45 protein-coding genes (1 of these 45 running past the window's edge) are annotated in these 57,671 nt (G+C 42.9%); 29 read left to right on the forward strand and 16 right to left on the reverse strand.

The window, feature by feature from the left end; all coding sequences use genetic code 11:
- From C5749_RS18760 to C5749_RS18770, 3 genes are all read right to left on the reverse strand, one after another.
- On the reverse strand, nt 1-213 hold a 213-nt coding region (locus C5749_RS18760; protein WP_146113793.1), incomplete at its 3' end, for a hypothetical protein.
- 75 nt (nt 214-288) lie between these two features.
- Nucleotides 289-738 (reverse strand): protein-disulfide reductase DsbD domain-containing protein, encoded by a 450-nt coding sequence (locus C5749_RS18765; RefSeq protein WP_181151528.1) that lies wholly within the window; start codon nt 736-738, stop codon nt 289-291.
- 177 nt (nt 739-915) lie between these two features.
- On the reverse strand, nt 916-1,707 hold the full coding sequence (locus C5749_RS18770; RefSeq protein WP_105727765.1) for a biotin--[acetyl-CoA-carboxylase] ligase: 792 nt from the start codon (nt 1,705-1,707) through the stop codon (nt 916-918).
- Nucleotides 1,708-1,735: 28 nt separating this feature from the next.
- On the opposite strand from C5749_RS18770, the gene rsfS reads away from it, so the two are divergent.
- From rsfS to C5749_RS18790, 4 genes are all read left to right on the forward strand, one after another.
- A complete protein-coding gene (rsfS, locus tag C5749_RS18775) occupies nt 1,736-2,110 on the forward strand; it encodes a ribosome silencing factor (protein WP_105727766.1) in 375 nt (124 codons plus the stop codon).
- A gap of 39 nt (nt 2,111-2,149) precedes the next feature.
- Nucleotides 2,150-4,204: an ATP-dependent zinc metalloprotease FtsH gene (gene ftsH / locus C5749_RS18780; protein WP_105727767.1), complete on the forward strand. Its 2,055-nt coding sequence runs from the start codon at nt 2,150-2,152 to the stop codon at nt 4,202-4,204.
- 70 nt (nt 4,205-4,274) lie between these two features.
- Nucleotides 4,275-4,922, forward strand: coding sequence for a LutC/YkgG family protein (locus tag C5749_RS18785; protein ID WP_105727768.1), 648 nt, complete (start codon nt 4,275-4,277; stop codon nt 4,920-4,922).
- 13 nt (nt 4,923-4,935) lie between these two features.
- Nucleotides 4,936-5,565, forward strand: a complete 630-nt coding sequence (locus tag C5749_RS18790) for a rhomboid family intramembrane serine protease (protein WP_105727769.1) — start codon at nt 4,936-4,938, stop codon at nt 5,563-5,565.
- Between the two features lie 5 nt (nt 5,566-5,570).
- Here C5749_RS18790 and C5749_RS18795 read toward each other — a convergent pair whose 3' ends face one another.
- Nucleotides 5,571-7,109: a YifB family Mg chelatase-like AAA ATPase gene (locus tag C5749_RS18795; RefSeq protein ID WP_105727770.1), complete on the reverse strand. Its 1,539-nt coding sequence runs from the start codon at nt 7,107-7,109 to the stop codon at nt 5,571-5,573.
- A gap of 229 nt (nt 7,110-7,338) precedes the next feature.
- On the opposite strand from C5749_RS18795, the gene C5749_RS18800 reads away from it, so the two are divergent.
- The 3 genes from C5749_RS18800 to C5749_RS18810 all read left to right on the forward strand — a co-directional run bounded on the left by C5749_RS18800 (nt 7,339) and on the right by C5749_RS18810 (nt 8,596).
- Nucleotides 7,339-7,608, forward strand: a complete 270-nt coding sequence (locus C5749_RS18800) for a YtxH domain-containing protein (protein ID WP_105727830.1) — start codon at nt 7,339-7,341, stop codon at nt 7,606-7,608.
- A 66-nt stretch (nt 7,609-7,674) separates the two neighbouring features.
- The gene (locus tag C5749_RS18805) at nt 7,675-8,094 is read left to right on the forward strand and encodes a hypothetical protein (protein WP_105727771.1); all 420 of its coding nucleotides are present in this window, start codon (nt 7,675-7,677) and stop codon (nt 8,092-8,094) included.
- The gene (locus C5749_RS18810; RefSeq protein WP_181151530.1) at nt 8,069-8,596 is read left to right on the forward strand and encodes a hypothetical protein; all 528 of its coding nucleotides are present in this window, start codon (nt 8,069-8,071) and stop codon (nt 8,594-8,596) included. The genes C5749_RS18805 and C5749_RS18810 overlap by 26 nt, the downstream gene beginning before the upstream one ends.
- On the opposite strand, the gene fcl is transcribed toward C5749_RS18810, so the two are convergent.
- A complete protein-coding gene (gene fcl / locus C5749_RS18815; protein ID WP_105727772.1) occupies nt 8,590-9,522 on the reverse strand; it encodes a GDP-L-fucose synthase in 933 nt (310 codons plus the stop codon). The two genes, C5749_RS18810 and fcl, sit on opposite strands and share 7 nt — an antisense overlap.
- 56 nt (nt 9,523-9,578) lie before the next feature.
- Between fcl and trmB the strand changes: the two genes are divergently transcribed.
- Complete coding sequence (gene trmB, locus C5749_RS18820; protein WP_105727773.1) at nt 9,579-10,226, forward strand: tRNA (guanosine(46)-N7)-methyltransferase TrmB; 648 nt, start codon at nt 9,579-9,581, stop codon at nt 10,224-10,226.
- A 3-nt stretch (nt 10,227-10,229) separates the two neighbouring features.
- On the opposite strand, the gene C5749_RS18825 is transcribed toward trmB, so the two are convergent.
- Entirely contained in the window at nt 10,230-10,958 is a 729-nt protein-coding gene (locus tag C5749_RS18825; RefSeq protein WP_105727774.1) for an RDD family protein, read from the reverse strand.
- Between the two features lie 109 nt (nt 10,959-11,067).
- Between C5749_RS18825 and C5749_RS18830 the strand changes: the two genes are divergently transcribed.
- From C5749_RS18830 to C5749_RS18855, 6 genes are read left to right on the forward strand one after another with little or no spacing between them, the layout of a single operon-like run.
- Complete coding sequence (locus tag C5749_RS18830) at nt 11,068-12,030, forward strand: stage II sporulation protein M (RefSeq protein ID WP_105727775.1); 963 nt, start codon at nt 11,068-11,070, stop codon at nt 12,028-12,030.
- Nucleotides 12,021-12,938, forward strand: coding sequence for an ABC transporter permease (locus C5749_RS18835; protein ID WP_105727776.1), 918 nt, complete (start codon nt 12,021-12,023; stop codon nt 12,936-12,938). The genes C5749_RS18830 and C5749_RS18835 overlap by 10 nt, the downstream gene beginning before the upstream one ends.
- Nucleotides 12,928-13,755, forward strand: coding sequence for a DUF4129 domain-containing protein (locus tag C5749_RS18840; protein WP_146113794.1), 828 nt, complete (start codon nt 12,928-12,930; stop codon nt 13,753-13,755). Before C5749_RS18835 ends, C5749_RS18840 begins: the two co-directional genes overlap by 11 nt.
- Nucleotides 13,752-14,963, forward strand: coding sequence for a DUF4350 domain-containing protein (locus tag C5749_RS18845; RefSeq protein ID WP_105727778.1), 1,212 nt, complete (start codon nt 13,752-13,754; stop codon nt 14,961-14,963). Before C5749_RS18840 ends, C5749_RS18845 begins: the two co-directional genes overlap by 4 nt.
- Nucleotides 14,960-15,955: an AAA family ATPase gene (locus C5749_RS18850; RefSeq protein ID WP_105727779.1), complete on the forward strand. Its 996-nt coding sequence runs from the start codon at nt 14,960-14,962 to the stop codon at nt 15,953-15,955. The genes C5749_RS18845 and C5749_RS18850 overlap by 4 nt, the downstream gene beginning before the upstream one ends.
- Nucleotides 15,955-17,283: a DUF58 domain-containing protein gene (locus C5749_RS18855; RefSeq protein ID WP_245893846.1), complete on the forward strand. Its 1,329-nt coding sequence runs from the start codon at nt 15,955-15,957 to the stop codon at nt 17,281-17,283. The genes C5749_RS18850 and C5749_RS18855 overlap by 1 nt, the downstream gene beginning before the upstream one ends.
- Nucleotide 17,284: 1 nt before the next feature.
- Here the strand turns inward: C5749_RS18855 and C5749_RS18860 are convergent, their stop codons facing one another.
- From C5749_RS18860 to C5749_RS18875, 4 genes are all read right to left on the reverse strand, one after another.
- Entirely contained in the window at nt 17,285-17,704 is a 420-nt protein-coding gene (locus tag C5749_RS18860; protein WP_105727780.1) for a 6-pyruvoyl trahydropterin synthase family protein, read from the reverse strand.
- Nucleotides 17,705-17,750: 46 nt separating this feature from the next.
- A complete protein-coding gene (gene lipB, locus C5749_RS18865) occupies nt 17,751-18,449 on the reverse strand; it encodes a lipoyl(octanoyl) transferase LipB (protein ID WP_105727781.1) in 699 nt (232 codons plus the stop codon).
- Between the two features lie 2 nt (nt 18,450-18,451).
- Entirely contained in the window at nt 18,452-19,642 is a 1,191-nt protein-coding gene (hflX, locus tag C5749_RS18870) for a GTPase HflX (RefSeq protein ID WP_105727782.1), read from the reverse strand.
- 144 nt (nt 19,643-19,786) lie between these two features.
- Entirely contained in the window at nt 19,787-20,185 is a 399-nt protein-coding gene (locus C5749_RS18875) for a hypothetical protein (RefSeq protein WP_105727783.1), read from the reverse strand.
- 155 nt (nt 20,186-20,340) lie between these two features.
- On the opposite strand from C5749_RS18875, the gene C5749_RS18880 reads away from it, so the two are divergent.
- Nucleotides 20,341-20,931, forward strand: a complete 591-nt coding sequence (locus C5749_RS18880) for a hypothetical protein (RefSeq protein ID WP_105727784.1) — start codon at nt 20,341-20,343, stop codon at nt 20,929-20,931.
- Nucleotides 20,932-20,946: 15 nt separating this feature from the next.
- Here C5749_RS18880 and C5749_RS18885 read toward each other — a convergent pair whose 3' ends face one another.
- Both C5749_RS18885 and C5749_RS18890 read right to left on the reverse strand, forming a co-directional pair.
- A complete protein-coding gene (locus tag C5749_RS18885; RefSeq protein WP_181151531.1) occupies nt 20,947-24,444 on the reverse strand; it encodes a DEAD/DEAH box helicase in 3,498 nt (1,165 codons plus the stop codon).
- 168 nt (nt 24,445-24,612) lie between these two features.
- Nucleotides 24,613-26,406: a HEPN domain-containing protein gene (locus tag C5749_RS18890; protein ID WP_105727786.1), complete on the reverse strand. Its 1,794-nt coding sequence runs from the start codon at nt 26,404-26,406 to the stop codon at nt 24,613-24,615.
- Between the two features lie 132 nt (nt 26,407-26,538).
- Between C5749_RS18890 and C5749_RS18895 the strand changes: the two genes are divergently transcribed.
- On the forward strand, nt 26,539-26,766 hold the full coding sequence (locus tag C5749_RS18895; RefSeq protein WP_105727787.1) for a helix-turn-helix domain-containing protein: 228 nt from the start codon (nt 26,539-26,541) through the stop codon (nt 26,764-26,766).
- Between the two features lie 4 nt (nt 26,767-26,770).
- On the opposite strand, the gene recG is transcribed toward C5749_RS18895, so the two are convergent.
- The 4 genes from recG to C5749_RS18915 all read right to left on the reverse strand — a co-directional run bounded on the left by recG (nt 26,771) and on the right by C5749_RS18915 (nt 30,799).
- Nucleotides 26,771-28,876: an ATP-dependent DNA helicase RecG gene (gene recG / locus C5749_RS18900; RefSeq protein ID WP_105727788.1), complete on the reverse strand. Its 2,106-nt coding sequence runs from the start codon at nt 28,874-28,876 to the stop codon at nt 26,771-26,773.
- Between the two features lie 30 nt (nt 28,877-28,906).
- On the reverse strand, nt 28,907-29,320 hold the full coding sequence (locus tag C5749_RS18905) for a hypothetical protein (protein ID WP_105727789.1): 414 nt from the start codon (nt 29,318-29,320) through the stop codon (nt 28,907-28,909).
- A gap of 128 nt (nt 29,321-29,448) precedes the next feature.
- Nucleotides 29,449-30,171, reverse strand: coding sequence for a hypothetical protein (locus C5749_RS18910; protein WP_105727790.1), 723 nt, complete (start codon nt 30,169-30,171; stop codon nt 29,449-29,451).
- Nucleotides 30,172-30,412: 241 nt separating this feature from the next.
- Nucleotides 30,413-30,799 carry a RidA family protein gene (locus C5749_RS18915; protein ID WP_105727791.1) on the reverse strand — a complete coding sequence of 129 codons (387 nt, stop codon included), beginning with the start codon at nt 30,797-30,799 and terminating at the stop codon, nt 30,413-30,415.
- 247 nt (nt 30,800-31,046) lie between these two features.
- Between C5749_RS18915 and nagA the strand changes: the two genes are divergently transcribed.
- From nagA to C5749_RS18985, 13 genes are all read left to right on the forward strand, one after another.
- The gene (gene nagA / locus C5749_RS18920) at nt 31,047-32,186 is read left to right on the forward strand and encodes an N-acetylglucosamine-6-phosphate deacetylase (protein WP_105727832.1); all 1,140 of its coding nucleotides are present in this window, start codon (nt 31,047-31,049) and stop codon (nt 32,184-32,186) included.
- A gap of 20 nt (nt 32,187-32,206) precedes the next feature.
- Nucleotides 32,207-33,877: a glycoside hydrolase family 10-like protein gene (locus C5749_RS18925; protein ID WP_105727792.1), complete on the forward strand. Its 1,671-nt coding sequence runs from the start codon at nt 32,207-32,209 to the stop codon at nt 33,875-33,877.
- A 170-nt stretch (nt 33,878-34,047) separates the two neighbouring features.
- Nucleotides 34,048-37,290: a SusC/RagA family TonB-linked outer membrane protein gene (locus C5749_RS18930; RefSeq protein ID WP_105727793.1), complete on the forward strand. Its 3,243-nt coding sequence runs from the start codon at nt 34,048-34,050 to the stop codon at nt 37,288-37,290.
- 11 nt (nt 37,291-37,301) lie between these two features.
- Nucleotides 37,302-39,194 (forward strand): SusD/RagB family nutrient-binding outer membrane lipoprotein, encoded by a 1,893-nt coding sequence (locus C5749_RS18935; protein WP_105727794.1) that lies wholly within the window; start codon nt 37,302-37,304, stop codon nt 39,192-39,194.
- Nucleotides 39,195-39,293: 99 nt separating this feature from the next.
- A complete protein-coding gene (locus C5749_RS18940) occupies nt 39,294-40,517 on the forward strand; it encodes an exo-beta-N-acetylmuramidase NamZ family protein (RefSeq protein ID WP_105727795.1) in 1,224 nt (407 codons plus the stop codon).
- A 214-nt stretch (nt 40,518-40,731) separates the two neighbouring features.
- On the forward strand, nt 40,732-44,037 hold the full coding sequence (locus C5749_RS18950) for a SusC/RagA family TonB-linked outer membrane protein (RefSeq protein WP_245893847.1): 3,306 nt from the start codon (nt 40,732-40,734) through the stop codon (nt 44,035-44,037).
- 3 nt (nt 44,038-44,040) lie between these two features.
- Entirely contained in the window at nt 44,041-45,804 is a 1,764-nt protein-coding gene (locus C5749_RS18955) for a RagB/SusD family nutrient uptake outer membrane protein (RefSeq protein ID WP_105727798.1), read from the forward strand.
- Nucleotides 45,805-46,035: 231 nt separating this feature from the next.
- The gene (locus C5749_RS18960) at nt 46,036-49,488 is read left to right on the forward strand and encodes a SusC/RagA family TonB-linked outer membrane protein (RefSeq protein ID WP_105727799.1); all 3,453 of its coding nucleotides are present in this window, start codon (nt 46,036-46,038) and stop codon (nt 49,486-49,488) included.
- 17 nt (nt 49,489-49,505) lie between these two features.
- Nucleotides 49,506-51,323 (forward strand): RagB/SusD family nutrient uptake outer membrane protein, encoded by a 1,818-nt coding sequence (locus C5749_RS18965; RefSeq protein WP_105727800.1) that lies wholly within the window; start codon nt 49,506-49,508, stop codon nt 51,321-51,323.
- 33 nt (nt 51,324-51,356) lie between these two features.
- The gene (locus C5749_RS18970; protein WP_105727801.1) at nt 51,357-52,790 is read left to right on the forward strand and encodes a DUF4623 domain-containing protein; all 1,434 of its coding nucleotides are present in this window, start codon (nt 51,357-51,359) and stop codon (nt 52,788-52,790) included.
- Nucleotides 52,791-52,794: 4 nt separating this feature from the next.
- The gene (locus C5749_RS18975; RefSeq protein ID WP_245893848.1) at nt 52,795-54,270 is read left to right on the forward strand and encodes a glycoside hydrolase family 10-like protein; all 1,476 of its coding nucleotides are present in this window, start codon (nt 52,795-52,797) and stop codon (nt 54,268-54,270) included.
- A 41-nt stretch (nt 54,271-54,311) separates the two neighbouring features.
- Nucleotides 54,312-56,168: an outer membrane protein assembly factor BamB family protein gene (locus C5749_RS18980; RefSeq protein WP_105727802.1), complete on the forward strand. Its 1,857-nt coding sequence runs from the start codon at nt 54,312-54,314 to the stop codon at nt 56,166-56,168.
- 1 nt (nt 56,169) lies between these two features.
- Nucleotides 56,170-57,671: the 5' portion of a bifunctional glycoside hydrolase family 9 protein/polysaccharide deacetylase gene (locus C5749_RS18985; protein WP_105727803.1), read on the forward strand. Its footprint extends 958 nt past the window's final position; only the first 1,502 of its 2,460 coding nucleotides appear in the window; the start codon lies at nt 56,170-56,172; the stop codon falls past the right edge of the window.

The following is a 57,671-nucleotide window of genomic DNA, read 5'->3' on the forward strand; positions in this document are numbered from 1 at the left end:
CGCATCAGCCTCCATCTCCCCGTCTGTCGTGCCCTCCCCGAACATCAGGTCATCAGGAACTTCCAGCAGGGTGTCGTCCTCCGATCCAGCAGAACCGTCTACAAATTCTATATCATCAAACGAGATTAAGCTATCTTGTTGTGCAAATGACAAATAACATAGGAAAAATGCTAAAAGTTGTAGGGCTATAAAATGCTTAAATAATGAACGCATAGCTTATTAGATAAGTCGCTAAAATAAAAAAAAGGCAGTAAACTTACCGCCTTATCATTTCTTATTCCAAGAATACTACTTAATTGTGACGGTAAAGGCATACTCATCGGGAGGCAAACATCTTTCCGAATCACAAACCATAAATTCCACTACGCCTTTTACGACAGGTTGGCCATTCTTTAACTTCACTTTCTGTTGGAAAATAACTTCTTTGGTGTAATATGGGACATTCATATCAAAGTCTTTCTCGAATTTTGATTTTGGCGCTGGAGCCGCAACTTTGCCGTTCAAGCTGTAGTTATTCGAAGGCGAAAATGTAAACGCTGTTGAAATTGGTCCACCATCAGGAACTTGCAGACCATATATATGCCAACCGTTGTCGATATTTGCCTTGATAAATACAACAGCTTCTTTGTCATTTAGTTTTTTCGAAGCAACGCTCCATTTTACTGGGTTCAATATCTGAGCGTCAACGTTAGCCATGATAAACAACACCGCTACAATTAATAAACTTAATTTTTTCATGCTAATAAGTTACTTTTTAATGCTAATTATAAGACTGCTTCCATCCTGTAAGGTTTAATTTTACCTAATGCGAATGAAAATATGCCCAAATATAGGCAGCGTATAAGCTATATACAAGTAAATTATATGATATATTTCCTTTATAAATAACCCCTGATGGCGGGGGTTTAAGTGCTATTACTTAAAGCTAACTTCTTTAAGATCAAATAGTCGCTCTTTACCATTGATCAGTATACTTAATTTACCATCACTTTCAGCACCTTGAAGGATACCTAGAAAGCTTTCCCCTGCAATTTCATAATACGCGGGAATTCCCTTTCTAAATAAACAGCTGTTGTAAGCTTCCAATAATTGTTGTGTATCATTTAGATCGATGTTTTCATATAAGGTCATTATCGTTGAAAGAAGCGACAGTGCATGATGTTCAAGGGGTTCTGTTGATATCACCGGTTTTTCGATGTAAAATGAGGTGGCCTTATGTTGTATAACTGGAGGGAAGGCTTGTTGTTTTATGTTTACACCGATGCCAATTACGCTGGAATGAATACGGGGACCAGATAGTTGGTTTTCGATTAATACACCACATAGCTTCTTACCGCCGACATAAATATCATTGGGCCATTTAATCTGTGCATTGGGAAGCAATGTTGATACCCAACGCTGGATGCCCAAACAAACGAGCATATTTAAATTAAACGATTGGTGTATAAGGAAGTCCTTTGGGTATAAGGAAAAACTTAAATTCAATGTTTCAGCAGGTTTACTGAACCAGGAGTTTCCCCGTTGGCCTTTTCCTGCCACCTGATGGATTGCCATAATGGCAGTTGCTTCGGGAAGTGGCTTAATATTTGACAAAAGTTCCTTTAAATAATCGTTGGTAGACGTTACCTCTTCCAATACAATTAAATTTTGTCTAAGGTAAAGTCGGGAAAATGTATTATTTTGCAAGGGAAAAATATTTAAAGACATAAATATCGTTCAAAACTAACATTTTTTAATGAATAAAGATAAAAAAAAGGCTTTGTCAGGAAAACTTGCCGAAGTAGTAATATACGGAATGCAAGAGAAAAAAGGCAATGATATTGTGCGGATGGATTTGAGAAACGTTAATGCCACCTTATCCGATTATTTCGTTATCTGCCATGCGGATTCTGCAACACAAATCAACGCAATAGCAAATAGCGTAGAAGAGGAGGTTTACAAGGCCTTTGGGCAAGAACCGTGGAGAAAAGAAGGTCATAGCAATGGTGAATGGATTTTGTTGGATTTTGTAGATGTTGTCGTCCATGTCTTTAAAACGGAAAAAAGGAGCCATTATGGCATAGAGGATTTATGGGGGGACGCTCAAGTAGAATCGTATCAAAGCGCGTAAAAGTTTAAAAGTAAGAGAAAATAGATATAATAGATTGTAATGAAGAAAATTCCAAGTAAAAAAGTAACTCCTGTTCCACCCAAATTTAACATGATGTGGTTATGGATATTGATTATCCTCGGATTCTTTGGGTTGCAGTACTTTTTTAGTAGCGATAATACCGAAGAAATTACCTATTCAAAGTTTGAGAAAGAGATATTGTTAGCTGGCGATGTCGAAAAGCTGGTTGCTGTTAAGAGCAATGATTTGGTGGAGGTTGAAGTATATATTAAAAAAGATAAGCTTAAAGACGATAAATATAAAAACGTAGCCCCTAGTCCCAATGCGCTGTTGTTATCCCCTGATGTGGGGCCTCAATATAGGTTTACGGAACCGTCTGATGTGATTCTAAATGAGAAATTGAAAAATTCACAAGCAGGATTACCAGAAGATCAAGCCCGTATTGAGCCGCATTATGAAAATAGATCTAATCCGTGGGCGGGTTGGTTTATTTCGTTTATGCTTCCGTTATTAATTATTGTGGCCATATGGATGTTATTGATGCGCCGTATGGGAGGTGGTGCCGGTACTGGTGGAGGTGCGATATTCAATATCGGAAAATCTAAAGCCCAGCTTTTTGATAAAGAATCTCAAATAAACATCACGTTCAACGATGTTGCGGGACTGGAAGAGGCAAAGACAGAGGTCATGGAGATTGTGGATTTTCTTAAAAATCCAAAAAAATATACCGATTTAGGAGGAAAGATTCCAAAGGGAGCTTTGCTTGTAGGCCCTCCGGGTACTGGTAAAACATTGCTGGCAAAAGCTGTTGCAGGAGAAGCTCAGGTTCCCTTCTTCTCTTTGTCAGGATCGGATTTTGTGGAAATGTTTGTAGGTGTAGGAGCGTCTCGTGTACGAGATTTATTTAAACAGGCAAAAGAAAAAGCTCCTTGTATTATATTTATCGATGAAATTGACGCAATTGGGCGCGCCCGTGGTAAAAATTCGGTTATGGGTGGGAATGACGAACGTGAAAACACGTTGAACCAATTGCTGGTAGAAATGGATGGTTTCGGCACGAACTTAGGCGTTATTCTATTGGCTGCTACAAACCGCTTAGATGTATTAGATCAAGCGTTATTGCGCCCGGGACGATTTGACAGGCAGATTTCTATTGATAAACCAGATTTGATTGGACGTGAAGAGATATTTAAAGTACACTTACAGCCTTTGAAGCTTTCGGAGGAAGTGGATGCGAAAAAGCTTTCGGCACAAACGCCTGGTTTTGCAGGTGCAGAGATTGCGAACGTGTGTAACGAAGCAGCATTGATTGCCGCGCGAAAAAACAAAACGTCGATTTCGATGCAGGATTTCCAAGATGCAATTGATAGGGTCATCGGAGGACTTGAAAAGAAAAACAAAATTATATCTCCTGAAGAGAAGAAAATCGTAGCTTACCACGAAGCTGGACACGCTATTTCTGGATGGTTCCTGGAATTCGCTGATCCCTTGGTTAAGGTTTCTATCGTTCCGAGGGGTGTAGCCGCGTTAGGTTATGCGCAGTACTTGCCGAAAGAACAATTTTTATATACGACGGAACAATTGTTGGACAGCATGTGCATGACACTGGGAGGGCGAGTAGCAGAAGATATTACTTTCGGACGAATCAGTACCGGAGCGCAAAATGATTTGGAAAGGATCACAAAACTAGCGTATGCGATGGTGTCGGTGTATGGTATGAACGACAAAGTGGGAAATCTATCTTTTCGCGATAGTTCTGGCGAAGCGCAATTCCAAAAGCCATATTCCGATCAAACGGCAGAATTAATTGACCAAGAAGTGAGGAATTTAATTGCCGCGGTATACGAGCGGACTAAACAGCTTTTATTGGAGAAGCAGGATGGTCTTATCAAAATCGCAGAGAAATTGTTGGAGAAAGAAATTCTGTTTCAAAGCGATTTGGAACAAATTTTGGGAAAACGTCCGTTTGAAAACCGTACCACTTATGACGAATTTGTAAATGGTGGAGCGGACGGAGGTGGCGTTCCGCAAACTGATTTACCGTTGAAACTGCCGCAGGACAGTAATAACAACGACACAAAGTCAGAAGGGTAAGGGCGCATTGCTTGCCCCATTAATGAGTGAAGCCTAAAAATCTTAAGCTTCACTTTTAAGGGTTATATACATGAATATTCGAAATACCACAGCTAAAGAGCGAATGCTAAAAAAGATTCGTCAGGCTTTGTTGCAGAAACGAGAGAATCCACATATTGACTTTGAGGACTCTCCGCTTTATAAAGATGAGGAGGAACCTTTGGATGTCACATTCGCACGGGAGTTTACACAAGTTGCGGGTAATTTTGTATATTGTGATGGGGAGATCTCGCTTGTTGAAAATTTGATACTTTTAGCCGAAAAGCTACAGATAAAAAAGATTTTGGCTTGGGAGCATGAAGTACAAGCGTTGTTAGGGCAGTATGGCTTCCCAATTTATACGTCCGATAAACAGCTTGATGCCGCGGATGCAGGAATTACTACCTGCGAAGCCCTTATTGCACGCAATGGAAGCATTATGGTATCCAACGGAAATGAAGCTGGTCGCCGCTTGAGTATCTATCCGCCCATTCATATTGTAGTGGCAAAAACCTCCCAATTGGTCATGGATCTTAAACATGGATTGCAACGGATGAGAGAAAAATATGGAGATAAGCTTCCCTCTATGATTGCAACGATCACTGGACCTAGCCGAACAGCAGACATTGAGAAAATGTTGGTGCTGGGTGCGCATGGCCCCAAAGAATTATACGTCTTTTTGATAGAAGACAGATTTTAATCCACAAATTTTTATGCTATACTACCTTTATGCAACTCCTGTTGCTTCCGTAATTTTTGCCTTGACAATAGGATTGAGTTTATATGTTTTTTCCAACCCACAATGGTATGCCAAACTGATGCTGCATCCGTATACGTTGCATAGAGATAAGTCAAAATGGTACATGGTGTTTACGAGCGGCTTGATCCATAAAGATTGGATGCATCTTATTTTTAATATGATGACGTTCTATTATTTTGGATTCGGTCTTGAGAATATGTTTGTCCAATTCAGTGGTGTTCTGGGCCACGTGCTTTTCGCGGGGCTATATGTCGTTAGTTTAATTCTTAGCGATATACCTACGTTGATCCGGCAGAAAAACAATTCGAGTTATTATAGTTTGGGCGCATCGGGTGCTATTTGCGCCGTTCTCTTTAGCTTTATTATGTTTCAGCCAAAAGCGATGCTCGGACTCTTCATGGTGATTCCAATACCAGCCTATTTGTTTGCGTTTCTCTTTTTAGGATATTGTATCTGGGCATCTAAAAAAGCATACGATAATATTAACCACGATGCTCATTTATTTGGAGCGCTTGCCGGGATAGGGCTGACGATTTTGCTTTACCCTTGGTCTATCAGCCATCTTCTCAGTCAGTTTTTGTAGCCCCCTCACCCAGTCCAGTCTTCCCGATCCAAACTTCTAAAATGAATAGCCTCCGCTAAATGTTGGTTTTCAATCTGTTCGGAACCCTCCATATCGGCTATAGTACGCGATACTTTTAGTATGCGGTCATACGCTCGTGCAGAAAGCCCAAGACGGTCCATAGCCGCCTGTAAAAGCTGTTTGCCCGAGCTGCTGATCAGACAGACTTGCCGTACAACACGTGTATTCATTTGCGCATTGTTGTGGATATCAGGGGAGTCTGCAAAACGTTTCGTTTGGACGTTACGTGCCTGTATAACCCGCCCCCGTATGACTTCACTTTTCTCGGTGTTCTTCGCAGCGGAAAGCTTGTTAAATTCAACGGGCGTCACCTCGACATGTAGATCTATACGATCCAGTAGCGGGCCGGAAATTTTGCTAAGATAACGATGTACAGCAGGGCTTCCGCAAATACATTCCTTTTCCGGATGGTTATAATATCCACAAGGACAAGGATTCATAGCCGCTATCAACATAAAACTCGCTGGGTAATCAACGGAAAACTTAGCTCGCGAAATCGTGATATTTCGAGACTCTAGCGGCTGCCGCATTACTTCTAGCACAGACCTTTTAAATTCTGGAAGCTCGTCCAAAAACAATACGCCGTTGTGGGCAAGGGAAACTTCTCCTGGTTGTGGCGACGAACCGCCGCCAACGAGAGCGACGTCGGAAGTTGTATGGTGAGGAGCTCGGAAAGGACGAACCGTCATGAGCGAAGAAAGTGCATGAAGTTGACCGGCAACGGAGTGGATTTTGGTAGTTTCAAGCGATTCATCTAGATGAAGTGGAGGAAGAATGGTCGGAAGGCGTTTAGCAAGCATCGTTTTGCCGGCTCCCGGTGGACCGATCAAGATGACATTGTGCCCCCCTGCGGCAGCAATTTCTAACGCCCTTTTTATGTTCTCCTGTCCTTTTACATCCGAAAAATCTACATCATAGTTATTTATATGATGCATAAATTCATCTCCAATGTCGATTCGGACCCGTTCTAGTTTTTGTTTTTTGTTAAAAAAATAAATAGCCTCCTGTAGGTTATTCGCGGCCAACACTTCCATATCTTGAACTGCGGCAGCCTCCCGCGCATTGGCCGATGGCAGTATAACACCTCTAAAACCATCCTGTTTAGCCTGTAAGGTGACAGGCAAAGCCCCCTTGATGGGTTGAACCTCGCCATCTAGCGATAGCTCCCCTAACATAATATAACCCTTTAACAGGGTTTCCTGTATTTGACCTGACGCCGCCAGGATACCTAATGCAATAGATAAATCATAGCCGGAGCCTTCTTTACGAATAGCTGCCGGGGCCAAATTGACGACTATTTTTTGACGCGGCATACGGTATCCAGAAGCTGTAATAGCGCTTTCAATACGGTGCAGACTTTCTTTGATCGCACTATCCGGCAACCCTACAATATGATAATGTATGCCAGGACAAACAAGTGTTTCTACAGTTACAGTGGTTGCGTTTATGCCGTATACGGCACTACTAAAGGTTTTGACGAGCATAGCTATATGTTAAAATGGTTACCCTAAAATACGAAAAAGATCGATAAATAATATAAAATAGTCGGAGATATGTTACTTTTTAGCAACATTTTCGTTTTCTTCTTTGAAAGGAAGCCGAAGCCCAAAATACTTTTGTATTTTTAAAACGATTAGAAAGATTATTTGTTAATTGTATAACTTAATTAAATCTTCAACCCGATAAATGAAGAATTATTTAAAAGGCAAAAATATGAATGAGAACAGTAAAATAGTAGCTGCATTATTAGCAGGATTAGCAGCGGGAGCAGTCGTAGGATTATTGTTTGCTCCCGATAAAGGATCAGAAACGAGAGATAAGATTAATGAGTCATTATCTGATTTGGGTGACGCCATCAAAGAGCGTGCGGAAGAACAATTTGACCAGCTTAGCGAGCTTAAAGATAAAGTATTAGGTTTGGTTAAATCCAAAATGTCTGAGGCTGAAGCCATGGTGGATGACGAAATAATAGAACACGCTTAATACAGTGCAGTGGAGACACAATATCCTGAAGTCTCTACTGCGTACTTTAAAAAAAATACACATTCGATGGAAGAGGAAAAATTTTCGCTTAGTGGTACCTTTCAAAAGGGGAAAGAATATGTAGATACGCAAATTAAGCTATTGCAACTGAAAGGATTAGCTAAAGGGTCGAGGATAATCGGCTCCTTAGCGCTGGATGTTGTAAAGATTGTATTTAGTTTGTTTATCGTTTTTTTCTGCTCGTTGGCGTTAGGTTTTTATCTTGGCGAAGTATTGGATAGCAATGCACTAGGGTTTTTGTTAACGGGTGTCATCTTTTTTGTGCTCGTATTACTCATTCGTGCTTTTGAACCGGGATTGGAAAGAATATTTATGAATTTTACTATTCGTAAGGTGGCGGGCAAATGGCAAGGAGACGAGGATGAAGACATCATTGAAGAGAAAATCAAATCAAGCGTAAATGAAGAATTCACAGAAAATAAATAATTTACATGATTTACGAGCAGAAATTACTCGGCTTAACTTAAGACGGAGGGAGCAGGAAGCTTACTTGACGGATCAATATTCGCTGTTAAAGGTAAAAGTAGATACCCCTTTTCGGTTTTTTAGACAGGTAACTTCTCAGATCCCGGGCGTAGGCATGTTAAAGGATTTTACTTCAGGTGTAGGTAAAGCTGTGCGGAGTAAGGATGCCGACTGGTTGACAAGAATCTTACAATTGGGCGCACCTATTGTGCTAAATTCGACCTTACTTCGAAAAGCTGGCTGGTTTAAAAAGGCTTTAGTTTTGCTGGCTTCGGAAACGGCTGCCGGGCAGGTCAATCAGGACAAGATAAGCGGATTGATAAATAAAGTTACCTCCTTTATAAAGCCTAAAAAAAAGAAGAAGAAAGAAAAGTTAGAAGAAGATGCGATAGAAAAAATAGCGGTTATGCAGCAGCAAGCTGCTATTTTAGAAGACGAACGTTTTGCCGATAGAACTCAATGATATTCTTTTTTTTGAAAATCTTCATAAGCTAAGGCTATCCCTTCGCGTAGGAGTATTTTATGTCGCCATCCTAATGTGTGTAATTTGTTGATATCCATTAGTTTGCGAGGGGTTCCGTCGGGTTTTCTTGTATCGAAGTGGACGTCGCCATCGTATCCTACTATTTCGCGCACGAGATAAGCTAGATCGCGGATGCTGATATCCTCCCCTACACCGACGTTAATAAATTGTTCCTCGTCATAGTTTTGCATTAGAAAAACGCAGGCCTCGCCTAAGTCGTCTGCATACAGAAATTCCCGAAGTGGTGAACCAGTTCCCCAGATACTCACTTCGCTCAAACCTGCTATCTTCGCCTCGTGGAAACGGCGGATTAGTGCGGGTAACACATGGGAGTTTTGCGGATGGTAGTTGTCGTTAATGCCGTATAGATTAGTAGGCATTGCTGAAATGAAATTACATCCATATTGCGAACGATATGCTTCACACATTTTAATTCCGGCAATCTTTGCAATGGCGTAAGGCTCGTTGGTAGGTTCCAATGTGCCTGTCAGTAAATAATCCTCTTGGAGAGGTTGTGGAGCGAGTTTCGGATAAATACAGCTAGAGCCTAAGAACAGCAGTTTTTTGACTTTCTGAACATAAGCTTGATGAATCACATTTGTTTGGATCATGAGATTCTCGTAAAGAAAATCGGCGCGATAGGTGTTGTTTGCTACAATGCCGCCGACTTTTGCCGCCGCCAGAAATACGTATTCCGGTTGTTCTTCAGCGAAAAAATCTGCGACCTGAGATTGATTACGCAAATCGAGTTCTTTTGACGTGCGTTTGATAAGGTTATGATATCCCTCTTTTTCTAATGCTCTGACAATCGCTGAGCCCACCATTCCACGATGACCCGCAACAAATATTTTAGCTTCTTTTTCCACGTTAAACTATTGATTCCTGCAAATATAAGATTATTTTTGCGGACAAATTTTTCAGAATGGGTAAAGATAAGTTACGGAGATTTGCCGAAGTGGCTACTTTTAAAAATGTAGTTCAGTTAGATGCAGGGAAAGATTATAAAGGCGAATGGGCATCTACATTCTTTGGAAATAATAATCCTGTTGTATTGGAGCTTGCCTGTGGCAAGGGAGAATATACTGTCAACTTGGCGAAAATGTTTCCTCATATCAATTTTATCGGCATCGACTATAAAGGAAACCGGATATGGCGAGGAGCAAAAACAGCTTTGGAGGAAGAGATTAACAACGTCGGGTTTTTGCGGATTCAGATAGAAACCATATTGGAACATTTCGAAGAAAATGAAATAGCGGAGATTTGGATTACTTTTCCGGATCCTCAACCACAAGAGAGCCGGGAGAAAAAACGGCTGACCAACCCCAGGTTTTTAGAAAAGTATAAAGCGATTCTGAATGATAATGGCATCATGCATCTAAAAACAGATAACGATGGCTTCTATGCCTATACCATAGAACAGCTTGCATTGTTGGACCTTATTAAGATAAAAGAAACTACAGATCTGTACCACTCCGATCTAGTCGACAATGTGCTTTCTATCAAAACATACTATGAGCGGAAATACCTCGCTAACAACAAAAATATTAATTATGTACAGTGGCGGTTCTAAAGACTATCTATCCCTAAACGTATAATAATAATCCTTAATCACGACATCAATAAACTCTTCAGGACGCATTTGGGGCTTCACGTCTAGTAGTTCTACCAGTTTATTACTTAACGCCAAAATAATATTGTAATCTTTACGTTCGTATCCCTTTTTGTATATATCTTTAATCGTATTGGCGTCTTTGTCTGACAAACGCATCACCTGAGGGAAGGTAACCGTATATTCTTGTGTAATCTCTGCAAATAGTGTCTGCTGTAAAGCCATGTTTTGTTTCGTGCTGATGACGCTCGTGTCGGCTGCGATGTCACCGATCCGTTGCGCATGTTTGGTGGCTATGATACTGCTAATCCCCAAGGCGCCTGCACACAGAAAAATATCCACGATAGAACATACCCAGCGAATAAAATACTGATATACAGAGGCGCGGGTTCCGTCAATTTTCACGACTTTAATGCGCATAATCATTTTTCCGATGGTTTGTCCGTTAAAGAATGTCTCCATAAGAAACGGATAAAAAAACGCAGGCAGCAAAATAAGCATATAGACACCCGCAGTCAACCAAGGGTCGTTTGTACTAAAAAGGCCGAGCCGAGATACCGTGTAATAGACCATTATAGCATAACACATAATAATGAAATAATCGACTGCAAAGGCAATGATACGGGAACCGAGCGAAGCTAAATTGTATTCAAATTTTACGTTCTGTGGCGTATTAATAGAGAGTTTGTGCATTTTATTAAAACGTTAATATTTCCTATATTAGCTTCGAGTAGGTGCTACTTTTAGCTTCTCCTATTTACTTTGTTTATTTTATTTAAATATAGAAAATTAGAAAGATATAATGAGAGAAGCATCCTTTATTGAACGAAATAAAGAAAAATGGATCTTGATTGAAAATAATTTGAGAAATAAGATCAATGTAGATCCCGATATCCTAGCCTCCGATTATATTGAATTGACGAACGATCTGGCATATGCACAGACATTTTATCCGCGATCAAAGACGAAAGATTATCTGAATGAGCTTGCGATACTGGCCCATCAGCAATTGTATCGCGATCAGAAATCATCGGAGAACCAGTTCAAGCGTTTTGTACAGCAGGAGATTCCAGAAGCCATATGGCAGTTGCGCCGTCCGTTGCTCTATTCTTTACTGATTTTCTGCCTAGCTATCGCTATCGGATTTATTTCAGCTCAATACGACTTGGATTTCGTACGTTTAATCTTAGGCGATTATTACGTAGATATGAGCATAGCGAACATCGAAGATGGAAACCCTGCCGGCGTTTATCAAGGAGGAAGTGAAGTAGGCTCCGCTTTGGCGATTACGATTAATAATGTTCGGGTCGCTTTCCTGGCTTTTGTACTAGGCATATTTTACAGTATAGGTACAGGTTATATCTTATTCAGTAACGGCATCATGGTCGGCGCTTTTCATCATTTATTTTTTCGATACGGCGTCATGCAGGAAGCGATGTCGGCTATTTGGATTCACGGAGCTATTGAACTGTCGGTAATTGTCGTTGCTGGAGGCTGCGGTCTTGCAATCGGAAACAGTATATTGTTTCCGAAATCCTATACAAGGCTTGAATCGTTCAAAAGAGCGATGAAAACCGCTTCCAAGGTATTAATAAGTACAGTGCCGTTCTTTATCGTAGCGGGATTTCTAGAAGGTTTCGTGACACGGCATTATCAAGTTTCAATTTGGTTGTGTAGTAGTATTATTTTAGCCTCGTTTATGGCTATTATCTATTTCTATATCATCAGACCTTATCAACTGGCAAGAATTAACGGATGGAAATAGACTTCGAATTTCGGAAAGAACGCAAACTAAGTGAAATTGTCCAGGATTTCATCAACCTCTTGCGGCTGGTGCTAGGGCATTTCTTTCAAACGATTTTGAAACTTGCTATCGTGCCGTTATGCCTTATGTTGATTATTATCTATTACGGAACGACCAAGATCAATTTAACGACAACGCAAAGTTGGACAGAATCACTGGGTCTTATATTCGTAGCAATTACAGCGTTATTTACACTTTTGGTGGTGAGTATGGTATTCTTTGGACTAGCCATTGAATATTTTATCTTGCTGAAGAATAAGAGGGGAACTGATTTCAATTCTAATGACGTTTGGAAAGCTTTTGTAGCGAATCTAGGCAAATATTTTAAATTTTTGATAGTAAGCATCTTGGCTGTCGTTATTTTATTTATTCCTATGATGTTCGCTATGATTGTCCTGATGTTTATTCCGCTGGTCGGAAGTTTTGCTGTCGGAATTTTGGGGTCTTTTATAGGTGTTTGGTTCTTTTGCGCATTTTTGTTCTATCGGGAGGGGTATATGCCGGCTAGTAATGCCATACAACAAAGCTTTTCTATCTTAAAGAAAAAAATTATCGATTATAGCGTCTCCGCTTATGTCGTAAGTTTGGTATTCCAGACACTTCTGGTGATGCTCACGTTAATACCATCTCTTATCATCGGGATTATAGCATACAATACCATTGGGTTCGAGACTACATTTTTTGATAGTATAGCCGGACGCCTGTTTACCTCTATTGGCGCTACGTTATTGGTGTTACTTTATATCGTGTATTATATGTTTACGGTTTTGGTGTCGGGAATTATTTATGAGACCGCAAAAGAAGTGACATACGGCGAAGACGTGTACGAAAAGATACAGCATCTAGGAAAGGAGGAAGATGGGCAGTAGATTATTTCTTGCCATGCTCGCAATAGGCTTCTTATCTGCTTCATACGCGCAAGATACGGATACGATAGAATCCTTACCTCCTCCTCCGACCGAAGATAGTATATCCATGAAAGCATCGGAATATGGGCCGCAGGGTTGGGTAGATTATATGGAGGATGGTTATTACGACACCGTTCCACGTATGAATCAAATTCCGCAGGTGGATACAGCGACATATACCAAATTGATCGAGCGCTATCAGGATGAGGAATTTGATTATGATAGGAGTAGTCCGAACCGTATCGGTCTATTCAAGAAAATATGGGATAGGCTAGGACGGATGTTGAACAATCTTTTTCCGTCGAGGGAGTATTTTCAGTTTGCTGATATAGTGTATAAATTACTAGCTGTTGCAGCTTTAGTCCTTTTTGTGTGGATTATCTATCGGGTATTATTTTCAAGTAAGCGTTTATTAATAAAAGATAAAAATGATGACGATGTATCCGATGAAGTCAAATTTGTAGAGAAAAATCTCTTGGATATCGATCTCGCAGACTATATTGATAAAGCCCAAAAAGAGCGTGATTTTGCATTGGCTATTCGTTATCTCAACCTGCTGAATATACAATTATTGGCAAAGCGAGAACTGATTCATTGGAAATATACTAAAACACATGTAGAGCTTATTGAAGAGATAGCGCACGAAGAACTGAAACGTGATTTTACGCGAAATGTAAATATATATAACCGCGTGTGGTATGGGAACATGCCTGTAGATCAAGCTAAATACGAGGAATTTGCCCCTTATTTCTTAACTTTTCAATCAAAATGGCGATGAAGAGTTCCGGAAAATTTGGTTTTATATTGCTCGGTGTCACCGTGTTGATTATTGCATTTATTGATTTGGCAAGCGATAAGCAGATCGATTGGTCAAAAACTTATGACCAACGGGATAAAATTCCTTATGGTTTATACATAATCCGGGAAGAATTGCCCGAAATTCTGGGAAATCAGGTACAGGTAGAAGACTTCACCTCTACAAACTACGATTTTCTGAAAACATTTTTACCGGAGAAAGAACAAAGTAGTTTGGTGTATATCGTAAATGGATTTTACGAAGGGAAGGAGGTAACGGGAGAGCTGATGAAGTTTGTAGAAAGGGGAGGGGAAGTTTTTATTTCTGCGAATAACTTTCCACATTACCTTATGGATACACTGGGGATCAAACAACAATTTCACTATCCTTATAACTTTAATGAGGTCATCAATGTGGAAGACCGACCATTTTCGTTAGTAGATGGTAAAACCGCTTATTATCCGGATCTCGAGTATCCGGGACTGTTCTGTGAACTGGATACGATAAACACTCAAATTATCGGCTATTATGGAGTGGAAGATAAGGAAATACCCAATTTTATTGAGATAAAAAGAGGGAAAGGTCGCTTTCTTTTGCATCTGGGACCGCTCATGTTTACCAATTATTACATGTTGTTAAAGACGGAGAACTTTATATATGGAGCAGCTGTGTTGAAATTGCTTTCCAATAAGAAGATCTACTGGTTTGATAGTACCTTTAAGGAGACAGAGGAAGCAAAGACGCCCCTACGTGTATTGTTGCAAAACGACGGACTGCGCCAGGGCTGGTATATTTTACTTTTTGGGCTTATCCTGTTTTTATTGTTCAAAAGTAAGCGGGAACAAAAGGCTGTCCATGTCGTCGAGCCGGAACCAAATCTATCTAAGGAATTTGCGCGTACAATCGCCACTTTATATTATGAGAGCGGAAATCCGGGCAATCTTATACAAAAGAAAGTAGAATACTTTTTGTATGACATCCGAACGCATTTTCAATTGGATATCCTGCAATTGGAAGATGAAGTTTTTGCAAAACAATTGTCGCTAAAAACCGGTGTTCCGTTAGACGAGTGTGAAAACTTGATTGAGCTCCTTCTACGATATAGAAAAGTGCGTACGTCTACCGATGCCGAATTGGTAGCACTAAATAAAAGAATAGAAGATTTTAAACGTAAAGCGAATATGCTATGAGCGAACTAGAAAATAAATATGAACCCACTTTTGAAAACAGAATAGACCTAATCGAGCTGAAAGACAAGATGGGGGCGGTGAAGCAGGAGGTCAAAAAGGTTATTATAGGTCAAGACGAAGTCATTCATAAACTTCTGATTGCTATTCTCGCAACAGGCCATTCGTTGATAGAGGGGATGCCAGGTGTTGCAAAAACGTTAACAGCGAAGTTGCTAGCAAAAGCGGTCAAAGGTCAATTTAAACGCATACAGTTTACGCCCGATTTGATGCCTTCGGACGTAACAGGATCGTCGGTACTAGACCTAAAGACCAATGAGTTTGAATTTAAGAAAGGTCCGATTTTCGGTCATATCGTCTTGATAGACGAAATAAACCGCGCCCCCGCAAAAACGCAATCATCTTTGTTCGAGTGTATGTCCGAAAGACAGGTTACTGTGGATGGTATTACCTATCCCGTGCCAACACCGTTTGTAGTTTTTGCTACGCAGAATCCGATAGAGCACGAAGGAACCTATCGGTTGCCCGAAGCACAATTGGACCGTTTCCTGTTCAAGATTAATATTGATTATCCGGCGATAGAGCAAGAATTGGATATCTTGCGTGAGCATCATGCGCAAAAGGCGAACAATAAGGAAGATTTAGTACAGCCAGTATTAGCTATCGACGAATTGATCAGCTTTCAGCAGTTGATAAAATCGGTATATGTACACGAAGATGTCTTGACTTACATCGCACAAGTGGTTTATCATACGCGTTCAAACCCGAACCTTACATTGGGGGCTTCGCCACGTGCTTCAATCGCCTTGTTGGAAGCTTCAAAAGCAAGCGCGGCACTTCAAGGCAGAGACTTTATTACACCAGATGATGTGAAGTATGTTGCTCCGGCTATATTAGGTCACCGTGTGCTGCTGACTCCGGAAAAGGAAATGGAAGGATTCACAAGCGATTATATTATCAAACAGATTGTAGACAGTATCGAAATCCCGAGATAATGCGTTTTATCCGTAGTCTGTATGTGACCAATAAATTCTTCTATGCGCTACTCTTATTAGCGACATGCTTTGTGTTGTCTTTTTTTATTAAAGTGTTATTCTCTTTTGTGATTGCGCTTCTTTGGCTGTTTGTGGCGGCATGTGCATGGGATATGCTGTTTCTTTACTATCAAAAAAGTAAAATAATTATACAGCGAAATTATCCGGAGAAGCTATCGAATGGTGATGAGAATGATATGGAGATTCAGTTGACCAGTAGTTATCCTGCCAAAGTCCGTATCCGCCTGTTGGAAGAGTTCCCGATACAGCTGCAACTACGAAACGTGGAATTGAAGTCAGCGATTTTGCCGCGGGAAATCAAATCGATCCGTTATCAGATCCGTCCGACTTCTCGGGGTATTCATGCTTTTGGAAGATGCCACGCCTTAGTGCATAGGCTCGGTTTATTTACAAGAAAGTTTACGTTGAATGAGCCGCTCGAACTAGCCTGCTATCCCTCGTTTATCCAGATGCGGAAATATCAATTGTTAGCGACGACGGATAGATTAGTGGAGTTGGGAATTAAGCGCATCCGAAAAATCGGTGCTACCTTGGAGTTTGACCATATACGGGAATATGTCAGAGGTGATGAATATCGTCATCTCAACTGGAAAGCAACAGCCAAGCATAAGAAGTTATTAGTTAATCAGTATCAAGAAGAGAAGTCGCAACCTATTTATGCACTCATTGATACTGGGCGGGTCATGCGCATGCCTTTCAACGGGTTGACGTTACTCGATTACGCCATTAACTCGACATTGGTGCTGGCGAATGCAGCTATTTTGAAACAAGACCGCGCAGGCATGCTGACATTTTCCAAAACAGTATCTAACCATATTCCCGCGGAGAAGCGTAATAAGCAGATGCAACTGATTTCCGAAAAACTCTACAATATAACAACCACTTTCGAAGAAACAGAGTTTGGTAACCTGTATGCTTTCTGCAATAAACATATCAATAAGCGCTCCTTATTGATGTTGTATACCAATTTTGAAACGATAGACGCTTTGTCACGGCAAATGGCGTATTTGCGTATGCTCGCCAAGACGCATATTGTAGTCGTGGTTGTATTCAAAAATACGGAGTTGATCGATATGGCGAAAGAAGAAGGGAAGAAAACGATTGATGTATATAACCAAATCATTGCGCAGAAATTTGTACACGAAAAACAGCTTGTTATTCAGGAATTACATAGACAGGGAATCCAAACCATCTATACGTCTCCCGAGAACTTAACCATCAACGCCATCAACAAATATCTGGAAATTAAAGCGAGAGGGTTGTTGTAAGCTATAAGCTATATATAGCAGAACACTTAGCTGTTTCTTCTACTTTGCAGGAAACCAACCGAACGGGATATTCTTTTAATTGTTGCGGGCCGATATGTTCCACCAGGTATTGTGCGATGTTTTCGGCTGTGGGATTGAAAGGAACGATCACGAGGCTTTCGCCGGAAACCTCCTGCAATTGAGGCAACAACTCATCTTTTTCCCAGATTAGAAACTTATGATCAAAATGTTCTTCCAGCCACTGGCAAAGTGCGGTTTTGATCACGGAGAAATCAAGTACCCGACCTACTTCGTCCAATTGGTCAGCAGCCACTGTGAAATGTATACGATAGTTGTGACCGTGTAAAAACCGGCATTTACCCTCGTGTCCAACCACACGGTGTCCACAGGATATGTCATGGTATCTTTCTGCAAGAATCATCTGTCTTTTAATTTTTTAATCAGTTTTACTCATCACTCATCACTCATCACAATATTAACTCCATTTGGAATAAATCAGCGATATGGTTTTTGAGTTTGTTTTTAATCTCTTCCATATCCAGTTTGCGGCCAAGCTCCCGCTCGAGCGAGGTAACATCTTTATCGTCTATGCCGCATGGGATGATATTGCCAAAGTAACTAAGGTCTGCGTTGACGTTGAAAGCGAATCCGTGCATCGTTACCCATCGGGAAGCGCGGACACCCATCGCGCAGATTTTACGGGCTTTGTCGTTGTCGGCATCTATCCATACACCCGTAAATCCTTCATAGCGACCGGCCTCGACGCCGTATTCTGCACAGGTTCGGATAATGGCCTCTTCCAATGTGCGCAGGTAGAGATGGATATCGGTGAAAAAATTATCCAAATCCAGTATGGGATACCCTACAATCTGCCCCGGTCCATGATAAGTGATATCCCCACCGCGGTTAATTTTATAAAAAGTTGCATTTTTCTCTTTCAGTCCTGCTTCATCCAAAAGTAAATATTCTTCATGCCCACTTTTCCCCAAAGTATATACATGGGGGTGCTCCGTAAAGATAAGATGATTAGGAGTGGGGTTGGCTGTGCCGTTTACACGGTTCTCGTTCTTGACCGTGACCGTTTTGGTAAATACTTGTTCCTGACGATCCCATGCGTCCTGATAATCGACCAGCCCCCAGTCCATAAATTGAACTCGTTTGTTCATGGTTAATATAACAAATTATTATACGGATAGCGTGCCGTATGCATTTTGGAGATAATCTCGTATAACTTCTGTTTGAATTCTTCGACATTGGTTTTCTCCGTAGCAGACAGAAAAATTGCCGGATCGGAGTTTTTTGCCATCCAAGAGTTTCTGAAATCTTCAAGCGTTACCTTAATTTCTTCACCGTTCTCGTCAACTTCTACGGGGGCTTTATAAGCATCTATTTTGTTGAAAACCGTAATAACGGGTTTGTCCAGTGCGTCAATATCCTTTAGCGTTTCGTTTACTGCGGCGATATGGTCTTCAAAGTTAGGATGGGAGATATCCACTACATGTATAAGTACATCCGCTTCGCGAACCTCGTCCAATGTAGATTTAAAGGATTCCACTAAATGGTGTGGCAACTTGCGAATAAATCCTACCGTATCCGAAAGCAGGAAGGGTAGGTTGTCTATGACCACTTTCCGCACCGTTGTGTCAAGTGTCGCAAAAAGCTTGTTTTCCATCAACACGTCTGATTTGGAAATCATATTCAGTATAGTAGATTTTCCGACATTGGTATAGCCCACAAGTGCTACACGGATGAGCTCGCCCCGATTTTTACGTTGGGTTTCATTTTGTTTGTCAATAACCTTTAGTCGCTCTTTTAGTAGCGATATTTTGTTGAGGATAATCCGTCTATCTGTTTCAATCTGGGACTCCCCCGGGCCACGCATACCAATACCCCCGCGCTGGCGCTCCAAGTGGGTCCACATGCGCGTTAGCCGTGGCAGCAGATATTGCAATTGTGCTAATTCTACCTGTGTTTTTGCCTGTGCTGTTTGCGCATGCTTGGCGAAAATATCCAGAATGAGGTTGGAACGATCCAAAATTTTACGTTTGAGCTCGCGTTCTATGTTGCGGAGCTGTGAAGGCGACAGTTCATCGTCAAACACAATCATATCAATCTCTTCGGCATCCGCATACTGCCGGATTTCTTCCAGCTTACCCGATCCTACGAACGTGGCATGTTCCGGATTTGTTAATTTTTGCGTGAAAACACCGTGTACTTCACCTCCCGCTGTTTGCACGAGAAATTCCAGTTCTTGAAGATAGTCTTTTGCGTTTTGTTCTGAAATGTCAGGTGTTATCACCGAAACGAGTAATGCCCGTTCTGGTTTAAGTGCTGTATCGTATATTTTTGTTTTTCCCATGTATTATCAATTCTCTGTAAGCTTGTATATAAAGAACAAGCTTACAAAGATAATGGTTTTTGTTCTAACGTAATGTCAATTTGTCTTCTAGGAAATTGTATACTTAACGCTCCGTTTGAAACGTCCTTTGCTATATTGGTTACCTTATTTTTCCTTGGGTTTCTGCACTTCTTTCTCCAAAATCGAAATCTGTTTTTCCAGCGAAATTATCGTTTTCTCTTGCGATGATATTACGAGCTTAAGCGCATCGATGAGCGTATGCTCGATTTCGTTGACTATAACCGGTTCTTCGTATAATTCTCCTTCATCTCGGGCTACGGAGCTTTCCTTGCGATACATCGTGCCTTCTCCAATAATTAACCAAGCAGGATTTATGTCTGGGTATCTAGATAGAATAGTAACCACTGTGTCCGAATTTAGCCCCGTATTCTTTTGCATCCCTTTAAAATTAGCGTAAGAAAGCCCTAGGCCCTTGAAGAAATCGGTCTTGCTGATTTTCTTACTATCTGCTATTTGCAATACCCGCTCTTTGATGTTTGACATTTTTTTATCTAAAAATTTTAGCAAGATATTTTATTATCTTATATTTGAATCGTTGAGTATATAAAAATATCTAAAACCCTTTTGTAAACTGAATTACCAAAAAAAACAAATTAACGAGATGAAACCATCATGATTTATTCAAGCCAAACACGGGGATGAATAAATCTGATAGCTTCATCACCAATAAAAAACAAATTAACGAGATGAAAAATACACAAAAGAAATTAAAAGCTAAACATTTCCGCTATTTAGACAAAGAATATGTCAAGAATCCCGATCGCTTTCTCAAAGAAATCGTCCACGAATGGGGATTGAATTGGTCGAATAATTTCAATTATCTGATCAATAGTTCGCTTTACCCGCCCATGCGTACAAGTACCACGTTTGAATATGGATTTATATATAATCACCTTGCCCAGATGATTGAAGTCGGGTTTGTTATTTTGAGAAAATACAAGCTAAGACCTATGCCTAAAGCGGATATATTTCAATTTAATTGTCAAGAAGTATTTGACGCTGAAATAGAAAACAGTAGCGCTTTTCCTGCAAAGTCCTTGTGTGCCTTCTATGGGTTCAAGTCACGCAAAGAATGGCTTGCTGTGCTGGACGATCTTCTTCAACGTCGGGATTATACCGAAGATAATATGAAAGAACTCCCTTTAGACCACGATTACATCGTTATTCGGGAGTTTCTTGTCAAATTACCCTTAGTATTAAATGAGATATATAAGAGAGGAGCGTTGTGATTTTGTCTATCGGTTTTATTCAAACAGTTTTAACAACTCCTCCTTACGCAAGGATTTCATAATATTGACTTCGTCTAATATCAGGCCATCTGCCAGTTCCTTTTTCTGTTCTTGCAAGGCCAAGATCTTTTCTTCCACACTATCTCTACAGACCAACTTGTAGGCATTGACATGTTTATCCTGACCAATACGGTAGCAACGGTCGATGGCTTGAGCTTCTGCAGCCGGATTCCACCACGGATCAAGGATATACACATAATCCGCCGCAGTAAGGTTGAGCCCTGTGCCACCCGCTTTAAGACTGATCAGAAAAATCCGACAGTTTTCCCTTTCCTGAAAAGTCTGTACCGCATTTTGCCTTTTATCCTGCGACATTTTGCCGTCAAGATAGGCGAATTCTATTCCCTGCTCTTTGATACGTTCCGCGGCCAATTGCAACATGCCGGTAAAAGATGAAAACAATAATACCTTATGATCCGGTGTTACATTGTCCAAAATTTCATCGATATAATCCAACTTGACTGCTTTTTTATCAAACGACTCCCCTTTTAGTAAACTCGGAGAATTACAGATTTGTCTCAGTTTGATCAAGGCCTCGATAGCCAGAAACTTTGATTTTCCGGCGTCTTCACTTTCCAAGCTACGCTGTACTTCTCCCTGAAAGAACTTTCGGTATTTCTCATACACCTTATGTTGCGCAGGCAGCATATCCATATATAGGGTGCTTTCTGTTTTTTCAGGTAAATCCAAAGCTACCTGTTTTTTTGTACGTCGCAAGATAAATGGCTGGATGACCTTTTGGAGGCTACCAAGCGTCTCCTTTGTCGTGTCTGCATCCGTGACACCTTTATACAGTTTATTAAAAGCCCTGTAATTTCCAAAAAAACCGGGATTAACCAAACTCATCTGTGCATAGATATCCTGAATACCATTTTCAATCGGCGTACCCGTCATGGCGATCCTGTATTGTGCCTTGACCCGTGTTAAACTCTCAAAACGCTTCGAATTACGATTCTTTACATTCTGGGATTCATCCATGATTAAATAAGAAAAGGATTTTTCGGCAAAGAAATCGCTATCGGACAAAAGCGTCCCATACGTAGTTAAGACAATAACACCTGTATCAAAATTCGTCATATCTTGACGATTTGCACCATAGTAAATAGCGACTTCTCGTGTAGGTACAAACTTTTGATATTCACGTTGCCAATTGAACAGGAGGGAATTGGGCACGACCACCAATGATGGAGAAGCAATTGGATCTGTTTGATAAAAATACTCCAAAAGGGTGATTACCTGTAATGTCTTACCCAAGCCCATATCATCAGCCAACAAACCACCCCATTGGAATTCATTGAGAAAAGCCATCCAACTGAATCCAGCCTGCTGATAAGGTCGCAAAGTTGACTGAACTGACGAAGGTATTACTAACTGTGGAATTTCTTCTAATTTAGCCAGCCGCTCCCGACGCTCACGGATACTGTCATTAATAATCTTGGGATCAATTCTTTCTAACATCGTATGCAAAGAGATCATCTGCAGCGAATTAAGGATTAAAAAATCGCCCTCAATCTCCGCACTTAAAAAGAGGGGCTTAAAAAGGCCAATATCACAGGAGCGAATAACGCCATATTGATTATCTCCTAAATCATATACCGCAGCCGTTTTCGTGATCATATTTTCAAATTCGGATAAAGGGATAGTTTTATTTTGGAATTTAGGTGCAAATAAAATCTTACATTTATTCTCCTGAAAATTTACATTTCTCACTTCCCAGTGCAAAGTGTGCGGATAATGGGAGGATCCCCGCTGTATATTATCCATCCGCAATTCGATGCCTTCTTGCCTGCACTGTTCACAAAACTGTGATAACCATTGCGTACGATCAATCTTGCTCATTTCCAGCGTGAACATACTTTCATGGTTTTGTTCTGTCCAAGCTTTGTGCTGCTGCTGTAGAAAACCATAAAAAGCTCGTTCATCTTCGACATGGCGTTTTGCATAGACATACTGCCCATCCTCGTTCGTCCTTACCAACATATTGGCATGTGGAGCCAAAGGGTGTTGTGCAAAACGATCATAGCAAACACGGGCTCGAACCGTAAGCGTCTCATCCGTAACATCAATGTCAACGATTCGCTTCGGCTTTTTTGCCTGCACGATAGGATTTGCTCTTTTCCCTTTAAACACAACTTGCATCGCATACCGTTGGGAAATGGGCATGAGGCATTCCTCCAAAAATTTTTCTCGATCAGAACCTAAGACGGTAAGGATGAAATTTGACTTTCGTGCCTCCCGGATGACTTTTTCTAGATCAAGATCATCTACGAAAACAACACGGTTCTCCTCGGCCATCATAAAGAAGCAATGGTTTTCAGATAAAAACTGAGAGGTTTCTATACGTTTCTCTTGATAGAAAAGGGTGAATGTTAAACGGAGATATGAAGGATTGTCTTCCACGCCGATGAGCAATTTTACCTCTCCATTTCCCAAGGACACAGGTATATCCTTTTTGCGATATACATTTTTTAGTTTTGCCCGGTAAGGGCTGTATGTATATCCCCAAAGTTCGGTAAAGCACAATGTTTCTTTGTCTTTTAGTGACGAGATAAGCGTACGCCATTCCCGCAATATCCCCAACGCCTTGCTATCGTCATGACGATTGGAACTCCCTTCTAGCGGTATGCCGTCTATTTGATAGTCGTCATTATTGGCAATCTCCAATATGTTTTTGCAGATCCTTTCTTTAAATAGGTCCTGGGGAGACAATACCTCCGGCTCTTCTCCTTCATAAAATAGATAGCTTTTTGACAGATTACGACCTTGTTTGTTTTTTTCCATGTAGGGCAAAACATAAGGAAGACCACAGTATAAGCCCTCCGTGATAACCAAGAATTCTACGTCTTCGAATTTTGAAGCGGGAAAATGCATGTTGCGATAAGGCAAGGGGCAATATGACCATGCGTCCTCATCGTATCCATCGGTTATACTAAAGTTGTAGAGACGCCCAAAAGTTGAATTATTCTGCAACTGTAATTCCAGTGTATTCCAACTTGCTTCCAGATGAATGCTCTGCATCGAACGAAACTTCTGTGGTAGCGATAGCAGATCTTCACGATGCAAACCTTTAAAATAAAAAGATTTGTGAGACGGTATCTTATCGTAAAGCACCATGGCTGCATGTTCACACAATGCTTCGGCCTGCTTTGCACAGCTACAGCGAATGGACAAGTATTCATTGGTCAACGAAAGATACAATGTGTATTTTTCATCGCCTTTTTCTCGAACGGAGATACTGTACTCATCAAAGGAGTAAAAATCATCGAATTTCCCAGAGAATACCGAGTCCTTCACATTTTTTCGTCCTTTGTAAAATTGATGCACGTACTCCTTGGAACATTTAAACGGTTCTCCATCCTCCCATGGGATCAAATAGGGTTCGTCAGCTTTCCGTTTAGGCAAAGCCGTAGCTTTTGCCTCCGGTTCAGAGGTCATCAAGTCTTTGTTTTCCATTTCTTCGGTTTTTAAAAGCATACCCGCGTGGGCACCTTGGGCTCCAAAGGATCTGCCCAGCGGGTAGCTTTCTGTTTGTTCAGTTTATAAAATAAAGTCCAACAGGAATACCGTACCAGGTACCGCGAGAATACGGCATCCTGCGGACTTTTATTTGAATAGCTTTTTTTAACTATTATCCTGTGCAGCTTCCACTGCTGCAGGTAATAGGGAATCACGCTCGGTTACGCTGATAGCTTGCTTTTTAATTTTTTCTATAGCACCACAGCAAAGCCGATCAAACAGATCAGCCAATTTCTCTGTCTGTAAACGACAGAAGTCTGGTGTTATTTCTTCCAAAGTATCCAGTATATCCGGATTCCACCACAGCGTTTTGGGATGAAGCATGAGGTGTAGCATTTGGCCTCGAAGCCCGCTTTCATCCAACAAGTAGTCCACTACCTGTCCGCCGACCACGCGTGTCCAATCCAGCAGCTCGTCAAGATTCTTCGTTTTCGGTATATACCCCACGGCTACTCGCAGAAAGCTGTGTACACCGATTTCCAATATATTACGTAACATCAAAAGGCCAGTGTCCATAAAAAGAGGTTGTGCATCTTTAGCCGTACTGACTACATTATCTAGGACTGTTTTCCCTCTTTTCCATAGCTGATCCGTGCGTTCCCATTCCTGCTGCCAATCGATATCCCCTAATGCAAAAGCTGGATCAAAAGTCGATTTCCTCCGAAGGACGTGCCCCTTCGTCCATACCATTTGTATAAATCTGTTTCCTTCAGCCAAGCCTTTTTCCGCATACTTGAGATCCAGGAAGACCACCATCGCACTCGCTACGCCCACCTGCATGGTTTTAAAAGTAAAAGGCCCTGTATTCTTCATCAGGACGACCAGATAAAGCTCTACCTTTACACCTGCTCGCTCCTCACCGCCCTCCAAGCGGAATGGACTGCTCCACGCAAAGCCACCGGTATGGTAATTCAACAAGCTGATCTGTTCGGGGTTGTGGTTGCCACGAATCTTATCCAACAATGCATGGACATCATCCTTGTATTGTTGCAGCCAGGGAAATCCTGAAAAGTCCTCGCATCTTATGTGTGTCGAGCCACCTGCATCTGCAATAACCGATTTTACGTTTTTCTTTTCCGCTGCTAGCTGTGCCTGCTGTTCTACCTGTTCCAAGCGTGCCTGCTGCTCGGCCTTCAACGCATCCAAAAAGAACTGATAGAGGACCTCTATTGCTTTCGAGATTTCACAACACTTATCAAACAGGTAAGAAGCATCGAAAGCAGTTATCTCCAAGTCCCTATTTTGCTTCACGGCGTGATAGCCCTTATCAAGCAGACGAAAGGTTTCTATACTCATAAAAGCTTCGCTCAACAAAACAGTTTTGAATGCCGGTATATGCGTGCTGATCGCCCGCATCCTATTCTCCAAATTGTGTTGATTATTTGCTTTACCCTGTATCATAGCCTGTGGCAAGCGCAGAAAAAATTCTAGGCTCTGATGCACCATAAAGGTAGCTTTCAAATAATCGCCATGCTCAGCGAACTTCAATGCCCCTTCCCGAAACTCCTCTCCTCCTTGTTTCATCTTTATTTGCCATTGATCAGCCAATTCAATAACACCACCAATCTCGCTAGTAGAAAGCGATTTTGTGGCTTTACGGGGGGAGCGGAATATTTCATGCTGCGGCAGTGAAGCGTAGGCATAGTAAAGTCCCCCATGACGAACTTTGTTGCGCCATTCACCAAACGGGATCAGTTCAAAAGATAACCCCTCCATATCGATAAGGCAAAGCTCAATGACGGGTTTCATCACCTTCGGAGAAACACCATCTTCTGATTTCATGACTAAAATTAAGTGCTGTTGCTCCTTGCCTAAAAAGGAGTAAGAGAAAAGAAAAATCCGATCCAAATCTATCCGTTGGATCAGCCGTTCTACTAAAAGCTGTTTATCTATTGCCATAATTTGATTTATAAAAATTACTGAACGTATAGTTTATCTATACAAATGTATGAATTAACTTTCAATAATAAAATTATTTGTACATTTTTTCTATACGTTCAGTAGTTTTAAGCAAACCATTTGATAGATATCATGACAGCGTTAGGAGAATTTTTAGCAAAGCGATCCGTAAATAAATCGATGGTAGCCAGGCGGACGGGGCTGAGTAAAGCCCGTATAAATGAACTTTCATTAAATACCTCGTCACATTTGAGGGCGGAAGAATTATATCTTATTGCAAAAGCAATCGATGCGGATCCATGTGAGGTTCTCAACAAGTTATATGGTCATCTACAACTTGTTAGCGAAGAAGACCAATAATTTATCAAGAAATCTTATCCCACGAAATACCGGGCGATCGCTGATTAAGATAGTGCGCCAACGGCATGTTTTTATCTGAGGAAAGTGATGGGTCTTCTTTGAATATCTCGATAACGCTATTACGCGCCTTTATAAGGATAGCTTGATCGGAGGCAAGATTCGCAATTTTCATTTCAAGCACTCCGGACTGTTGGGTGCCGGAAATGTCGCCGGGTCCACGGAGCTGTAAATCGACTTCTGCTATTTCAAAACCATCTGAAGTGCGTACCATCGTCTCCAACCTCGTCTTCCCCTCTTTGCTCAGCTTATGCGTTGTCAACAAGATACAGAAAGATTGCTCGGCGCCTCGACCTACACGTCCGCGAAGCTGATGTAGCTGTGATAACCCGAAACGTTCTGCGTTTTCAATGATCATCACGGAGGCATTAGGCACATTGACACCGACCTCAATAACGGTCGTAGCAACCATAATTTGTGTTTCGCCTTTTACAAAACGCTGCATTTCAAAATCCTTGTCCTTGACGGGCATCTTACCATGCACAATACTGATTTTGTACTGTGGCAAAGGAAACTCGCGTTGCAGGTTCTCCAAACCTGCCTCGAGATATAGCAGATCCATCTTTTCACTTTCCTTGATTAACGGATACACGACATAAATCTGTCTTCCTTTGGCAATCTCCTCTCGCATAAACCCGAAAACCCGTAGGCGTTGATTCTCGTAGAAATGGACGGTTTTTATAGGTTTACGACCCGCGGGGAGCTCATCGATAACAGAAATGTCCAGATCGCCATACATGGTCATGGCGAGTGTCCGAGGGATAGGTGTTGCGGTCATCACCAGCATGTGCGGCGGGATAACATTCTTACGCCATAGTTTTGCCCGTTGTTCTACGCCAAAGCGGTGTTGTTCGTCAATCACCACGAAGCCGATATTTTTAAACTTGACCTTATCCTCAATAAGCGCGTGTGTTCCGATGAGGATGTCCAATGTTCCATCTTCCAACTGTTGATGTATCAGTCGTCTCTCCCGGATGGGCGTGGAGCCCGTTAACAACTTAACCGTACAAAGCTCGTCACCGAGCAATGCATGGATTCCAGCGAAATGCTGTTGTGCGAGTATCTCGGTCGGTGCCATCATACACGCCTGATAGCCGTTGTCGATAGCTATCAGCATAGACATTAATGCGACAACTGTTTTACCCGACCCTACATCCCCCTGTACCAGACGGTTCATTTGTGCTCCTGTATTGGTATCTAAACGGATTTCTTTAATAACACGTTTTTGAGCGTTAGTCAACGGGAAAGGAAGATGCTCGTTAAAAAAGGTGTTGAATTTATCGCCTACTTTGTCAAACAGATGGCCCCTATATTTTTGGGTGTTTAACTGCTTATTGCGTAGCAACCGAAGCTGGATAAAAAATAATTCTTCAAATTTCAATCGACGAATGGCGGCGTTTAAGTCTTGCGTATTCTGAGGGAAATGGATGGAAAGTATCGCCTTGGCATAATCCATCAATTGATGCTGTTCCAACAAATAGGAAGGGAGGGGTTCTTGCAGTGTGTTAAAAACCGTTTCTAAAGCTGCTTGTTGTAGCCGTTGTATCCCTCGGGTATCAAGATTAAATTTTTTGAGTTTTTCCGTGGACGAATACACGGGCTGCATAGTTAAGTTGCCAATCTTCTTTTCTTGTGTATTGAACAGCTCCATCTCCGGATGTGTAATGGAAATTTGCCCGTTAAATTCGGAGGGTTTGCCATAAATGATATAGGCCGATCCTACTTTCAAACTTTTTTTAAGCCAGGTGATGCTTTGAAACCACACGAGTTCGATAGTGCCCGTATCATCTCGGAACTGGCCGACCAGCCTTCTCGCTCTTTTTTCTCCAACCTCCTGCATCGAGATAAGACGTCCCAAAACCTGTGCACCGATCATATCGGGATGCAATTGGCGGATTTTGTGAAACTGCGTGCGATCGATATACCGAAAGGGGTAGTAGGATAGCAAATCACCAATAGTAAAAACCTGTAACTCTTTTTTAAGCACATCCGCTTTTTGCGGACCTACACCTTTTAGGTATTCTATCGGAGTTATTGTAGATAAATTAGCCATTACTAAGGTGGCTAATTTACGAAATATTATTTATTCAGTAACCACTGGTGGGGTCGTCTCTGCATGGAAAAACGCTGGCTTACCGTCTACACAACGGACGCCTGTAGGTGATGTCACGTACATACAGTCGGAAATAACACCATATTTTTTATTGTATTCAGCTTCAAATTGCGTGTATTCTTTAATTAAATCAAGCAATTCGCCCGATTGGTCAGCGGCCTCCGGATACGGAACATATTCCTGCGGACCACCGCAGGCTTTGCTTCCCAAAGCTTCAGGGCGCCAATCTTCCGCGTTTTCACAAGGTACTGCATTTATCAGGTCTACTATTTCCTGTCGCATTTCGGCCAGTCTTTCTCGGTCAGCGTCTTGATTGCCGGTTTCAGACTTTTCACATGCTAGTACAATTCCGAGCGTCATCAATAACATTAAAGATCTTTTCATGGCATATACACATTTAGTTTGTCACATATAAAAAGAACGTACATTTTATACAAAATGCTACGTTTTGTGTTGTTCGTTAATAAATTAAACCAATTTTTGTGTCGTAACTGATTGTTGCGGAGATAAGCCTAATATGTTTTTGTTTTCACTACGGGTTTACCGTCTTCACAGATAATCCCATCTGGATATTCATAAGAACGATCACTGCAATCCAGTTTTTCCTTATTGACAATATTGGCGCGATGGGCATTGTAGAACTCAATATCGGTTCTTATGGCAGAACGTTCGTTTGTTCGCTTAACCGGAATGTACGAAAGACTACAATCGTTGTTATACAGCACGGTATATGTCCAACCTTCATTGTTTTCGCAAGTCAACTCAGCAAGATAAGCCTCGATATGCGGGTAAATTTCCGCTATTTGTTCCTTACTTTCCTCTATCTCTAGGTCATGGATATAAACCAAAGAAGCTTTATTGTCTCGGCATGCTAACCGGATGGGGGCGTGATGAAACCATCCTTCATCCCAACAGGGTTCGATGATCACCCCTTCTTTTATCATTGCATTGGTGTGTTCTCGGTTGAAATAGAGATAGTCGGCCCATAGTCTATCAAATTCATCTTTTATCGAAGGATGCATAGGAAAATGTGTTGGGGCGCAGCCATACGGGTCGCCATGTGTGAAGACAGACCATTCACTAATGTCATGACAAGTAGTGCTGGCAATCAGACGTTCGATGTCCTGTCGCTTTTCTTCTGCCAACTTAGACCATTCTCCTGCAGTTTTCTCTTCTTTTTCGCAGGCGAAGAATAGGATGGATAGTGCTACAAAGAGTAAGGTCCTTTTCATCATTTATATTGTTTTTAGTTAATTGTTAACGCTATAAACTAAACGCGGAGACAATAAAGATTGCTACAATGTGTGACAAATTAGTGAAGTTCTGAAGTTTGATTATAGAGAGCTTCACCCCCACTTGTTTATAAACTATTTAATGTACCGAAATGGTCATGAACCCCCATATCAAGGGAGCCAAAAAAGCCGCAAGAAAATACTTCTTGCGACTTTCCGTTTTTTCGGTTTGTTGTTCCACGCGCTAAGCTTTCCAGGCGATAACGGATATTTCTACGTTCACATTTTTAGGAAGTGTCTTCACGGCTACGGTTTCACGTGCAGGCTGGTTATCCGTGAAATACTGTGCATATACCTCGTTGATGATAGCGAAATCATCCATATTAGAAATGAAAATGCTAGCTTTTACGACGTCGTTTAACGTATACCCAGCATGCGTCAAGATGGCTTGCACATTTTTCAACACCTGATGGGTCTCATCTGCTACACTACTATTGATTAATTCCATCGTTTCGGGAATCAAAGGAATTTGTCCCGAGACATATAAGGTATCTCCGGCTTTAATAGCTTGGTTGTAAGGGCCGATAGCTGCAGGAGCATTCTCCGTATTGAGTATTTGTTTTTGTGACATGGTACGTTATTTTGAAAAAAACATTTTATAGATAATGGCCAAAATAAAAACCGAAATAGCAATGATATTCATGATGTACATAGCTTTCCTGTTAAATCGGGAGGATTTAGAAAGTTGTGGTTTTGTCTCTTTTAGCTGCATAACAGGGCTAATTTACAATGGAAAATCTAGAAAATCAAAAGTAGGCATATTAATCCGTTTTAAACTTTGTGTAAGTTTACATCTTCAACAACTTAATACAAAAGATATGCAAATAGAAAACAAGGAAATTGCATTGGTGAACGGGCATATTTTCAACGGAGATCATGATTTTTCGGATCATGCCTTGGTTATGCAAGGAGAAAAGATTGTTGGAATATGCCCTGTATCATCCGTTTCTGCAGAAGCGGAGCGAATCGATGTCAAGGGGGCAAATATCTGTCCGGGCCTTGTTGATTTGCAGATATATGGCGCCGGTGATGATCTTTTTTCAGCCGAATTGACAACGGAGAGTATTGCTCGGATTGAGCGCCAGCTGCTTGCGCAAGGATGTACTTCATTCGTGTTGACTTTGGCAACGAATACCATGGAGATGTTTAAAGAGGCGATACGCGTATTTAATAGCTATCAACCTCTATCCGCTTTAGGGTTGCATTTAGAAGGCCCATTCCTCAATCCGCTAAAAAGAGGTGCGCATCCTGCGGAACTCATCGTATCGCCGTCTGTCGCGTTAATAGCGGACTTGCTAGATTCCGATAAGGGCGCTGTTATCATGATGACAATAGCGCCAGAACAATTTGATACGGAAAGTATAGACTTCCTTTTGGAGCGATCAATATTGCTTAGCGCAGGACATAGCGCGGCCAGCTTTGAGCAGGGGATGCAGGGCTTTAACAATAGTATAAAAGCGGCAACCCATCTCTGGAACGCGATGTCGCCCTTCCATCATCGCGACATCGGTCTCCCCGGAGCGGTCTTTCGGCATTCCGAAGTTTTGGCGTCGATTATCGTAGACGGCATACATGTAGATTTTCAAGCCGTTAAAATCGCTAAAGCGTTGATAGGTAGACGTTTGTTTTTGATTACAGATGCCGTGGCAGCATGTGATAAGGGAATTTATCGCCACGTTCTCCATGGCGATCATTATACCTTGCCCGATGGGACACTTAGCGGATCTGCCCTCTCCTTACTCGGTGCCATACGAAATTGTGTACAGCACGTTGACATACCATTAGAAGAGGCCATTCGTATGGCGACATGCTATCCGGCGAATTTAATCGGGCGATCCGATATAGGTAATCTTGATGCAGGGGCATGGGCAAACGTTTTGGTATTTGATACTGATTTTAATATTCATTCCGTGTATTGCAAAGGTGAACAAGTTGATTTAACATTTACATATGTATAAAAACATTAGTTTTGTATCCTATGAACTGGAGACCGATAAAAAATACAGCAATAATCGCATTGATTTTGTCTACCATATTATTTTCTTGTGCTTCCCGCAAGAATAAAAGAGCCGCGAAGGAATTGAAATCGCCGGCGGTAGAGGTTGTCGTAGCGGAAAGTGAAGAGGCAAAGGCTGCGGAAAAAGAGGAAGCAGCTGCTAAGACTGCAGAAGCAAAAGCTGTTCCGATAGAAAAGCCTGTCGTTGAAGAAAAAAAGCCTGTAGTAGAAGTTCCTTTGCGTGTTGATTTGCCAAACGTCGATCGCGAGTTTAGAGGAGCATGGATTGCGACAGTCGCCAATATAAATTGGCCAACAAAAGGAAATTACTCCACCGAAGCACAAAAACGTGAAGCAAGACAGCTATTGGATTTGTTAAAGGAGAACAATTTTAATGCGGTGGTTTTTCAAGTTAGACCATCTGCGGATGCGTTGTATGATAGTCCACATGAACCATGGTCTTATTTTCTGACGGGGGAAATCGGCAAACGTCCCAACCCCTACTATGATCCGTTGACTTTTTGGGTAGAGGAAGCGCATAAACGTGGATTGGAACTTCATGTATGGTTGAATCCTTACCGAGCGCATCATTCCACGGGTGGAGCAGTAACCAGCGAATCTATGGTGCGTAAAGCGTCGGATATGGTCGTCCGGCTAAAAAATGGCATGTACTGGTTTGATCCGGCAAATCCGAAAACCCAAGACCACGCTGCCCGCGTAGTGTTGGATATTGTAAAGCGATATGATATTGATGGCGTACATTTTGATGACTATTTTTATCCGTATGCGAGTTATAATGGTGGAGCAGATTTTCCCGATGACACTTCCTGGAACGCCTATCGTAGATCGGGAGGAACACTGTCTCGGGCGGATTGGCGCCGGGATAACGTAAACCGTTTTATAGAACGTGTATACAAGGAAATAAAAGCTGAAAAGAATTTCGTGAAGTTTGGTTTGAGTCCATTTGGAATATGGAAGCCCGGCTATCCTGCAGGGGTAACAGGCTCTTCTCAATATGATGAACTGTATGCAGACGCCAAACTGTGGTTGAATAAAGGATGGATAGATTATTTTGCGCCACAATTATACTGGCCTATTGACCCTCCTCGACAAAGTTTTACAGCGCTTTTACGATGGTGGGAATCGGAGAACACACATAAGCGGCATCTTTGGCCAGGATTGAATACTGTTGCCGTAAGGACACCAAACCGAACACAAGAAATTGTTAAACAGATCGAAGAGACTCGGAAACTGATCCCTAACAGTGTGGGCGCTATACATTGGAGTATCGCCGGATTGACGAATAGTCCTACCATGGTGCAGGCGGTGAGATCTGGGCCCTATAACAAACAAGCGCTAATTCCGCGATCGCCGTGGCTAAACGCTAACCCCTTATTAACGCCAAGCTTATTGCTGACAAAAGAAACCAGCAGTATATTTGCTAAGTGGCTTCACAAACAGCCCAATGAAGTTTTCCAGTGGGTTGTCTATGCGCAATATGGAGATGTATGGGAATATGAGATATTGGATGGACAACAGACAGAGAAAAGTTTCCCGAAGATCAAAAATGGAAAATCGCTGAAAACCGTTGCCGTGAAAGCTGTTGATCGCTTGAGTAATGAAAGTGATTATATGGCAAAGAAAGTGATGTAAATTCCTGTTTGCCCGTCTTTCTGTAGGTTCTATTCTGTTTAAGCGCAACAAGCTGCGTATAATTTCAAAAAATATGCAATTTGTTGCGTGTTTTTATTTTTTTATCATACATTTGTTTTGTAAGATCACCCTCAGATCTAAGTCTTTAACTTATATAACTAACTAAACAAATGAACAAAGCTTTTTTACTTTGGACAGTCGTTTTAGGAAGCGCCCTATGTAAGGTCTATGCTGGCGCTGGATCGAGTCCATATTCGATCCACGACGTGCTTGACAACATTGGTGTGTCTGTTAAAACACCTGCTGTCGTTCAGAATCAGATTTCAGGAACCGTTCGAGATGTATCGGGATCGCTCGCCGGTGTGACGGTCACCGTCGTTGGTTCCACGGTTGTGGTACAGACCGACCGAAACGGTATTTTTTTATTGAATGCTCCCAGGGGGAGTACGCTGCGTTTTTCGGCCTTGGGGTATCACACAAAGGAGGTCGTGGCATCTTCTAACCAATTGTCTGTACAGCTCGAAGCGGCAGAAGAGACGATAGACGAGGTAATCGTGACAGCGATGGGAATTACGCGGGAACGCAAAAGTTTGGGATACGCCGCACAAGATCTCGGCGCCGAGGAGCTGATGAAAAATAAAACCGCGAATATTATTAACTCCTTAGCAGGAAAAATTGCAGGTGTGAATGTCACGCAAACGAGCGGAGGTGCGGGAGCTGGTGCTAGCATCATTTTACGAGGTGGAACATCCTTACAGCGGGATAATCAGCCGTTGTTTGTGGTGGACGGGCTTATTTACGACAATTCCAGTAGTATCAATGGAAATAGTGGTTTTGACGGAGCACAATCGACCAACTCGACATACAGCAATAGGGTGATGGATATTAACCCAGAGGACATCGAGAACGTATCGGTGCTGAAGGGGCCAGCGGCTGCCGCACTTTATGGTTCGCGCGCAGCCAACGGGGTAGTGCTCATAACGACTAAAAGTGGAAAATCAGGCAAAGCGGAGATCAGTGTCAACTCACGCTTTGTGTCAAACTGGGCAAATCGTCTGCCGGAATATCAGCATCGTTATAAACGCGGGTTCTATCAGCAAGACGGAACATTGATGGAAGGAGATGCGACAACGGCGATGCGGTCTTGGGGTGCTGCAGCTGGTTCAGGTGATGTCATGTATGACAATTTGGGCAATTTCTTCCAGTCTGCAAATACATGGGATAACTCCGTTAGTCTTTCCGGGGGTTCGGAGAATGGTAGTTTTTACCTCTCTGCGGCTAATTTTTCGTCTAATGGTATCGTTCCAAACTCCGATTATGAAAAGACTACGTTCCGTTTTAATGGCGAGCAGAAATACGGCATTTTAAAGATGGCGGCGAACGTTGCCTATTCATCCGCAGATCAGCTGAGTTCCTTGACTTCAGGAGGCTTGTACGGCTCTAGCGGAGAAGGGGCAATACAGGGCGCATATATCTGGCCACGTGACATGAATATGGGACATTGGCTGAATGATGACGGCACCAAATATCGTCCTTTCGACTGGGAATTGGTGCAAAATGACTTCGATAATCCTTATTGGATTTTAAACAAGATGCCGAGAACGGACAAGGTGAAACGTTTAACCGGTAGTTTTAAGACGAGTGTTGATATCACCGATTGGTGGGATGTACACTGGCAGGTTGGTATTGACCGTTACACACAGAATACAACCCGTTTTGCTGCGCCTGGATCAGGGATTTCCCTGATTTATATGAAAGGTATGTTAGCCGAGAATGATCAGACTTTCGAATACAAAAGTTCCAACTTGATGACTAATTTTAAGAAGAAGTTTGGGGATTTCGATATGAATTTGATGATGGGTACGATGGCAGAACTAACCGATGTGGAGTATAACGGCAGAAGAGCGTGGAACTTTATTATGCCGGAGTTTTATACCTATCTGAATACGGCATTGACCGATCGGGATGCGGCACAGTCACGTTCCGATAAGCGTTTGGTAGGCTTATTCGGCGAGTATCGGGTATCCTATAAAGATTATGCTTACTTAACCTTTACAGGTCGCAACGATTGGTCTTCTACGTTACCAATGGAAAACCGATCGTACTTCTACCCATCCATTCAAGGGAGTTTTATTTTCTCGGAGTTTATCCCGGAAAACAATTTTCTTTCTTACGGAAAAATTCGCGCATCTCTAGCTAGGGTAGGTAAAGACACGGATCCATACGTAACCAACACGTATGTCAACAATCCGGTTCCTACATTGTATAACGGAGGTCTGGGGACTGGAGTGCGCAATGCTTGGTTACGTGGTAATGCTGAGCTCTTGCCGGAGATAACAGAAGCGCAGGAGTATGGGATAGATTTTAAGTTTTTCCGCAGTCGCCTTGGAATGGAATTTACCTATTATAAGAATACGAGTTTCAATCAATTGTTGCAGCCGCGCACTTCGCAGGCAACAGGTTATATCCTGATGTGGACCAATGCGGCGGATATAGAGAATAGGGGTCTGGAGCTTACTTTGACAGGATCCCCGATCCAACGGGAGAACTTTCGTTGGGATGTTACGGTTAACGGATCGCGGAACAAAGGTCGGGTAAATAATCTGTTGCCCGGACTAGAAGTATTGTATGTAACGGATGTGCAGGTCGGGAATGCGAAAGCAGCATCTTTTAACAATGGAAACTTCATGGGAATTTCCGGTTCGGAGTGGCTGCGTAGCCCCGAAGGACATTTAGTGTTGAATCCGGAATCTGGTATGCCACAGTCGGATGGGCTGGATACACACGAGATCGGAAACCGTGAATCACGGTTTTTCGGAGGTATCAACAACAGCCTTCAATATAAAGATTGGAACTTATCATTCTTGTTAGATTTCCGCATCGGCGGAGATGTATACAATGGAACAGAATATGCAATGACGCAATACGGGATGAGTAAACGCTCCATGGATCGGGAAAGCTTATCGATAACCGGTGTGGTGCAAGAGGGAACAGATGCAAACGGTGCACCTATTTATTCCGACGTAAAGACTTTTGATTATCGGACAGGAGAGATGTATACAATCGGTAACCAGCAGGTGAGTGGTGAGCATATAATTAGTGACTACTGGTGGCGTGGGGCGTACAACTTGGAATCCAGGAACTATATGACGAATACCAACTGGCTGCGCCTTAGAACCATTTCCTTGAGCTATTCCTTGCCGAATTCCTTGCTGAGCCGTACCAAGGCTATTAAGCGCGCGAGTGCGACATTGACAGGTACGAACTTGTTATTATGGACAAATTACAAAGGGATGGATCCTGAGACGTCTGCAGCCGGTGCAGGGGCGGTCGGTTCAAGCTCGGTAGGAATAGATCACAACGGTATCCCTGCGCTGTCGGGCGTAACGTTTGGACTTAACTTAATTTTTTAAACGAAGAAATTATGAAAAGACTTATATATATATATGGGATACTGTTATTATGCAGTGTTTCGTCCTGCAATAAATGGCTGGACGTGAATGATAACCCTAGTCAGGCGAACCAAGATGTGCCTTCACCTGATTTAAGATTGCGGTCTATACAGATGCAGTTTGTGGACGCTTACGAGTCTTCGGGTACACGAGCAGCATGGTTAACGCAGAATATTACGAAAACCCTTGGTACTACAAACAACGATAATATCGTCAAGTGGGATTTTCCGTTGGCATCGACTACCTGGCCGTATCAGGTGTGGTTTGTTAATACGGCATCAAATTTGGAGCCGATGATCAACAAAGCCACGGAAGAAGGTGCTTGGCACTACGTGGGGGCTGCGCAGCTCATGCATGCTTGGGGGTTTATGCTGATGCTGGATCTTTACGGAGAAATGCCTTATACCGAAGCTTTAGGAAATAATATTTCACCGGTCTACGACGACGGCGAGACGATGTTCTATGGCTGTTTGGATATGTTGGAACTGGCAATTGAGAATCTAAGCAAAGAACAGGAAACTGGCGCTACGCCTTTGTCAAGTGGCGATATATGGAATGAAGGTGACCCGCAGAAATGGCTAAAACTGGCGTATGGCTTGAAAGCACGTTGGCTGAATAACTTGACCAAGAAGTCGTTTTATAACCCCGATGCTGTTTTGGCAGCTCTGGATAAAGCGGCACAGTCTAATGCTGACAACACCGTTATGGATGCCATCAACACAGCAGAAACCAACATCTCCGGCATTGTCCGTTCGATGCAGCATGGTAACATCGGTGCAACAGCAAGCCGCTTGACCAAATGGTACACGGATTTGCTGACAAACGATTTTACCGGTGGTTCCGGCATATTGGATCCGCGAGCGACTCGGATTATCCCGAGTGCAGAGTTTTACAACAGCAGTACGGGGCAGAAAGAATGGCGCCTGTCTGAAGGGGTAGATTTATCATCCCCTATCCGTACCCAAAGTGGACCAGTACTCTATGAGATTATGGCAACAAAAGCGGATCCCGGTACTACACACCCGTCGGGCTACGTGCGTGCAACCGCCGCTCAACGCGCCGATGCCTCCTTTACCAATAGGTGGTTCACAACCAATAACACCGCATCTCGTCAGGGTGATTCGGTATATGTTTCCGTTTATTCCGATCGCTTGGATTGGATTGCCCAACATCCCGACAACACGAATGATCGGTATTTGGCAAATCGGTATAACGGTATGACGTTTGAAAATCCAAACTATAATAATGATGTGATTAACGTTAATTCTACGGGTAGTTTCTATATCCGTGCGGATGCGCCTGCACATCTGGTCTGTTATCCGGAGATGTGCTTTATCAAGGCGGAGGTATTGCTTCGTAAGAATGATCCGGCAAATGCACTGATCGCGTATAAAAGTGGGATTCGAGCGCATATGGAAGCGATGAATGAAAAGTTGCACACTTATCCTCAGGTTAGAGGTAAAGAGGTAATCTCGGAGACAGAAATAGCCGACTTTTTGGCGAGCGCTGCGGTGGCGCAAACAGCAGGGGAATTGACAATGGCAAAAATTATGCAACAAAAGCAGATTGCCATGTCGCTCACCATGCAAAATTGGAATGATATGCGTCGGTTCAATTATTCTGCCCCAGATCCGCAGTTTGGCGTGGTTTATCCGGATTTTGGGCGTCCATTTGAGGTAACTAGTGCTACGGTATCGGAGTGTTACCCTGGTGCAAGCCCATCGGATGTACGCTATTGGCCGCGCCGCATACAACACTGTGTTCACGAGCGGAACTACAACGAAAAGAATTGGCTAGCTTCTCACCCCGAGGCAAATCGACGGTCGATTATTTCGGCTCCAGTATGGTGGGATATAGCGGACTAAAAACGTCATCGTAGATAAAAGGTCGGGATTTTCTCGACCTTTTATTTTTTTATTAACTTTTCTTGTTTATGTTTGTTGTGTAAACAAAAACGCATAAATATGAAAAGATACGGTTATTTATTACTGTTTATGTCAATAACCTTCTCCGCATGCGGAGGAAACACGCAAGACAGCAAAGGAAATTCAGAAGCCGATACGTTGTCAGAAAATAATCGGGTAATCCCCGCAGCTGATCAACTCGAAGCCTATTTACCTTTGTTAAAAGGAAAGAAGGTCGGCTTGATGGGCAACCAGACTTCAATAGTAGGAGAAGATAAGGAACACTTGGTAGACGTATTGCTTCGGGAAAATGTCGACCTAAAATTTGCATTTGCGCCTGAGCATGGATTTCGCGGTGATATTGAACGCGGAGAAAAAGTGGATAATACGGTTGATAAAAAGACGGGGCTTACATTGCATACGTTGTATGGTGAAAATGCGAAAGCAGACTCTATTGTAGGATCTGTAGATGTCATGATTTTCGACTTGCAGGATGTTGGCGCCCGATTTTACACTTATGTAGCCTCCATGCACCGAGTAATGCAGCTTTGTGCAGATCAGGGTAAAAAAGTAATCGTGTTGGATAGGCCTAATCCCAATGGAGACCAAGTGGATGGCCCGGTACGGAAAGACGATAAGTTTAAAGCGAACATCAGCTATCATAAAATAGCCATGATTCACGGCTTGACGGTAGGTGAGTTGGCGAAAATGATTAATGGAGAAGGTTGGTTGGACGGTGGTAAACAGTGCGATTTAGAGGTAATTCCCGTCAAGAACTGGGATCATAGTACACCGTATGAGTTGCCGGTGGTTCCATCGCCGAGTTTACCAAATTATACATCGGTTAGACTGTACATGTCGCTATGTCTTTTCGAAGGGACCGATATCAGTATAGGCCGCGGTACAGATTGGCCGTTCCAAGTAGTGGGTTACCCCGATCCTGTATTTGGCGAATTTACCTTTACACCGGGTACACGTCCGGGGATGGCTGCACACGTGGAGCAGCAAGGTAACTTGTGCTACGGAATAGATTTGCGGAATGTAGATGCGGTTAATGAAAAATTCACCTTGAAGTATTTGTTGGACTTCTATAATAAAATGCCAGATAAGAGCCAATTTTTTGCCCGTCCAGCGTTTTTCGATAAGCTTGCGGGAACTGATAAATTACGAAAGCAAATTCTTGCCGGAAAAACGGAAACCGAAATCCGTAATAGTTGGACAGAAGAGCTGAATGCTTATAAAGAAATGCGAAAAAAATATTTATTATATCCCGACTTTGAATAGTTACTGTTAACAGATTTGAAAACACGCCTTATGCGTGTTTTTTTTGTTTTTAAATAGAAACGTTATAGAATGCGCAAAAAAAGTTTGCTTTTTTAATATTGTTATTTAACTTAGTGCAGGTTTTAGCGTTTTTTTATTCTTTTTGTAGGGGTAAACGCGCATTGGAAAAAATCCTGTTAAGTAAACAATCATTATGAAAACAAACTGGCTAGCTATGAGAAAATCTGTACTATTTTCTGTTGCTTTAGCGGCATCCTCACTCACCAATGTGTCCACTGTTTTTGGCAGTTCGATAAAAGGGAGAGACATAGGTGTGTTTATGCCTAAAGACGGAGTGGGGGGAGTCGTGTCTGAAAAGCAAAATACGGTGCAAGGTGTGGTTCGAGATGCTAACGGACCTTTAGCGGGTGTGACTGTCGCGGTAATCGGAGGTCAAACAGCTACGAGTACCGATGAAACAGGATCCTACTCGATCGACGTTCCAATAGGGGCTTCTTTGCGTTTTACTTTCTTAGGGTATCTTTCGAAAGATGTCGTGGTTTCGAGCAATACATTAGACGTGGTGCTCGATGCAGACGACACGGCGTTGGATGAAGTAGTCGTAGTAGGATACGGTTCGCAGAAACGTTCCAATATTACCGGAGCTGTATCGACAGTTGACACGGAGAAAACTTTTGAAACACGCCCAATTACCGATGTAGGGAGGGCTCTACAGGGAGCGGTTTCTGGCCTTTCTATTTCTACACCAAGTGGAGACCTCGGAGGAGACCCCACCATTCGGCTGCGTGGCGTAAGCGGATCATTGCAGACACAAGGCGGTGCATCGCCACTGATATTGGTCGATGGCGTGGAAGTGCCCAGTCTGTCCATGATTAATCCCACCGATATTGAGACGATGTCGGTAATCAAAGATGCATCTGCTGCTATTTATGGGTCTAGAGCTGCATGGGGTGTTATCTTGATCAAAACGAAGTCGGGAAAACGAAATACGAAGACATCCATCAATTACTCGAATAATATTGCACTTCAGACACCGACTACAACCCCTGTTATTGCTGGAGGTGCAGAGGGTGCGAGGGCCGGATTGTTGGCTTTGCAGCGCACAAACCCCTCGTTAACCGCCTATGATAATTTAGGAACCTATTACGATGAATATGCGATCGAGAAAATGGCAGAATGGGAAAGACTCTATGGTGGTCAGGACCTAGGGTTGGAAATGGTGGAAGGACGAGACTATGAGGTTAAAGATGGTAAGCTGTATTTTCACCGCCTGTGGGATGCCGAAGATATGTTCATGCGGGATTTTACGCCGCAACAAAACCATAACCTGAATATCACCGGCGGATCTGAAAAAGTAAATTATAACGCAGGGTTTGGCTTAGTTTCCCAGACAGGTATTTTGAAAAACAATCCGGATAAATACAACCGTTATAATTTTAACCTTGGTTTAAACGCGGATATCACTGATTGGTTAACAGGATTTGCAAAGGTGTTATATTCTGCCTCTGATGTAACGAAGCCATACTCCTTCAACGGTGATGTTTTCGAACCCATTTTCTATATGTACCGCTGGCCTCGGAATTTTCCCTATGGCACCATTGACGGGCTGCCTATGCGGAATGCCGTGACGGATGTCGATCAGGCCAACATGAACAAGAGGAGTTTAAATATGGCGCGCTTCACATTCGGAGGACAGGCAACTCTCATGCCCGGCTTCACTATTGACGCCGACTATACCTATTCGCAGTTTATTGATAAGTTTGATATAAATGGTGGCAGTATAGAGGGCTGGGATTTCTGGGCAAGAACTGATTTTGTGTATCGGACATATACAGGAGCTGCGCACGACCGGGCTAGAAAAGAGCGTACGATACGCGATAGACATGTAGGGAATATCTATGCAACATATGATAAGAGCTTTAATCTGCACAACTTTAAATTTATGGCGGGTGCGAATGCAGAACTGTTCCAATCCGACAATATCTGGGGGCAACGGCTAGGGCTCCTTGACCAAGATTATCCGCAGTTAGGTTTGGCCACTGGCGATCAGACGACAAGCTCGGGCGCATCACATTGGTCTACGCTTGGTTTTTTCGGACGTATCAATTATGATTATCAAGACAAATATCTTTTGGAGGTTTTAGCACGATATGACGGTTCTTCGAGATTCAATAGGGAAAATGTTTGGGGATTTTTCCCAGCGATTTCCGCGGGTTATGTGCTCTCCAAGGAGAACTTTATGGACTGGTCAAAACCTTATCTCGATTTCCTGAAGATACGGGCGTCTTGGGGTAGCGTAGGTAATCAAACAGTGCCGCCGGGACTATATCTTTCTACCTTGAGCCAAGCTGCTAGCGATTGGGTGATAGGCGGGATTAATCAAAACACGATGACTACGCCCTCTATTGTCTCGCAAAATTTGACTTGGGAAACCGTGACTACACAAGAGATTGGGGTAGATGCGGCATTTTTCCAGAACAAATTTAACGTGACATTTAATCGTTTCCGCCGGACGATTTCAGATCTGATTACAGGTGGCGTGGTGCTGCCATCGAGCTTCGGTGCGCCTTCTCCTTTGCGTAATTTCGGGGAGATGCAAACCAACGGCTGGGAATTGGAGTTGGCATACAACCATAGCTTTAGCAATGGGTTGAATATGCGGTTGGCGGGCCAGCTGTCTGACTTTAAAGAATCGATTACCAAGTTTGACGGACAGGCGCAGGTACGCGTAGATGGAACTTCTTCAAACTATGCGGGCAAGATCGTCGGCGAGATTTGGGGCTACGAAACGGACCGTCTTTTCCAGATTGATGACTTTATTGCAAATGAGAATGGGACATATACGTTAAAAGAGGGGATACCTTCGCAATCTTTTTATGAAACAAACAGTTTTAAATTCGGGCCTGGCGATATCAAATACAGCGATCTGAACGGAGACGGTGTGATTGGTGTAGGAGATGGTACGGTACAAAATCCGGGCGATCGAAGGATCATCGGTAATTCCAATCCGAGGTATCAGTATGGATTTCGTGCTGATTTTGATTATAAAGGATTTGACCTAGGATTTTTCCTGCAAGGAGTAGGACAGCGCGATATTTGGGCGGGGGGCGATTTTATCGTGCCTGGCTGGAGGCCTGCGGAAGCGTGGTATACGCACCAGATGGACTATTGGACACCAGAAAATACAGGTGCGTTCTATTACAGGCCAACTAACCAAGGACAGAGTAACACCACACTGAATCACATGCCGCAAACCAGATATTTGCTTAATATGTCGTATTTGAGATTGAAAAATTTAACATTTGGGTACACGTTGCCAGCTTCAGTGATGGATAAAGCGAAGATTTCAAAATTGCGGGTGTTCTTCTCGGGCGAAAATCTGTTGGAATTTGACAATCTGGATGTTCCTGTTGATCCTGAAATAGACTACACCGAACAAGGGGCGCGTGATCGAAATACCTTTGGTCGTACATACCCATATCGTAGAACGTTTTCATTAGGGCTTCAATTAACTTTTTAGAAGATGAGATTACTTAAGTATATAGCAATAGCGGGCGTTTTGTCAATAACATCCTGCTCTAAAGATTTTTTAGGCGATGACTTCTTGACGAAAGATCCGTTGGACCAGTTAACGGATCCTGCCTTTTGGTCGTCCGAAAATAATATCCGGACATACACCTATGGTTTCTATAATTATTATTTTAAAGGTTATGGTAAGGGGTATGGTTTAGGTACGCTGTCCGTAGGCCAGTTTATCAACGATGATTATACGCCACAAACGCCGAACGAGATTATCGTGACGGAATTTATAATTAATGTGCCTACTTCTGGCGGAGGCTGGTCGCCGGCGTTACCGGCTAGTCAGACCCCTACAAACGCATCTTCTTATTATTCGCGTATACGCAAAGCCAATCACTTTATTGAAAGCGTTCCGAAAGCCGAGTTGGACGAAGAGGTCAGTAATCATTGGTTGGGAATCGGTCGTTTTTTCCGTGCTTTGGAATACGCCAATTTTGTCAATGCATTTGGGGATGTGCCCTATATAGATCGCGTATTAACAGAGGATGATCCGGAATTGTTTAGACCCCGCGATTCTCGTGTTTTTGTGATGGACAAGGTGTTGGAAGATTTTAGATTTGCTGCGGAGCATGTACGCGCGAGCGATGGTCCGAGCCAACAAGCGGTCAATAAATATGTCGTACTAGCTTTTATGTCACGTGTATTCTTGTTTGAAGGGACTTGGTTAAAGTACCACGGTATAGACGAAGCGAAAGCAACGGAATATTTGGAAGCCGCGAAATGGGCCGCGGAGCAGGTGATGAATGATGGATCTTTTTCAATCGCTAATGATTACCGGGGCCTATTTACCTCCGAATCACTCCAGGGAAATCCCGAAGTTATTCTGTTTAAAGAATATGCGGAAGGAATATTGCAACATAATATTATGTCGCTGAATAATTTGGAGCCCCAGGCTGGGATATCGAAAAGCGCCATCGATAGTTATTTACTAACCGACGGACTACCTATCGGCCTGTCTTCACGTTATGAAGGGGATAAGACGGTGGAAAGTGCCTTCGAAAATCGCGATGGACGGATGAAGCAGACAGTCGTTCCACAGCTAAGAATGTTGAATACTATGCCAAACTTTGCTTTTTCAGGATATGCCGTTCAGAAGTTTTTGAACGAAAGTCTAAAGAACGATGCGGTTGGAGCCGGTTCCTTGAACATTACGGATGCACCAATTATCCGTTATGGCGAGGTGCTTATGAACTACGCAGAGGCGGCGGCGGAACTTGGAATATTGACACAAGGGGATCTAGACAAGACCATCAATGTGCTCCGGAATAGAAACGGAGTAGGTCTACCGCGCTTAGAATTGTCTGGTGGACGTCCTGCTGTAAGCGGAACACCGTACGATGACCCTGCCCGCGACCCAACTGTTCCAAGCCTTCTCTGGGAAATTAGAAGGGAGCGCAGGTCCGAATTGATATTCGAGGGCCTTCGGCTGAACGATTTACGTCGATGGAAAAAGCTGGAATACGCCGATACAGAGAAAAATCCGACTAATAATAGAGGTGCTTACATTGTGAAGTCAGCGTACTCCGAGGAACAGCTGAACGGTATCACGATTGATGGTGAAGATGAGGGATATATCATACCATCAGCCTCTATTCAAAGAACAGTAGACGATAAATTGTATCTTGATCCGATTCCGCTCGATCAGATTTCGCTGTATGAAAATAACGGGGTTACGTTGGAGCAAAACCCGGGATGGGCGAGGCAATAATGTACAGACTTTGATAATTTTATGCGCCATTATATTAAAAACACGCTTTTATGCGTGTTTTTTTTATTTCCGACAAAAACACAATATAAAATGCATAAAAGTTTGGTATTTTAATATAATTACTTAATTTAGTGCAGGTTTAAGCTTATCTTGATATGATTATGCGTACAATACGCAAGAAGCAAACCTTTTATGAAGTAATCATTATTAAAATAAACTAACTAACTAGCTATGAGAAAATCTTTACTATTTTCTGTTGCTTTTGGGTTGATTGCGACGACGGGATCCATTGCAAGGGAAGGGTCTTCCGCTGCAAGCGTGACTTCTTTACTGCTGGACAACGTGGTTCAAAACATCATTAAGGGAAGGGTCACGAGTGCTGATGGAGCAATCAGTGGGGCCACCGTAAGTATAGTGGGGGGAACAACCTCTGTTTCTACGGATGACAACGGAAATTTTTCAATCAACGCTCCAATAGGCGCTACACTACGTTTCAGCTATGTAGGGTATCAATCCAGAGACATTGCCGTGTCAGGCAGTGTCGTTAATGTTGTATTGTCGGTAGAAGATAATCCACTAGAAGAAGTTGTGGTTGTGGGCTATGGTACCCAGAAACGAGGACATGTAACGGGTGCGGTCACTAATGTGAGTATGGATAGGGTAGTAGGTGATAGGCCTGTTCCCGATCTGGCGAGGGGACTGCAAGGCACAGTTCCGGGTTTGAATATTCAGGTGCCGAGCGGAGAGGTAGGATCCGATGCCATTATGAAGATTAGGGGGCAGGTCGGATCTCCTAATGGAGGTAGTAATCCGCTAATTTTAGTAGATAATGTCGAGATACCGAGTATCCAATATGTTAACCCACACGATGTCGAATCGATCACCGTATTGAAAGATGCGGCATCAAGTGCTATATATGGAGCGAAAGCTGCTTTTGGTGTGATTTTGATCACCACAAAAAAAGGTGGAACAACAGATAAGACAACCTTTACTTATTCTAATAATCTAATTTTACAATCCCCGTTTAAGAAAATCGATGTTGCAGGTATTGATGGACTGGAGTATACGTTGGATGCGCATGAGAACATGAAACAACCAGGGCCTGCTGGTGGTTTCTGGCGGATTGACAGAAACAGTTTTGAAAAAATGAAAGAATGGCAGGAAAAGTGGGGTAGTATAGTAGGAGATACTGATCCAGTAGTTTATGGTCGCGATTGGTGGTGGGACGGTACTCAGAAATTTGGGTATAGAATTTACGATCCTGTGAAAGCTATGGTTAAGGATAATGCATTTTCTAATATTCACAATTTGGGCATGAACGGAAGGTCCGGAAAGACCAATTATAATTTGAGTGTTGGTTATATGGGGCAGGAAGGAATGATGAAACCGGCCATAAATGATGACTTCCAACGTTTCACCGGAACGTTGACTTTATCACATGATGTCAATGATTTTCTCACATTACGAGGAGGAGCACGATATGCAGACAGTAGAAAGCGCAACCCATTCTCGTTGAATTCGGGTGGCTTTGGAGCCGATCCTTGGTTATATCTCTACCGTTGGAGCCGCTTGTTCCCTGTCGATGTACAGGAAAATGGAATAGATATTATTGATCCAGCGTTTTCTGCCAGAAATTCACATGATCAGATTCATGACAAACGCTTTTTGAACCTCAATTTTGGGACAACCATAAAGATTACGAAAAATTGGGATGTGGTAGCAGACTACGCATATAACACAGAAAACACGAATCTAAGCCAGTCTCTGCCGTACGTACAGGCAAAAACGACTTGGTATGGTGTGCAAGAGTTACGTGATGAAAACGGCAATCGAATACACGTAGACGAAAACGGAGTGCCAGTAGAGAGTGGTGGTATGCCGGCTTGGCAGTTTCCGCTGACTGACCATACAACTAAGGAACAAACTCATGTTTATCGAGATTCTTATTTGTATAAGCGTCATACATTGAATGCGCTGACCAACTATAATCTCGATATGGGAAACCACGATATAAAATTCATGCTGGGGACTAACATCGTTGCCTATGCATGGGAAGGTCATTGGTCACAGAGATCGAATTTGATTAACAATGAGAATCCACAGCTGAACTGGGGTGTAGGTACGGAGACTTCGGGGGGAGGGGCGAACTGGGATTCGCAGGTCGGTTTCTTTGGTCGCGTAAATTATGCATATAAAGATAAATATTTGGTGGAGGCTAATCTGCGATACGACGGTTCTTCCAAATTTCCGAAACATCTGCAATGGCGCTGGTTTCCGGGAATTTCAGCTGGATGGATTGTTTCGGAGGAACGTTTTATGGAATCACTCAATCCAGTATTAAGTTTTGCAAGGTTGAGGGCGTCGTACGGTGTCATCGGGGATCAGTCAGTTCCTAACTCCATTTATGTTCCAACGATGGGGATCACGAAAAATTCCTGGTTGAACGCTGGAGGAGAACAGTTTTTTCAACTGGGGACGCCGGGCGCAGTCTCACGAGATATCACTTGGCAGGATATTGAGCATTTGAACGTAGGGTTAGATCTGCGGTTTTTCAATAATAAATTGGGCTTTACGACGGAGTGGTATCAACGTTATACGCGTAATATGATCGTAGGGGGTGACTTCCTGCCGGCGACATTCGGAACGGGCGTTCCTCCGGGCAACTATGGACATCTCCGCACAAGAGGCTGGGAAATAGCTGCCGATTTTAACCATCGATTTGACAATGGGCTGGGGCTTACATTTCACGCCAACATGGCGGATGCGGTTACTTTTATTACAAAAGGTGCAGACTGGCAGTTGCCATGGGAAGATCGCAGTTTAGGTACGACGTATTCTACCGGACGTCGGTACGGAGATGTATTTGGGTTTGTGACGGATAGGCTATTTCAAGCAGATGACTTCGTTTACGATGAAAGCGGAAACTTTCTGCAAACAGACATTGTATGGAGAGGGACGAGCAAGAGAACTAATGTGTTAGCGGGAGATAACCCGGTATATCAAACATATTTTGAAGATGGCAATCAGATCTTATTAATCAGTCCTGGAGACGTGAAATTTGTAGATGTTAACGGGGACGGCTATATCGATGCTGGAAGTTCTACTAACGGTGATCCAGGTGACCGGGTAGTTATTGGTAACATTACGCCGCGTTATGATTTCGGGTTTCGCGTAGGTGCCGATTGGAAAGGATTTGATTTGTCTGTGTTTTTTCAAGGCGTAGGTAAGCGTAGTATCTGGGGTGATGGGCAATTGGCCATTCCGGGATATTTCTCTAAAGAGGGCGCAATGCCACAGGTCATTGCAGGTGACTACTGGAAGCCAGACCGGACGGACGCTTTTTATCCAAGAGCGTGGAATATGAATGGATCCAATTCTAATTATGTTATGCGTCCGCAGTCTAAATATATGCTGGATATGTCTTACTTGAAAATCAAAAACATCACGGTGGGCTATAATTTGCCGTCAGCTTTGCTAAGCAAGGCGAGAATTGCGAATGCCCGCATTTATGTGTCATTGGAAAACTTTATCACGTTCGACAACCTGAGAGGGCTTCCGATCGATCCGGAAGCAATATCGGGACATTCGATGTTGAGGGAAGGAGGAAACTATAACTTGGGTCGGACGGGTACGTCCAATCCGCCGTTTAAATCTGCTTCCATGGGGATATCTATAGGTTTTTAATCTAAAAAGGGAAAGAAATGAAAATTACAGCTAAAATATTGTTAGTCATCGGAGTGCTGGTGTTTTCCGCTTGCGAGAAGTTTCTGGATAGACCACCGCTGACTTCGGAAAATGACGATACAGCTTGGGATTCTGAAGAGAAACTACGCTTATACGCCAATAAGTTTTACACCAGCTTCTTTACGGGGTATAACAGCGGACCGAGCACGGCCGGTGCTCCTTTAGTAGGCTTTACCAATAGTGATGATATGGTGGTATGGGGAAATCAACCGAATTTTACACGTGCGGTTCCGAATAGTGGGATATGGAGCTATACTGCCATTCGTTCGCTGAATCTTATGTTAGATCGTATCGAAACACGTATGAATACTATACTTGAGGAAGAGGATAAAGCACATTGGATTGGTATAGGACGTTTCTTCCGTGGATTTGAATACTCCGACCTTGTTAGATCCTATGGTGATGTGCCTTATTATGATTATGTTGTGTCCGATGTAGATCCTGACGATTTGTATAAACCTAGGACCCCACGAAATGAGGTTATGAACGCCGTTTACGATGATTGGCGCTATGCATTAGACAACGTGAGGTTAACAGATGGTGATAGAGCGCTCACCGTTGATCGTTATGTTGTGGCGGGATTTGTATCAAGATTGGCTTTGTACGAAGGTACATGGCAGAAGTATTATTATAATAATAATGAACAGGCTAAGAAGTTTTTGGAGTTGGCAATAGAAGCAGCACAGATGGTAATGGCGAGCGGACGATATAATATCGTGACCGATTATAAATCGCTCTTCGCGTCAGAAGAGCTTCGAGGAAACCAAGATATGGTGCTATATCGTAATTATGACGCGGCAGTTGGCGTTACCCATTCCATTGCTTCCTATGGAAATCTAGCAGAATCTACGAATAATGGACCCTCTACGGATTTGATTAAAGCTTATTTGTGTACGGATGGTAGGCCTTGGCAGGACTCAGATTTGAATGATGCGGATGATTTTCATTTAGATAATTTGATCAAAACTCGGGACTCCCGATTTGAAGCTACTTTTTATTCTAAACCGGAGCCGCTGAATAGGGGTGCTTTGTATTATATTACCAAGTTTTTACCGCGAGCAGTTGAAAAGCTCGTAAAAGAAGATGGCGGTTCTATGCCAGCCGCGTATACAGGCAGTAGAAATGAAACGGATGCGCCTGTATTACGTTATGCAGAAATACTGTTAAATTGGATTGAAGCAAAAGCAGAATTGGCAGAGATAGGTGGCACACCTGTCACGCAAAATGAAATCGATCGATCAATAAATAAAATCCGTGACAGACCGTTAGCACCGGAAGCAGAAGCCAAAGGTGTGCAGAAGACGGCTCATTTACAACTTGGTGCTATTTCGTCTGATCCAGATCGTGATCAGGATGTTTCTCCATTGTTGTGGGAAATTAGAAGGGAACGTCGAATTGAATTTGCTTTTGAGACATCAAGATTATTGGATTTGAGAAGATGGGGTAAAGTTGAATACATGGATAACGACTTGAATAGCGATTTGCTTTCGGGAGGATGGGTGAATTTTCCAGAGCAGCTTCCTGCTCAGCTAAGTGGTGGTAATATTGACCTATTGGCAGTGATGGATTTAGATGGCAATGAAATAATTTATAATGGCGCTAACGGTGATGAAATGGTTGGGTTTTATAGAAGGACAAGTAATGGAGCCCGTTTGCCATTCTTGAACCAGCCGAATATTAATCCGTATCTCACTCCCATTGGGCGGACGCAAATTGATGAATACGCTATACGTGGTTATGTGTTGAGGCAGACGGAGGGGTGGCCGGAAAATTAATATGGTTAAAGTTGAACGTAAAAAGAACTTATCATGAAAAGAACGGATATATGGTCTAAAGTTGGTTTACTAACACTTTTGGTATGCCTACTCGCGATGACCTCTTGTAAAGATGACTTGCCGGGAGCAATAGACTCTTCTGCGAACTATACTGTATTAAAATCAGTCAAGATATTAAATACAGGTGAAAACGGAGATGTGGTGATAGACGGGACTGTAAATGAAGAAACAAAGCGGGTTTCATTTCCGCGGATTGATACGCTTACCAATTTCAGCAACTTACGGTTTGAAGCAGAGACGTCAGATGGTGCGCGACTGGATCAAGATGCTTTCGAGATTACCTTCGCAGAAGGAGCCTCCGAAACAACTATTGTATTGAAGGTGACCAATGAACCTCGTTTTCGTGAATACTTGGCTACTCTACGCTTGAAAGTTCCTGTTTATGGAGCTGATTTCACTAAGCCAACCGTTTACGATTATTCAGCGAATGTGTTAGGTAATCCCGCTTATGAGGCTTTTTCTGGATTGGCTACCAGGGGTACAGGTTTTGATGGAGAACATGTTATGATTGCCAGTAGAGGGGGTACAGGCTTACACTTGTTGGCGGTAGAAGACCTAAAGAATAATAAGATTAATAGGATTCCATTGAATACCACTGGAATGGATGTAGGAACATTTTTTTGGAATATGGGTGCGCAGGTCAACGGTCATACATATGTGGTGAATCTTTCGACTGGCCCAACTCAAGCGGTCAGATTATATCATTGGACAAATCCAGCTCAAGCGCCAAAAGTAATTGCAAATATTCTTCCCGCTAACCTGCCGGGTGCAGGAGCGCGTCATGGCGACAACTTTTCGATTAGCTTGGATGAGGAAGGTAATGGTTACGCATATTGGATCAGTGCCGGTTCTGAGGTTCTGCGGGTCCAAATTCAAAATTATACAGAAGTAATCGATCAGCGCGCATTTAGTACGGCTGCAACTTATGGGCAATGGTCTTCCTTTTTACAAGTGCCAGGTACTGAGAACTTCCTATTGACTAGTCAAACACAGCCCATTTCGGTGGTGAATGCTGTTGGCTCGGTGGGGTATACCATGCCTGCGTCAGCTCTTCCCCTAAATGTGTCCGATGCGCGGGTGATTAATTTTAATGGTGAACGCTATCTTCTGGTGGTTACCGTACCGCGTAGTGCTCCCCAGGTAGGTATGTTGCAAGTGTATAATATTACCAGAGGGGATAATATTTCTTCTGCTTTGACGAGCTTTGCGCAGCTCTCGGAAGAAGCTAGAACGCCAGTGTTTGAACATTTGCTTAATGGTACACCAAACGGCGCCCCCGCGTCTCAAACGAGTTTTCATATCGAAAAAGACGAGGAAGGTAGGGATGAGAAGTTGATGATTTATGGTGCTGTTACGGATGGAGGTTTCGCGATTATTGAATTTCTACTAAATGTGGCAGAAGATTAATGTTATGATGATAAACCAAGGAATAAGATGGATAATGGGGTTATGCATTGGTATCTGTTTATACAGCTGTTCCAAGGACTCACCGGGAGAGACGCCCGAACCCGAACCACCGGAGCCAAATCCCGTGGGATTAGTCTATCCAAGTAAGGAAATGCGCGCGGTGTGGCTGACCACCGCTTGGGGACTGGATTGGCCAATGGGAGACTACACCGTTGCAGGACAACGGCAAAAGTATCTCGCCTATCTGGATAAGTTTAAGGAGATGAATGTCAATACGATATTCTTTCAGGTAAGGGCGATGGGCGATGCCTACTACCATTCGGATTACGAACCTTGGGCAACCTCCATTACAGGTACAAGGGGGAAAGATCCCGGCTACGATATTCTAAAGTTTTTAATCGAAGAAGCGCATGCACGAGACATAGAATTCCATGCTTGGATGAATCCCTATAGGATTGCTACACGAGCCAATAATGGTACTACTTATCCAGCTTTGCATAGTTCAATAAATGCAAGCTGGGTAGTGAGTCACGAAAAAATTCAGATCTATAACCCCGCTAGAGAGGAAGTAAGAAAACGTATAGCGGATATAGTGAAGGAATTGATTAGTAAGTACGACGTGGATGGCGTGCATTTGGATGATTATTTCTATCCAGACCCGTCTTCTGCAGGCGTCATGGTTTCCGATCAAACGGATTACGAAACGTATGGGGCAGGTTTCAATACCATTCAGGCGTGGCGCCGTGCAAATGTAGACAAGGCCATTGAAGGTATTCATAATGTAATTGTCGCCACAAAACCGAAAGTGGTGTTTTCCATATCTCCGGCAGCAAATAAAGATTACAATTACAATACGCTATATGCCGATGTGGCGAAATGGTGCCAACAAGGTTGGCTGGATCTGTTAATACCACAGCTCTATCAGGAGATAGGAAATAGCTACAATGATTTCCAAACAAACTTAGGTATATGGACACAGTTTGCTTATGATGTCCCTGTTGTTATCGGTCATGGACTTTACAAGTTTGGGGACCCTACACAACCTACTGCTTTCCAGTCGACCGCGGAACTGGAAAAACAGATTAATATGGCGAAGAAAAACAGAAAGGTGGTTGGAAGCGCCATGTACAGTGCAAGGTATGTGATGGACAATAAAATTGATATTGCCGATAAATTAAGCTCGCTTTACGAAAAAACCGGTGTGATGCCGTTTCTTGGTCGCTCGAATAGTGCAGTACCGACTCCAGCAGCTAATGTACGTATCGAAGGAAACCAGTTGAAGTGGAGCACGTCTGGGAATATAAAGTCTGTTGTCTATTATTTTCCGGTAGCTGCTTCAGGTGCTGATAGAAAGGGAGAAGTGCTTGCCATTACCGAAGAGCATACAATTACAGTCGATAAAAAGGGTGGTTATTCGGTTACAACATTGGGTGTTGACCATCAAGAATCGAAGCCGTCTGATCTAGTCGAAAAGAATTGAGGGAAGCATACCTATTTTGGTAGGTATAAAAGCACAACAATTTGAAAAAGTTCCTGTTTTGTTTAATTAGTATATTATGCCTTGTTGTCCTTGTTCACGGCCAACAACCCTTCAAATTCGCACAAGTTACCGATACCCATGTGGGGGGAGCAACCGGGGCGGAAGATTTAAGGCGTACTGTGGCGGACCTTAACCAGCAAAGTGATATCGATTTTGTTATCCTATCGGGAGACGTGACTGAATTTGGATCGGACGAGGAGCTTGCCTTGGCAAAGCAGATTTTAGATAGCCTGTCTTTACCGCTATACGTAGTACCCGGTAACCATGACAGCAATTGGTCAGAAAGTGGCGCCAATTCCTTCAGGAAAGTGTTCGGCGATGAGACGTTCTTCTTCCGGCATAAGGGCTATACGTTTATGGGGACGACATCAGGTCCTAATATGCGCATGAGTCCGGGGCAGATACCCCGGGAGAACTTGGTGTGGATGGACTCGGTATTCAAAGCAAATCCGGACAAAGAGACCCCATTGATCTTCGTTAACCATTATCCGTTAGACTCTTCCTTGAATAACTGGTATGAAGCGATTGACCGTCTGAAACAAAGAAATGTGCAATTGGCCATGTGTGGACATGGGCATAACAACAGCGTGTACGATTGGGAAGGGATTCCCGGGATCATGGGACGCTCCAATTTGCGGGCAAAGGATTCCGTAGGCGGTTACAACATTATCTCCATTGAAAATGGGACAGCCACCTATACCGTGCGCAGACCATTATGGAAAACCGAGGCAAGTTGGGCACAGATACCACTTAAAAGTCACCAATTTAATCAAGCTACTGCCGTCTATAAACGGCCTGATTTTTCTGTAAACGATACGTATGCTAGCCGGGTACAAGAAGTCTGGCGATTTCAAGATGATGCGGATTTGGGAGCAGGTATGGCAAGCTATCGGAACTTGGTCATAACAGGCAATACCGCTGGACAAGTTTTTGCACTCGATATACACACTGGGAAGAAAGTGTGGACCTATCAAACAGGAGGTAAAGTTTATGCTACACCTGCAGTCTGGAAAAATACCGTGGTTGTTGGCTCTTCAGATGGAACGATATATGGCCTGAACGCGAACAACGGTCAATTACGGTGGCAGATAAAAACTAATAAAGCCGTGCTGGGCAGTGCGGTAATCGAAAAAGGAGTGGCTTTTGTAGGCGGATCGGACGGAACGTTCCGTGCAATCGACGTGAGAAAGGGAATAATCAAATGGACGTTCGATCAGCTTCAAGGATATGTCTCCGGGAAGCCGACCTTATATAAAGATAAGGTGTTATTTGGTGACTGGGGAAATGGGTTTTACGCCTTGTCCAAGAAGACCGGTGCGTTATTGTGGTCTTGGGATAATGGACATAAAAACCGTATGCTCTCAGCGGCTGCGTGCTATCCGGTAGCTACGAACGACCGCATTTTTATTGTGGCGCCAGATCGATTTATGACTTGTTTGGAAGCAAGAACAGGAAAGGTTATATGGCGCGAAAAAAAGGACAGCATACGTGTTCGCGAGTCGATGGGGCTGTCGGAAGACGGACGCTATGTGTATGTTAAAACGATGGATGGAAATCTACTCGGCATATCCACTACAGCAGATCGTATGGATGTTGCTTGGCGTTCTACGCTACAGTTGCCTTACGAGCTAACGCCTTCGGCGATAGTGACTAACGGTAAGCAAGTGTTCGTTCCAAGCCATTCAGGGTTATTGTCGGCCGTAGATGCCGTATCAGGCGAAATAACATGGCAGTATAAGCTATCCAATAATATGATTAATCCGATATTGATCATCGATGATAATCATGTGGTGGCCTCTACGATGGACGGGCTGATTATGAAATTTAATTTACGCTGAAATGCTAAGATATATTTTGCTGCTGATAATAGCTGCCGCTATACAATTTTCTTTTGCTCAGGATACATGGATACGTGTAAATCAATTAGGTTATAAATCAAAAGCAAAAAAAGTTGCAGTCTGGGTAAGTAAAAAAGACCAACCTGTCAAAACTTTTGTTGTGTTCGACGCAAAATCGAAAAAGGTGGTATTCGAAGGCAACGCATCACGGCCCTTCGGGGCATATGGTCCTTTCGTGCAATCCTACCGGCTGGATTTTTCTGCAATTGAGCAAAAGGGAGAATACATCGTTGAAGCGGGTGGTGTGCAATCACCGATCGTCCGTATAGGGGATGGTGTTTATGACGGGACAGCTGATTTTGCTTTGCGTTACATGCGACAACAACGTACATTGTTCAATCCGTTTTTGAAGGATAGTTGTCATACCCACGACGGTTTTACGTTATATGCAGCATCGATTGGCTTGCCCGATAGTACCCGCATAGATGTGGGGGGAGGTTGGCACGATGCTTCCGATTATTTGCAATATGCTACAACATCTGCTAATGCTACATACCACTTGCTGGCTGCCTATCGGGACTTTCCATATGCTTTTACGGACTATAAGCAGGCAAACGGACTAAGTGGAGCAAACGGAATTAAGGATGTCTTGGATGAAGCGAAATGGGGATTGGATTGGTTGTTGAAGATGCATCCTGAACCCCATATGATGTTTAATCAGATTGCTGACGATAGAGACCACGCGTCCATGCGTATGCCGGGAGAGGATCCTTTTTATGGCAGAGGCTATGAGCGACCTGTGTATTTTATTGATGGCAAGCCACAGCAAAGGGGCAAGTTCCTGAACAACACCACAGGAACAAGTTCTACGGCAGCGAAGTTTGTCGGTGCTTTTAATCTGGGAGCGGCTATCTTCCGTGAGATAGATAAAAGTTATAGTGAAACGCTGGTCTCTAAAGCGCACACAGCCTTTAATTACGCCCATAAGAAATTGGGGGTAACACAGACCGTCTCTGTTAAGTCTCCCTATATTTATGCAGAAGAAAATTGGGTGGATGATATGGAATTGGCCTATGCGACCATGTTTAAACAGACGGGTGAGCAGCAATACCTAGAGAAAGCGTTGAGTTTTGCTAGGGAAGAAGCAGTAACCCCCTGGATGATCCGCGATACGGCTAACCATTATCAGTATTACCCATTTATTAATCTGGGGCACTATGAACTAGCAAAATCTTTGCAAGGAGAACAACGCGAGGAAATCATTGCATATTATAAAAACGGGATAGCGGAAGTTTGGAATAGAGCAAAGCAAAATGCTTTTTTTCGAGGGATTCCCTTTATCTGGTGTAGCAACAATCTGACAGTAGCCTTTGCCATGCAATGTCTGTGGTATCAAGACTTGGCGGATGATGCCACCTATGCGGAATTGATGCAAGCTAATATCGACTGGCTGTTTGGGACAAATCCTTGGGGAACAAGCATGGTGTATGGTTTGCCTGCCTG

This window comes from Sphingobacterium gobiense, from assembly GCF_002980575.1.
In the GTDB taxonomy this organism is placed as follows: Bacteria; Bacteroidota; Bacteroidia; order Sphingobacteriales; family Sphingobacteriaceae; genus Sphingobacterium; species Sphingobacterium gobiense.

What these genes read in the sequence shown, in the direction of transcription:
- C5749_RS18860 (WP_105727780.1), bottom strand. Translation starts at nt 17,704, where the DNA reads ATGATTCTTGCAGAAAGATACCATGACATATCCTGTGGACACCGTGTG.
- trmB (WP_105727773.1), top strand. Translation starts at nt 9,579, where the DNA reads ATGGGTAAAGATAAGTTACGGAGATTTGCCGAAGTGGCTACTTTTAAA.
- C5749_RS18890 (WP_105727786.1), bottom strand. Translation starts at nt 26,406, where the DNA reads ATGGCAATAGATAAACAGCTTTTAGTAGAACGGCTGATCCAACGGATA.
- C5749_RS18880 (WP_105727784.1), top strand. Translation starts at nt 20,341, where the DNA reads ATGAATAAATCTGATAGCTTCATCACCAATAAAAAACAAATTAACGAG.
- C5749_RS18965 (WP_105727800.1), top strand. Translation starts at nt 49,506, where the DNA reads ATGAAAATTACAGCTAAAATATTGTTAGTCATCGGAGTGCTGGTGTTT.
- C5749_RS18800 (WP_105727830.1), top strand. Translation starts at nt 7,339, where the DNA reads ATGAATGAGAACAGTAAAATAGTAGCTGCATTATTAGCAGGATTAGCA.
- C5749_RS18875 (WP_105727783.1), bottom strand. Translation starts at nt 20,185, where the DNA reads ATGTCAAACATCAAAGAGCGGGTATTGCAAATAGCAGATAGTAAGAAA.
- C5749_RS18930 (WP_105727793.1), top strand. Translation starts at nt 34,048, where the DNA reads ATGAACAAAGCTTTTTTACTTTGGACAGTCGTTTTAGGAAGCGCCCTA.
- C5749_RS18830 (WP_105727775.1), top strand. Translation starts at nt 11,068, where the DNA reads ATGAGAGAAGCATCCTTTATTGAACGAAATAAAGAAAAATGGATCTTG.
- C5749_RS18790 (WP_105727769.1), top strand. Translation starts at nt 4,936, where the DNA reads ATGCTATACTACCTTTATGCAACTCCTGTTGCTTCCGTAATTTTTGCC.
- C5749_RS18770 (WP_105727765.1), bottom strand. Translation starts at nt 1,707, where the DNA reads ATGTCTTTAAATATTTTTCCCTTGCAAAATAATACATTTTCCCGACTT.
- C5749_RS18845 (WP_105727778.1), top strand. Translation starts at nt 13,752, where the DNA reads ATGAAGAGTTCCGGAAAATTTGGTTTTATATTGCTCGGTGTCACCGTG.
- C5749_RS18765 (WP_181151528.1), bottom strand. Translation starts at nt 738, where the DNA reads ATGAAAAAATTAAGTTTATTAATTGTAGCGGTGTTGTTTATCATGGCT.
- recG (WP_105727788.1), bottom strand. Translation starts at nt 28,876, where the DNA reads ATGGCTAATTTATCTACAATAACTCCGATAGAATACCTAAAAGGTGTA.
- C5749_RS18850 (WP_105727779.1), top strand. Translation starts at nt 14,960, where the DNA reads ATGAGCGAACTAGAAAATAAATATGAACCCACTTTTGAAAACAGAATA.
- C5749_RS18795 (WP_105727770.1), bottom strand. Translation starts at nt 7,109, where the DNA reads ATGCTCGTCAAAACCTTTAGTAGTGCCGTATACGGCATAAACGCAACC.
- C5749_RS18855 (WP_245893846.1), top strand. Translation starts at nt 15,955, where the DNA reads ATGCGTTTTATCCGTAGTCTGTATGTGACCAATAAATTCTTCTATGCG.
- lipB (WP_105727781.1), bottom strand. Translation starts at nt 18,449, where the DNA reads ATGAACAAACGAGTTCAATTTATGGACTGGGGGCTGGTCGATTATCAG.
- hflX (WP_105727782.1), bottom strand. Translation starts at nt 19,642, where the DNA reads ATGGGAAAAACAAAAATATACGATACAGCACTTAAACCAGAACGGGCA.
- C5749_RS18915 (WP_105727791.1), bottom strand. Translation starts at nt 30,799, where the DNA reads ATGTCACAAAAACAAATACTCAATACGGAGAATGCTCCTGCAGCTATC.
- nagA (WP_105727832.1), top strand. Translation starts at nt 31,047, where the DNA reads ATGCAAATAGAAAACAAGGAAATTGCATTGGTGAACGGGCATATTTTC.
- ftsH (WP_105727767.1), top strand. Translation starts at nt 2,150, where the DNA reads ATGAAGAAAATTCCAAGTAAAAAAGTAACTCCTGTTCCACCCAAATTT.
- C5749_RS18940 (WP_105727795.1), top strand. Translation starts at nt 39,294, where the DNA reads ATGAAAAGATACGGTTATTTATTACTGTTTATGTCAATAACCTTCTCC.
- C5749_RS18975 (WP_245893848.1), top strand. Translation starts at nt 52,795, where the DNA reads ATGATGATAAACCAAGGAATAAGATGGATAATGGGGTTATGCATTGGT.
- C5749_RS18910 (WP_105727790.1), bottom strand. Translation starts at nt 30,171, where the DNA reads ATGATGAAAAGGACCTTACTCTTTGTAGCACTATCCATCCTATTCTTC.
- C5749_RS18885 (WP_181151531.1), bottom strand. Translation starts at nt 24,444, where the DNA reads ATGGAAAACAAAGACTTGATGACCTCTGAACCGGAGGCAAAAGCTACG.
- C5749_RS18935 (WP_105727794.1), top strand. Translation starts at nt 37,302, where the DNA reads ATGAAAAGACTTATATATATATATGGGATACTGTTATTATGCAGTGTT.
- C5749_RS18835 (WP_105727776.1), top strand. Translation starts at nt 12,021, where the DNA reads ATGGAAATAGACTTCGAATTTCGGAAAGAACGCAAACTAAGTGAAATT.
- C5749_RS18970 (WP_105727801.1), top strand. Translation starts at nt 51,357, where the DNA reads ATGAAAAGAACGGATATATGGTCTAAAGTTGGTTTACTAACACTTTTG.
- C5749_RS18925 (WP_105727792.1), top strand. Translation starts at nt 32,207, where the DNA reads ATGAACTGGAGACCGATAAAAAATACAGCAATAATCGCATTGATTTTG.
- C5749_RS18785 (WP_105727768.1), top strand. Translation starts at nt 4,275, where the DNA reads ATGAATATTCGAAATACCACAGCTAAAGAGCGAATGCTAAAAAAGATT.
- C5749_RS18840 (WP_146113794.1), top strand. Translation starts at nt 12,928, where the DNA reads ATGGGCAGTAGATTATTTCTTGCCATGCTCGCAATAGGCTTCTTATCT.
- C5749_RS18895 (WP_105727787.1), top strand. Translation starts at nt 26,539, where the DNA reads ATGACAGCGTTAGGAGAATTTTTAGCAAAGCGATCCGTAAATAAATCG.
- C5749_RS18960 (WP_105727799.1), top strand. Translation starts at nt 46,036, where the DNA reads ATGAGAAAATCTTTACTATTTTCTGTTGCTTTTGGGTTGATTGCGACG.
- C5749_RS18825 (WP_105727774.1), bottom strand. Translation starts at nt 10,958, where the DNA reads ATGCACAAACTCTCTATTAATACGCCACAGAACGTAAAATTTGAATAC.
- C5749_RS18805 (WP_105727771.1), top strand. Translation starts at nt 7,675, where the DNA reads ATGGAAGAGGAAAAATTTTCGCTTAGTGGTACCTTTCAAAAGGGGAAA.
- C5749_RS18950 (WP_245893847.1), top strand. Translation starts at nt 40,732, where the DNA reads ATGAGAAAATCTGTACTATTTTCTGTTGCTTTAGCGGCATCCTCACTC.
- C5749_RS18905 (WP_105727789.1), bottom strand. Translation starts at nt 29,320, where the DNA reads ATGAAAAGATCTTTAATGTTATTGATGACGCTCGGAATTGTACTAGCA.
- C5749_RS18810 (WP_181151530.1), top strand. Translation starts at nt 8,069, where the DNA reads ATGAAGAATTCACAGAAAATAAATAATTTACATGATTTACGAGCAGAA.
- C5749_RS18955 (WP_105727798.1), top strand. Translation starts at nt 44,041, where the DNA reads ATGAGATTACTTAAGTATATAGCAATAGCGGGCGTTTTGTCAATAACA.
- rsfS (WP_105727766.1), top strand. Translation starts at nt 1,736, where the DNA reads ATGAATAAAGATAAAAAAAAGGCTTTGTCAGGAAAACTTGCCGAAGTA.